Origin of the sequence: Methanosarcina sp. MTP4, assembly GCF_000970045.1 — an archaeon.
In the GTDB taxonomy this organism is placed as follows: Archaea; Halobacteriota; Methanosarcinia; order Methanosarcinales; family Methanosarcinaceae; genus MTP4.
This window is the reverse complement of record NZ_CP009505.1, coordinates 749,729-807,399: the sequence shown is the minus strand read 5'-3', so window position 1 is coordinate 807,399 and position 57,671 is coordinate 749,729. Positions and strand designations below refer to the sequence as shown.

The window sequence follows — 57,671 nt, the reverse complement described above, 5'->3', positions numbered from 1 at the left end:
AAGTCATGGACAGCCCTGGAGAATGGGCAAAGAAGAACGTTGAACAGTTCAACGCCGACATGATCACAATCCACCTGATTTCAACCGACCCGCTCATCAAGGACACACCCGCCAAGGAAGCAGCCAAGGTTGTAGAAGAAGTCCTGCAGGCAGTTGACGTGCCAATCGCGATCGGTGGATCCGGGAACCCGCAGAAGGACCCAGAAGTCCTCGCAAAAGCAGCAGAAGTTGCAGAAGGCGAGCGCTGCCTCCTTGCATCTGCAAGCCTGAACCTGGACTATGCAGCAATCGCAGAGGCCGCATTAAAGTACGACCACGATGTGCTTTCATGGACACAGCTGGACATGAACTCCCAGAAGGAACTGAACAGGAAGCTCATGAAGCAGTGCAACGTGCCCAGGGAAAGGATAATCATGGACCCGACCACTGCAGCCCTCGGATATGGTCTCGACTACGCTTACACCAACATGGAGCGCATCAGGCTTGCAGCCCTCCTCGGTGACGACGAACTGACCTTCCCAATGTCCTCAGGTACCACCAACGCATGGGGTGCCCGTGAGTCCTGGATGGTTGGATCTCCACTAAAGGAAGACTCCGACTGGGGACCGAGAGAATACAGAGGTCCGATCTGGGAGATTGTCACTGGTCTGTCCCTTGCCCTTGCAGGAAACGATCTCTTCATGATGATGCACCCGACATCGGTTGCTTTCCTGAAGAAGGCCACGCAGACCCTATTCGGTTCGATAGATGCAGAGCCTGTTGACATTTCCAACTGGATCGCAGCGGAGGTGTAAACAATGAAAATAAACAGCCCATTACAAGCCTACAAGTACCTGCCCCAGACAAACTGTGGAGAATGTGGGGAACCCACCTGTATGGCCTTTGCATCAAAGCTGATCGACAGGTCCGGTAAGACTGCAGATTGCCCACCCCTGGTTAAGGAAAAGAAGTTCGCAAAGAAGCTTGCAGAACTAGAAGGGCTCCTTGCTCCCGAAATCCGTGAAGTGATCATCGGTGTAGGCGAGAAAGCAGCAAAGATCGGTGGGGACGATGTCCTGTACCGCCACAAGCTCACTTTCTTCAACAAGACAAAGATGTTCTTCGATGTGGCAGACAACATGGAAGAAGCTGCCCTTGTGGAGAGAGTGAAGCAGATTGCTGACTTCAGGAAGTTCTATGTAGGAAACTACCTCCTCCTCGACGGTGTGGCAGTAAGGGCAGCCTCCGGAGACCCCGCAAAGTTCGCAGCAGCCGTCAAGAAGGTAGCAGAGACAACAGATCTCCCCTTAATCCTATGTTCCTTCGATCCTGCAGTCCTCAAAGCAGGCCTTGAAGTAGTAAAGGACAAGAACCCGCTGCTCTACGCCGCAAACAAGGACAACTGGAAGGAAGTAGGAGAACTTGCCCTTGAGTACAAGGTGCCTGTGGTAGTTTCTGCCCTCAATGACCTTGATGCCCTCAAGACCCTCGCAAAGACCTTAGCCGAGGCAGGCATTCAGGACATTGTCCTTGACCCCGGAACCGTTCCGGTAGGCAAGGGCCTGAAGGACACATTCACCAACTTCCTGAAGATCAGGAGAGCAGGAATCGATGGGGACGTCGAGATTGCATACCCGATACTGGCCCTTCCGTTCACAGCCTGGATGGCAGGAATCGAGGACCCTGTCAGTGCCTCGTACTGGGAAACCGTGATGGCTTCAATGTTCACCATCAGATACGGCGACATAATGATCCTACACAGCATGGAGCCATATGCCGTCCTGCCTGAGATGCACCTGGTAGACACCATCTACACTGACCCAAGAACCCCTGTAGCCGTTGACGGTGCCATGTACCAGGTAGGAAGCCCGACAGTAGATTCCCCGGTGTTCTTCACCACAAACTTCGCCCTTACCTACTATACGGTAGAGAGCGACATTGCATCCAACGGAATAGACTGCTGGCTGCTTGCAGTTGACACCGACGGTATCGGCGTGGAAGCTGCCGTTGCCGGTGGCCAGCTGACCTCAGACAAGGTAAAGGACGCCTTTGACAAGGCCGGCTTCGACCTTAAAAAGGACGTAAACCACAACACCCTTATCGTTCCGGGTCTTTCCGCCCGCCTCCAGGGTGACATTGAGGACTCCCTCGGTGCAAACGTCATGGTAGGCCCAATGGACTCCGGCCGTATCCCCGGCTGGATGGAGAAGAACTGGCCTCCCAAATAAATACGAATGTGAACAAAATACAACAGCGTCCGTGTCACTCTGACACGGATACTTTTTCTATTTTTAGAGTGTTATTCAGTTACGAAAGAACGTTTCGGAGGGGCTAACCCCCGATTTCAAATCCAAAAAACAACAAAAACGAACCTCCGTTTTTTACATAACAATTTCCGGACAAAGTTCCGGTTCCGGACAAAGTTTTCCTTGTCGTGCAAAGAAACCTTCCGCGCAGGGAATGGCTCATGCAAAGGGACTTTACAAAAAGCGGGGCGTAAGGGGTTAGGAGAAAGCCACGGTTTAGTCGTGAGAGTGGTCACTCCTTACAGTTAAATAGTATAACCGTACTTAGACTGGTGGATCGTTCAGGTTCTCGTATAGCCTTATTTCCCGAACGAAAAGCCAAAAGACATTTTAGCAAGGATTACAGATGAATTACATAATATGCCCGAAATGCGGCAGAGAATGTGAGAAACTCCTTGATTCCGTTTGCAGGGACTGCTTCTTTGAAAACTTCAAACTTATCGAACTTCCCCTGGTCATAAGCCTGAGGATCTGTTCCCGCTGCGGTGCGTACTTTCACAAAAGCCGCTGGGAAGATTTCGGCAAACTGGAAGAAGTGGTGGAAAAAGACGTAGAAGACGCCCTCTTAATCCATGCGGAAGCAGAGGATATTGAAATCTACCTTGAACCCAGGCAGCTTACGCCTTACATATATATTGTGAGGGTGGAGGTCGATGCCCTGGTAAGGGGAGAAAACGTACATGCCGAAGCCGAAACCGAGGTAAGGGTCCGCAGGGAAGCCTGCGACATGTGCAGCAGGGAAGCCGGCGGGTACTTTGAAGCAATTATTCAGGTCAGGGCAACAGGGAGACTTCCCACCGAAGAGGAGAAGAGGCGTTCCGTTGCAATAGCAAGGGAAACCATGCAGCAGATGAAGAAAAAAGGAGACCGCCTTGCCTTCATCACCGACACCCAGGAACTCAAAGAAGGGGCAGACCTTTACATGGGTTCCATGAACGCCAGCAAACAGGTCTGCCGGCTCATTGTCTCGGAAATGGGGGGCAGCTATTCCGAATCCCCGAGCCTCGTGGGAATGAAAGACGGAAAAAACGTCTACCGAATAACATATTCCATGCGCCTGCCCGAGTTTAGGTCCGGGGACATAATAAGGTACAGGGAAAAAGTAATCGAGATCAAGAATTCCGGGAAAAGGATTAACGGCATATATCTGGAAGACGGGTCCCGCTTCACAATCCCCGCGGAGGAACTGAAAGGTGCTGAAAAGGTGGCACATATCAACGATGCGGTCATGACCGTGCTGGTCTCCATCGAAGAACACGCAATCCTGGTGCTTGACCCCAGGACCTATGAAACCGTTGCCATAAAAAAACCGGTTTCCTTCAGTGCCAGAGCCGGGAGCGAGATCCCGGTCCTGAAGACCCTGTACGGGCTTTTTGCCCTGTAAGGCCACGACTTTCCTCAGAAAAAAGAAAGACAGGAAAAACGAAAGACCTAAAATGAGATCCGGAAAAAATAAAATAGGGGAAACGAACCCCTGAACAAAAATCCGGAAAAATAAGAGGAAAGGGAAAGGGAAAAGGAAAAACATGCAGAATATCCTGATTATCGGCTTTGACACCCGCAACATTGTATGTTCCGCAAAAAGGGCAGGGCATACTGTCTGCTCCATTGACGCCTTCAGGGACCATGACCTCCGAAAATGTACATACGCTTCGGCCCTGCTTGAGTGCAGGGACCCGAGAGAGCTTCGGAAACTTGACCCTGCCCGCATCCTGGAACAGATGGAAGGCTTCGGCCTGGATTTCGATGCTGTGGTCCCGGGATCAGGGCTTGAATACCTGGACTGCCGGAATTTCCCCTGCCCCGTGCTTGCCAGCCCCCCCGAAGCCGTAAAAGAAGCCTCTGACAAGCGGCGCCTGGCAAAAAGGCTTGAAACCCTGGGGATCCCACATCCTGCATGCTATTCCCCGGAAGAGACCGATGCAATCGAATTTCCGGTAATGCTCAAGCCTGCGGCAGGAGGGGGAGGAATATTTAACAGGGTTGCCAAAAACCGGGAAGAATTCCGGGCTGTGCTCGAGGAGTTCTCACTTCTGGACCCGACAGGAGAAACGGACATAATGGTTCAGGAATTCCTTGAAGGTACCCCGTCAAGCGTCTCCTTACTTGCAACGGAAAAAGAAGCCTTGTCCCTCGCCGTAAACGAACAGCTTATCGGGACCCTCTGGCTTTCGAGGATGCCTTTTGCCTACTGCGGGAACGTTACCCCTTTCAGGACGGAACATGCAGGGGAAATGGAAAAACTGGCAGAAGAACTGATGCTCGAATTCAGGCTCCTGGGTTCGAACGGCGTGGATTTCCTGCTTACGGAAAAAGGGCCGGTAGTGCTTGAAATAAACCCCAGGTTCCAGGGTAGCCTGGATACGGTTGAAAGAGCCACGGACCTGAACCTTTTCGAAGCCCATGTAAACTGTTTCCGCGGGGAGATTCCGGAAAAACCCTCAACAAAACGTTTTGCTGCCAGGGGAGTTCTCTATTCGGATCGAGAACTTTTTATAGACCGGACACTCATGGACGTCATCCTCGGGGAAGAAAGTGCGGACATCCCCTGCTCGGGATCCGTTACCGGGCCTGACGAGCCGTTGACATCTCTCTTCGCATGTGCCCCAACCGGGGAAGAAGCCCTGCACTCCCTTAAAGAGGGGGCAGAGAGAATAAAAGCTTTTATTGACAGAGAAATGGAAAAACAGGGGGAGTACCTGAGCCCTGCCGGGAAGACCTGAAGCAGGGGTATGCTTCTGCATGCCGAGATATCTCGGGCTGAGGAAAGCTCCGGAAAAGTATCCGGAATGTAAACTTTAATACTGGGATGTCCCATTCTTATAAGGATTCACGAGGTGAACATGTTGATCGACTTAAAAGATAAGGTTATTCGAGGGTACCTTATGAGCCTTGTAGGGGAAGAAGGGCTCAAGATGATTGAGAACATGCCCGAAGGCGAAGTTACGGACGAAGAAATTGCGGAAAAAAGCGGGGTTTTGCTAAATACGGTAAGAAGAACTCTATTCATACTTTACGAGAACAAATTTGCAATAGTTGCAAGGGAGCGGGATTCCAACAGCGGTTGGCTTACATACCTCTGGCACCTCAACTTTTCGGACATCGAACACCAGCTGATGAGGGAAAAGAAAAAGCTGATGAGAAACCTGAAAACCCGCCTTGATTTTGAAGAAGGCAACGTATTTTATGTCTGCCCCCAGAGCTGTGTTCGCCTCCTCTTTGACGAAGCCACGGAAACCGAGTTTCTCTGTCCGATGTGCGGAGAAGACCTTGTTTACTATGACAACAGCGTCTTCGTAGAAGCCCTTAGAAAACGCCTGGAGGCCCTGAGTTCCGCCTGAAAGGAGTCTCGAGTATTGATCTCAAGAACAAGAGCTATCAGGATACTCGAAAAGGCAGGTTGTTCCCCAAAAGTAATAGAACACTGCAAGACAGTAGCTTTACTGGCTGTTGAAATCGCAGAGAAAATCAGGGCAAACGGAAAGGAAGTGGACATCCGGCTGGTGGAAGCAGGAGCCCTGATGCACGATCTTGGGCGTTGCAGAACACACGGAATTTCTCATGCTGTTGAAGGATTCGAGCTGGCCAGGGAACTGGGACTTGACCCGAAAATTGCAGAGATCATAAAAAGGCATATCGGAGCCGGGATTTCAGAGGAGGAAGCAGAAGAGATAGGGCTTCCAGCCTATGATTATTTCCCCCGGAGCCTGGAAGAAAAGATCGTCGCCCATGCAGACAACCTTGTCGGGGGCACGAGAAGGATAACGATTGAAGAAAGGGTCGGCAGAATGCAGAAAAAGCATATCGGCAAAGAAGTGACCCAGAGAGTTGAAAAACTCGCAGAAGAAATAGAGGAAATTTCCTGCTAATTAAAGCGCACCTGCATGGAACGTTTTTATGAGACGGTTGAATCTCTGCGAAAAGGTTCTATAAGAAGGTTGTATCAAACGGTTCTGCGGAAAGGTCCTATAAAACGGTTGTGTCAAACGGTTCTAAAACGGACCTATGAAAATACACTTCTAAAAAGTTTCTTTGCCGGAAGGGCCTTTAAAGGAAACTGCAGGTTGCATTTGTGAGACTGCATTTGTGAAACGAAAAAGAATCCCATAGAATTTTTCGGAAGCAGCCTCTTGAAGATACATTAAAAAACTATTATTAAAAAAATCAGAGGAAAAGTTATATATATCGAAATTAATAATGAGATAATGGGTTGCTAAATCTTGCAGTTCAAACTAAGAATTGAATTGCCGAATCCTGCAATTCAAGCTAAAAATGCTCACCTCAACCAAAACATTTTTTTTAGCAACATTTTCTCATTTTAAAGTTTAATTATGAGGGTATGTTTATGGATAATGAGAAATATCTGAAGGGCACAACTACCGTAGGAGTAGTATGTACCGACGGGATAGTGCTCGCAAGCGAGCAGAGAGCCACAATGGGGAACTTCATTGCAAGTAAAACTGCAAAGAAAGTTTACCAGATAGACGACCTGGTTGGGATGACAACTGCCGGTTCTGTCGGCGACGCCCAGCAGCTGGTTCGGCTTATCAGTGTGGAGTCGAAACTCTATAAGATGCGCAGGAACGAATCAATGACAATCAAAGGGATCACCACTTTGATGTCCAACTTACTTAGTGCAAACCGCTATTACCCACTGATGGTTCAGCTCCTTATCGGAGGCATGGACAAGAATGGCCCTTCCATTTATTCCCTGGACCCGCTGGGAGGAAGCATTGAAGAGACAAAGATCTCAGCCACAGGTTCCGGTTCACCCATGGCTTACGGCGTCCTTGAAGACCACTACAGGGAAGACATGACAGTAGAAGAAGGGCTTGACCTTGCAGTCCGGGCGATCCACAACTCAATGAAAAGGGACTCCGCTTCCGGAGAAAACGTTGATGCGGTTGTAATCACAAAGGAGACATTCACAAGGCTGGATCCGGAAGCTATAAAGGCCAAGAGGGCATTATTCAACTAACAAAAAAATTAAACTGTTGGTTGTTTATTTTAAAATATAAACTAACATCTTTTTACCAATACAATTTTTTTCCATCATTTTACATTTTTTGATTTTTTGACAAAAAGGAAGATTTTTAATGCCTATTGAAGACGTGCTATTAGACCTCAAAAAGAAAATTGAGAGAAATCTGCCGGCAGGAGTTACGATAACCGACGTCGAATTCGAGGGCCCCCAGCTCGTACTTTATACAGAAGAACCCCGCAAATTCGCTGACGACGGAAATATCATCCGCAACCTGGCAAAGGAACTCCGGACACGCATTGCCATGCGCCCGGACCCGAGGGTGCTTGCAACTCCCGAAGACTCTATTTCTATCATCGAAGAAGTTGTTCCAAAGGAATCCGTAATCTCAAGTTACTACTTTGATCCTGACTCCGGAGAAGTGATTATAGAAGCCGAAAAGCCGGGACTTGTCATCGGAAAACACGGCGCAACTCTCCGTGAGATCACAAAACAGATCGGGTGGATCCCCAAGGTCGCCAGGACCCCACCTATTAAATCCAGAACTGTTAAAAACATAAGGGAGTTCATGAGGAACAACCTCAAGGAAAGGAAGGAAATCCTGAAAACCGTGGGGAGGAAGATCCACAGGGAGTGTACCTCAAAAGACCAGTGGGTCAGGGTCACCACACTAGGGGGATGCAAAGAAGTCGGAAGGAGCTGTTTCCTTCTCTCAACCCCGGAGTCCAGGGTCCTGATTGACTGCGGAGTCAACGTAGGTTCCGACGAGAACATGACCCCTTACCTCTATGTCCCGGAAGTTTTTCCCCTTAACCAGATCGATGCTGTGATAGTAACTCACGCCCACCTGGACCACCAGGGCCTGGTCCCGTTGCTTTTCAAGTACGGTTATGAGGGGCCTGTTTACTGTACCCCTCCCACCAGGGACCTGATGGTGCTGCTCCAGCTTGACTACATCGACGTGGCAGCAAAAGAAGGGAAGAAGATCCCCTACGAATCAGCGATGATCACAAAGACCCTCAAACACACCCTCCCCCTGGACTACGAAGAGGTTACGGACATTGCCCCGGACATCAAACTGACCTTCCACAACGCAGGCCACATTCTGGGCTCAGCAATTTCCCACTTCCATATTGGGGACGGGCTCCACAATGTGGTCTTCACCGGGGACTACAAGTACGAAAAGACCAGGCTCTTTGACCCTGCAGTCAACAGGTTCCCCAGGGTTGAGACCGTCATTTCGGAAGCCACATACGGGAATGCAAACGCCTTCCAGCCAGCTCTCCGGGACTCTGAAAAGAACCTCCAGCGGATTGTTAAGGAAACCATTGAGAGAGGAGGGCTTGTCCTGATTCCGGCTTTTGCGGTAGGACGCAGCCAGGAAGTCATGATCGTGCTCGAGGAGTCCATAAGGAAAGGAATCATCCCCAATATCCCTGTCTACCTGGACGGGATGATCTGGGAAGCCACTGCGATCCATGCTACCCACCCCGAATACCTTAACAACGACCTGAGGAAACTGATCTTCCAGAAGGGCCAGAACCCCTTCCTTGCAGAGTGTTTCAAGCCCGTGGATTCCCACGATATGCGCCAGAAGATCATCCAGAACCCGCACCCCTGCGTTATCCTCTCCACCTCCGGTATGATGAACGGCGGGCCGGTTATGGAATACTTCAGGAATTTTGCAGGCGACGCCCGCAATACCCTTGTGTTTGTAGGGTACCAGGCTGACGGGACAACCGGGCGCCGGATCCAGAAAGGCTGGAAGGAAATCCCCATGACCGGAAAGAACGGAAGCACCGAAATCCTCAAAATGAACATGGAAGTGCAGGTCGTGGACGGCTTTTCCGGACACTCGGACAGAAGACAGCTCATGGACTACATCAAGAAAATGCAGCCCCGTCCCGAAAGGGTCTTCACCGAACACGGGGAAGAAAAGGCCTGTATCGACCTTGCAAGCTCGATTTACAAGAAACTGAAGATCGAGACAAGGGCACTTACAAACCTTGAAACCGTAAGGCTGCTGTGACCTCCCCCGGGAGAGTCACCCCTTTTCTATTTCTTTTTTTCTTTTTCCATAAAAACAGAATGTTTTACAAAGAAAACGTGTTCAGGGTATGAATAAGAACTGTTTTTAAAGTTAGTAGAACTATTTTCAAAGCTATTCAAGCTGTTTTTAAGAAATTTGATCTGTTTTAAAAACTGTTAGAGCTGTTTTAAAAGAGATTAGATAGAAGGAGAAGAGCCCAGGCTCAGCAGGTGCTCCATGAGTTCCCTGTGACCACCTACCACCAGGTCAGCCCGGTCCAGCTGCTCAAAATCGACATATGTGGGGACTCCGATGCAGTAAATGTCCGCCCTCTTTGCTGATTCCACCCCAAAAATAGCATTTTCGATTACCAGGCATTCTTCTTTCCTGACCTGCAGGAGTTCGACAGCTTTCAGGAAGGGATCCGGATGGGGCTTTGCATAGATAACATCATCTCCCGTGACCACGGCATCGAAGACCCCCGGAAAAAGCTGGTTCAAGATTCCGTTAACTATCAGCCTGTCCGAGCCTGAGACCACTGAGAGGAGGTAGCGGCTTTTCAGGGTTTCAAGGCACTCTTTCATCCCATCGAAAGCCTTTAGCTCAAAGATCTTTCCAAACTCCTGACGGTAGATTGCGGTGATTTCTTCAAAATCAAAAGCTTCAGGGTCTTCCCCTGCACATCTGATAAGCAGGGGCAACCCGGTGTTAGGGTTTGAACCTTCGATTGCATAGATATCTTCATCCCGGATTTCCATGCCCATTTCCAGAAAAGCTCTTTTCCAGGCAGCCGCGTGAAAGGGCATTGAATCCACAAGGACGCCATCCATATCAAAAATTAACGCTTTTAACACTATTTTAGCCTCATTGAGAAGGTTTGATAAAGTAGGAATAGTTTTCAGGTTTTAAAGCTTTCCCAGATTATTATTTGAATTGTTATGCGTGAACTACCCCCTGCCAGCTACAGCTGTCGAGAAAGGGAGAGGACTTTAGGATATAATTTAGAAGAAAGAGGAATAATAAAAGGGGAAAGTTGAGCCATAAAGAATTGTACCTGTACGTTATATTTTGAGAAATATTTTAATTAAGTTATACAACTTCCCATAAAAAAATTAAAAGATTGCCTTCAAATTTTTGGCAGGTACCACAAAACATATAAATTTAAGGATTCTATTTAAATACTAACAATATCAACGATTTCATCGAATTTGAAATTCGGGACTTAAATGTCCCGGGATTTGAACAAAAATAGAATTAGTAGTATATATACCAAATAAAAAAACGTAAAAAAAATATAAACAAACAAACAAACAAAAAATTTGCCCTGACATATCAGGACAGAGAAATTTTCCTCAGAGATGAGATATTCCGTGGAAGATTTCGACAATCGCATATAAGGTTTTCGGCACCGTTCAGGTTAATGTTATCCGCAAATCCCTGGATTCGGGATGGGAAAAGGAAACACATATAAAATTTATGGGTGACATATATAAACTTGATATACAATTTAAGTATAATCCTTAAATAGGTCCAAAATATTTAAGATCAGTTGAGTAACAGCCTTTTAAAGATGACGTATAGAAATATTTATAGATGTTTCATTAGTTGTCTCTCAAAATTCACTCAATAGTATTCCAAAATAAGTGACCTCCTGAACATAGGGTGGGGAGTTGAAGGAACACAATTATTAAAAAATATCCAGCCGAGGGGATGAATTGCAATCTATAGTACAGGAAGCAATGAAATATACTGAAAAAGAGAAGGAATTCCGGAAAAAAGCGGCATCAGATGAAGATTTTGAAGAATTCGGCCAGCCGAGGATCATGATCATAGGCTGCGGGGGTGCCGGGAACAACACCATAAACCGACTCTACAATATCGGGATTGAAGGTGCGGAAACCGTCTGCATCAACACTGACAAGCAGCATCTGGACAACGTGAGGGCTGACAAGAAGATCCTGGTGGGAAAAACCCTCACAAGGGGTCTGGGAGCCGGCGGGTACCCCGAAACCGGGAAGAAAGCCGCCGAACTTGCAAGAGGCACTCTTGAAGAAGTATTAAAAGACGCTGACCTTGTATTCGTTACCGCAGGCCTCGGGGGAGGTACCGGGACCGGTGTTGCCCCTGTAGTCGCAGAAGTCGCAAAAGAGCAGGGAGCCATCGTAGTAGGCATGGTCTCCAGCCCCTTCAGGGTTGAGAGAGCCCGCACTGTCAAAGCAGAGGAAGGACTTGAAGAATTCCGCCGGGCAGCGGACACTGTGATCGTCCTGGACAACAACAGGCTGCTCAACTACGTGCCCAACCTGCCAATCGACCAGGCCTTCTCAGTCATGGACCAGCTCATTTCCGAAACCGTAAAAGGCATAACCGAAACTATCACCGTGCCTTCCCTGATAAACCTTGACTACGCCGACATCAGGACCATCATGAGCTGCGGCGGGGTTGCCGTAATGCTCGTGGGCGAGTCCAAGAGCCAGGACAAGAGCACGGAAGTAGTGCGGACTGCCCTGAACCACCCTCTGCTTGACGTCGATTACAAGGGTGCAAGCGGGAGCCTGGTGCATGTGACCGGAGGGCCGGACCTGAGCCTGAAGGAAGCAGAAGAAATCGCCTCCATGCTCACCTACGAACTTTCATCCAACGCCAATGTCATCTGGGGCGCAAGAATCAGGGACGATTACGAGGGCAAGGTCCGTGTTATGGCAATCATGACCGGCGTCCAGTCAGCCCAGATCCTCGGTCCACAGGCAGGTGCCGGCATCCTGGAACCCCAGAGCGAAGCCGAAGCCTTCCGGGCAAAAAGGTTAGGAAGAGTGAACCAGGACTCCAGAGGGGGAGAAATGGGTGAAATAAGGAAAAAGAACGACAATTCGATCATTGACTTCATAAACTAAAACAGGTTCAGGCAAAAGCCCGGAAACTCTGCTTCGGGTCCGGGAGGGCCCAATCCCTGCGACAATGCAAGAGTAAAACGCAAAAGAGCCGGGAAAACTCTTTCGAGCAGAGGAAGCAGCTGCAAGCAGGAGTACGGGTTTTTCCTGAATAGATACTCTTTTTAATTAGCGGTTCTATGTAAAAAACATGGATACTTTAATTGCAACCGGGAGGCTTGCAGAAAATACCGTGAGGAAAGCGGTCGGGAAAAAAGCCGACATCCTTGTTGTTGACATAGATATCGCCGCCTTCATCACTCCTAAAAAACTATTAAAAGCCTTTCAGGAAGCGAATTTTTCAAAAAAAATCGAGCTGATCCTGGTACCGGGACTGGTTGCAGGAGACTTTTCAAAAGTTTCGGAAGAACTCGGATGCAAAATCCGGCTCGGCCCAAAGCACGCCTATGACCTGGGTTTCGTGCTCCCCTTTGCCGGGAAAGTGGAGTTTTCTAAAACCATTCCTGCCTGTGAACTCCTTGCAGACGTGCGGAGGGAAATGGCCCTGAAGCTCGTAAAGGAAGCCGAAGAAAATGCCCACCCCCTTCTGGCCCTTAGGGAAGTAAAACTCGGAGGTGGAGCTCGCATGAAGGTTATGGGAGAAATTGTAGGAGCTGCCGAGCTTGACCCCGGAACCCTTGAGAGGAGAATCGAAGCTTTTATCGCCCGGGGTGCGGACATCATCGACCTTGGAGCTTCCCTGAACACCGAGCCCGGGCAGGTAGGCAGGACGGTCGCCCTGGCAAAAGCCCGGACAGGAGTCCCAATTAGCGTCGACACCCTCGACCCCGTACTTATCAAAGAAGGAATCGAAGCCGGGGCTGACCTGGTCCTGAGCCTGAACGGGACGAACATGGACAGCGCAGGGCCCACTGTGGCAAAAGCCGGAGCATCTGCAGTGGTAATTCCGGATGAAGGAGAGAGCCTGGAAAGCCTTGTCCGGAACATCAAAGCAGCCCGCAGGCTCGGAATTGAAAAAATAATTGCAGACCCTGTCCTTGACCCAATAGGGCACAACATCACGGAGTCAATTGTCCGCTACAGGGAATTCCACAGAGACTATCCGGAAATCCCCGTATTCTTCGGAGTGGGAAACGTAACAGAGCTAATGGACGTGGACACCATAGGCGTCAACGCCGCCCTCTGCGGGATCGGAGCCGAAGTAGGGGCAAGTATCCTCTTTACCCCAGAATTCAGTGACAAAGCCCAGGGTTCCATAGAAGAGCTGAAAAGGGCTTCCGAAATGATGCAACTTGCAAAAACAAGGGAAAGCTCCCCCAAGGATCTGGGGCTCGACCTCCTCCGGATCAAAGAAAAACGCAGGCGTCCGGACGGCTTCCTGCCCGAAAATGCAGTTAAGGCAAAGGCTTCGAAAAACTGGCGCTTGGACCCTGCAGGCCCCATCCGAATCTGGATCATGCCAGACAGGGTTCGCGGAAACGGCGGGCTTATCGTGGCTGAACATGAAAAAACCTCAGTGGCAGGAGAAAGCGCAAGAGAAGTCATGGACACCCTGCTCGAGCTCGAACTGATCTCCCGCCTCGACCACGCAGCCTATCTGGGACGAGAGCTCGAAAGGGCGGAACTGGCGCTTCGCTTTAACAGGAGCTACGCCCAGGACGACGAGTTCTGAGCCAAAAAGCAGGAGATATTTACTGACATAATCAACAGAGAATTCCGGAAAAAAATCCGCACATATTCCGGAAAAGTTCCGAAAATATTCCAAAAAAGTTCCACAGAGAATCCGAAAAGGTTTTAATCGACACAGCCCCCGGCAGGAACTTCCCCCATACCGGAAAAACGGGACAAAACATAATACGTTCAAACAGGACCTTTGACATTCAAACACGGCCTTCAAACAGGACATCTGACATCCAAACACGACCTTCAAACAGGATCTCTGAAATTCAAACACGACCTTCAAACAGGATCTCTGAAATTCAAACATGGACAAAATGAAACATTTCAGGTGTGAAGAAAATGAAACTCGAATGCGAAGACAAGCAGGAAATCTTTGAAATCGTGGCAGCCCGCTATTTCAAGACACAAAACTGGAAATGGGTAAACCTGAGAACGGAAATTAACAAAATATTCAAAGCTTACGAGGAACTGAACGAACAGTACGCCTCCTATTCCTACGTGAGCCGGGACTGGTACGTGGAAAACATGGGCTCCAAGAACATCCACATGTGCAGTACCTGGGAAGAACTGAAAAATCTGGTCGCTTTCCTGAATACCCATGCCGAAGTCTTTAACTTCCTGGTTAACACGGGAAGCAGGAAATCTTTCTGCATCGTAAGCGACTCAAAAGACCTGACCGAACCCCAGGCAATGGCAATCAAAGAAATCCAGAAACTGGGCTATAACGCCTTTGTCTTCCTGGCCACGGTCCCGGACGAAATAGAATTCCAGCTGCTCCAGGTAAAGGGCGTGAACTGACCGCACGCCCCTTAAAAAAAGGACCTTCGGAGAAAGCCGAAGCCGGTTCATTACACCCAATTATTTTGTACAAAGAAGCGCCGTCTCACCCGAGAGCAGGAGATATAGAGAAAGCGAGGGAAATCAGGGGTTAACCCCGACCCACCACATCCAGACCCCCAACCCCAGATACTTTCAGGATCAAGCAAAAACTCACGAAACGATAATTTTAACCGCTTGCCCCCAGAAATAATATTTTTCATCGGATGCCCGGGACCCTGTAGTTCTACCTTTTTGTCAACTACCCTACCCATCTGATAGAATTAATTTGCCTTCGGGCAGATTTTGGCTATAATTTTTTTGATTGGTCTCGGAATTTAAGCGAATGATATCGGGAAATCTCCGAACATCGGGGAATGAAATCAAGAAAAAACCGAGTGTCGGGGAATACCATCGAGAAAAATCCGAGATAGAAGAATTGCATCAAAAAATCAGAACAAGGAGAATAGAGGCAGAAAAATCCAAACACCAGGGAAAGAACATCAATCAGGACAAATCTTGAAAAAATAAAAAAAATAAAAAAGGGAAAAAAAGGGGAAATTACAGGATAAACAGGGGTGCAAATACAACAGCCACAATTGTCATGAGCTTAATGAGGATGTTGATTGCAGGACCTGCCGTGTCCTTGAAAGGATCTCCCACAGTATCGCCGGTGACACCTGCCATGTGGGCACCGGAACCTTTTCCGCCGTAGTTTCCTAGTTCAATATACTTCTTTGCGTTGTCCCATGCGCCGCCGGCGTTGGACATCGTGATTGCAAGCATGAAACCTGAAACCACCGAACCTGCAAGAAGTCCGCCAAGTGCGCCGGGGCCAAGTACAAGTCCGACTAAAAGCGGGGCTACAACGGCCAGCACACCGGGTGCTATCATCTCTTTCAGGGCAGAGTGGGTTGAGATTGCAATACATTTCTCGTAATCAGGTTCAGCTTTTCCTTCCATCAGACCTGCGATCTCTTTAAACTGCCTCCTCACTTCAACTACGACCTCACCTGCAGCTTTTCCGACTGCCAGGATAGTCATAGAGGAGAAAAGGTACGGAAGCATCGCACCGATAGTAAGCCCGATAAACACACTGGAGTCCATAACATCAATGGAGTCGAGACCCACTGCAATCCCATATGAGGAGAAGAGGGCAAGTGCGGTAAGAGCTGCCGATCCAATTGCAAAACCTTTCCCGATAGCTGCAGTGGTGTTTCCTACTGCATCAAGGGTATCGGTGATCTCACGGACTTCTTCTTTCTGGTGGGACATCTCCGCAATACCGCCTGCGTTATCTGCTACAGGACCATATGCATCGACTGAGAGGGAGATACCGAGGGTTGCGAGCATCCCCACGGCTGCAATAGCTATGCCGTAGAGACCGGAGAGCTGGAATGCAATATAGATTGTAATAGAGATAATGATTACAGGCCATAGAGTTGATTCCATTCCCTTTGAAAAACCTGTGATGATGTTTGTAGCTGAGCCGGTTTCACAGGAATTTGCAATCATAAGAGTTGGCTTCCGTTCATATGATGTGTAGTACTCGGTGATCTGCCCGATGAGGAAACCTGAGAGAAGTCCTGCGACCGTTGCAAAGAAGACATTCAGTCCGTATTCCCCGAGAAGCATATCCGTAACGAAGTATGATGCAATGACTGCAATAGCGATTGCGGAGATCAAGCCGGCATTAAACGCCCTGTGGATTGCGGAAGATTCTGTCTTGTTTGTACGGACAAAAAAAGTACCGACGATGGATGCAAGAATTCCAAGGGCCGAAATTAGCAAAGGCACCAGAATAACGTTCTCAACCGCGATTCCGGGGAAAGTAGTTGCTGCTGTTGCGGCTGCAAGAAGCATTGTTGCAAGGATTGAACCGACATATGATTCGTAAAGGTCGGCACCCATTCCGGCAATGTCCCCGACGTTATCTCCGACATTGTCAGCGATTACAGCCGGGTTTCTCGGGTCGTCTTCGGGAATTCCGGCTTCGACCTTTCCGACAAGGTCTGCCCCGACATCAGCAGCTTTGGTAAATATTCCACCACCGACACGGGCAAAGAGAGCAATGGATGAAGCTCCGAGTGAAAAGCCTGCCAAAATGTTCACAGCGGTTAAGGTGTCCAGGTCCGTAAAAACACTTGTGATGAATATGAATAAAGAAGACAGTCCGAAAAGACCGAGACCTACGACACTCATTCCCATAACAGTACCCGATGCAAATGAAACCTTAAATGCCGGACCAATACCCTTTGTAGCAGCATTTGTGGTCCTCCCATTCGCACTGGTAGCTGTAAACATCCCTATATATCCGGCTGTCGCGGAAAGCACTGCACCAAGGACAAAACATAACGCAGTGAGGGAGCCATTTGGCAAAATTAACGCGATTACAATTGCAAGTATAACGACAAAAACAGTGATTGCACGGTATTGCCTGTTAAGGTAGACCATGGCCCCACCGTGAATTGACGCGGTTATTTTTTTGATTAGATCGTTGCCTTCGCCTTCTTTTTGGACATTTTTGTAGGACACACCTGCAAAAACCAGACCAATTAGGGCACATATTGGTGCAAGGTAAATTAACATATCCATAAGTTCAACCATCCTGCCGGAGAACTACATAAAAAGTACATTTGGGTTTTTAACACTCCGAAATAGTTAATGTAGTATTGAATTGAGTCTTGGTATATAAATTCATATTCGTTTTTCTGATTGAAAATCCGAGGAAGCTGTCAATTTCAGTTCCTCATGACACTTAATATTTCACCATGAGCACAGACGTAGTTACAATTATCTTATTTATATCTTATCTTGGGATCATTATCCAAATATTTTTATAAATTACTGTTGTGTTTTTCTATTTTGTTTACCGTTTGGACACGGGATAAATTTCCAGAGGATGAACGCAGGGTGGAGAACCTTAACCCGACCCCTATGACAAGAATACGGTAACTTGTTACCTATTTGATAGTATATAAAAATATCTAGAACGGGAGAGATATAAAAAGTGAAACTCTTTTACCTAATAACCGTTTTGGACCTATTCTCAACCCCCTGCACCCAACTCCCGTATACATTTAGACAAACAAAAGCGCCAAAAAAATTAGTGAAAAATATTCAATGAACCCGGATTTAACAACCCGGGAATAAATATCGTAGTCACCCGAAGTTCAGCTCAATAAAAAAATAATAATTAATGAATATTAATTAAAAAAAGGATTGGATTAGCCTTTGACCTGATAGCTGATACAAAAGAATATATAAAAAATGACTATTTACGCAATGAATCTGAAGTGAGGCTCAGACACTTAAAGACAATACAAAAGTGGCATACAGATTAATAAAAATAATACTAAACTGCCACTTAGATTAATTATAATATTAAACTGATAAATGTATGAAATAATAATTGAATTAATACGAAAAAAGGAGAGGGAAATTAAAGCTAAAGGATAGGAGCTTTAGAGAGGATGAAAGAAATATAAAAAGTAAAAGAATATCATAAACCAAAGGACAGGAAATTTATGGAAGGTTTAATATTTATTGCTCCTTTAGCAGGTTTCATAAGTCTGGTCTTCGCCGCTTTTTTCGCAAAAGGCGTCCTGAAGGAAGATGCCGGCAGCAAGAGAATACAGGAGATAGCCGGAGCAATTCAGGAAGGGGCCATGGCTTCCTGAACCGCCAGTACAAAACGATCGCAGTGGTTTCGATCATTCTCGCGTTCTTAATTCTCTTTTTGCTTGATGACGGCATGAAAATAGCAGTCGGATTTCTTGCAGGAGCTATAAGTTCGGCTGCTGCAGGATATATCGGGATGAGTGTATCGGTCAGGGCAAACGTCCGGACCGCTCATGCCGCCTCAACAAGACTTGAAAAGGCAATGTCCGTTGCGTTCCGCGGGGGGCTGTGACAGGACTTGCAGTTGTAGGACTTGCACTACTCGGTACAAGCAGCTTTTACACCCTTTACGGGGATGTGAACCTGGTCGTAGGGTTCGGTTTCGGAGCCAGCCTTATCAGCCTCTTTGAAAGAGTTGGAGGAGGGATCTTCATGAAAGCCGCAGACGTGGGTGCGGACCTCGTGGGCAAGATCGAAGCCGGGATTCCCGAAGACGACCCGAGGAATGCCGGAGTCATTGCCGACAACGTAGGGGACAACGTGGGGGACAACGTGGGGGACAACGTGGGGGACTGTGCAGGAATGGGGGCAGAACTCTTTGAAACCTACGTGGTGACAGCCCTGGCGGCCATGCTGCTCGGATCTCTTATCATCAACACTTTCGAAAATGCAATTCTCTACCCCCTCATGCTGGGTTCGGTCGCAATCTTTGCATCCATCATTTCCGTCTTCTTCGTAAAGATAGGAAAGGACGGGGATATCATGCGGGCTCTTTACAAGGGGGTAGGCGGTTCTGCCCTGATCTGCCTGCTTGCATTTTACTTAGTGACCGACGCCCTGATGGGAGACATAAGTCTGTACTATGCATCCCTCGTAGGGGTCGCGATCATGGTACTCATGGTAGTAATCACCGAGTACTACACCTACACCCGACACAGGCCCGTGGAAAGCATCGCAGCCGCATCCGAGACAGGGGCTGCGACCAACATGATCGCAGGATTGTCCATAGGCTTTGAAAGTACCCTCATGCCCACGGTAGTGATCGTAGTAGGAATCCTAGCTTCATACTTTGTCGTAGGAGGACCTGCAGACTCCAGCATAGGGCTTTACGGGATTGCCATTGCAGCCGTTGCAATGCTCTCCACCACAGGTATGATCGTTGCCCTGGACTCTTACGGCCCTATAACGGACAACGCAGGAGGGATCGCACAGATGGCGAAGCTTCCTGCCGACGTCAGGAAGGTTACGGATGACCTGGACGCAGTAGGCAATACCACAAAGGCAGTTACCAAAGGATATGCCATAGGTTCGGCTGCCCTGGGTGCACTTGCCCTTTTCGCAGATTACCGTATCAAGGTAAACCTCGGAGATCAGGCCCTGAGCCTTGATGACCCGGTAGTGCTTGTCGGGCTTTTCCTGGGAGCCCTGCTGCCCTTCGTGTTCAGCGCAGTTACTATGAGTGCTGTCGGAAAAGCAGCTTTTGAAGTTGTAAACGAAGTCCGCAGGCAGTTTAGGGAAATCCCCGGCATCATGGAAGGGACGAAAAAGCCCGAATACGGACACTGCGTCGATATCGTAACAAAGGCAGCACTCCATGAGATGGCAATGCCCGGCTTCCTGGCAGTGGCAGTACCCCTGCTCGTAGGAGTGGTCCTCGGCCCGAAAGCCCTTGCCGGATTCCTGATAGGAATCATTGCTGTAGGGCTCATGTTAGCCCTTATAATGGACAACGGCGGAGGAGCCTGGGACAACGCGAAAAAACTCATTGAAGACGGGGCACACGGCGGAAAAGGCTCGGAAGCTCACAAAGCTGCTGTTGTCGGAGACACCGTAGGTGACCCTTTCAAAGACACCTCAGGACCTGCCCTCAACGCCCTGATTAAAGTAGTAAACATGGCAGCAATCCTATTCTCCTCCCTGATAATCGGAGGAGGCTTCTTTTAAAGGTGAGAGGATAACGATTTCGAAAGATCCGGGCTCCGGCCCACCACCTCACCCCCCTTTTTACCCTGAAAAGCAAAAAGCAAAGAGCAAAGTCGAACAGCAGAGCGGTCATTATTTAACAGGGATCTTGTTGAAGAAATTTTGCCCTACAGTAGAACTTTTGGGACCGATTATTCTACAATATTTCAAAAAAAATTTCAAAAATATTTACCCGGGAATGATGCTGTCTACCCTACCCAGATGTGAAAAAGTAATCAGGATAAAGGGAAGAATGAGGTAAGGAATCTTATCAATACCACGGACATTGTGATACCTGCATTGCAATTAAATTGAGTGAGTTGTGATTTCAGGAAAGAAAAAATAACTAAAAAACAACCAGATAACTAAAAAACAACCGGATTCAAAAAAGAGTACCTTGAAATCGGTTTAACTTTAGCCAACCCAAAGTTTAACTTTCGTCAAACTTTAGTAAAGGGATTGTGAGCGGGTTGGGGAGTGGGGGGTCATATGGGGAGTGGGGGGTATGGTATGTGAAAAAAGTTTCCCGCTCACAATATATTCTATGCCGATTTATTGTATAAATAGCTATCCATTTTCTTCAAGTTATTATAATATAAAAAATATCATGAGCAAAACTGACAATAAAATCTACAATATTACAGATATATTTATTAGATGTGTTCGGATGAAAACGATTCCCATTCATGCCAAAAGTCAAACATGTACATAAACAGGAGGAGTTCAGCAGATTCATGATCACGCATCCGAAATAATCAAAAGTTTTGATTTATTATTATGGAGTTAAAATTTAGAAGAATGCATAAGTTCTTATTAATAATTACAAGTCAACTACCCCTCCCTAAAATCTCCGATTTTAGAGTAAGGGGCTTGCAAAAGCCCTGGTTGACCAGACCCCCGATTCGGAGCTTAGGAAAATCGGGAAACGATAGGAACGAATTTCATAGTTACCCTGAAATGCCGCCTCAGTTTCAGGCTCTAAGGATGCCGGTTAAACAGTCCTGGGAGGTAGGGACAGTGCTTGCATCATACAAACCGTTCCATATCAGATTGAGAGGAAGCCGGAAACCGGAATTGACTTGTTGCAGCTTCGCTGCAACACTTCCACTTCGCAAAGTGGAAGTCCACAATTCCGGATACGCATAACCCTATTCAATAGGAGCAATTACGAATGTTTGTATTCGTACTCAACACAGATGGAAACCCGCTCATGCCCACGAAACCGGCAAAAGCGAGGATCTTGCTCAAAACAGGAAAGGCAAAAGTGGTCCGAAACACGCCCTTCACAATCAAGTTACTTTTCGAAAGCATTAGCTGCACTCAACCCGTAACTGCCGGGATGGATACCGGCTCTAAGGTGGTGGGATGTGCCGCCATTGCTTCCGGAAAAGTGCTGTATCAGTCAGAAATCTACCTGAGAGAAGATGTTTCGAAAAAGATGGAGCAAAGGCGGATGTATCGGAGAAGCCGGAGAAGCCGGAAGACAAGGTACAGGCCAGCAAGGTTTGATAACCGGGGAAATTCGAGGAGAGAAGGAAGGTTAGCTCCTTCCATCAAAAGCAAACTCGAATCTCATTTCAGGGAAAAACGGTTTGTGGAATCCCTCCTTACGGTAACGAAGTGGAAGGTCGAACTTGCTTCCTTTGATATCCACAAAATCAAAAACCCGGAAGTTTCAGGGACAGGGTATCAGGAAGGGGACCTAAAAGGTTTCTACAATGTCAAGGCTTACGTTTTGCACAGGGACGGCTACACCTGCCAGCATTGCCGAGGAAAGTCAAAGGATTCCCGGCTACATTGCCATCACATCGTTTTCAGGTCAAAGCAGGGAACAGATTCTCCGGAAAACCTGATTACGCTCTGTGAAACCTGTCACGAAGCCCTGCATTCCGGGGAATTTGAGCTTTCAGGGAGAAGGTCAAACACGAAACATGCCACGGAAGTTGGCATTGTCAAGTCCCAAATCAAGAAATCCGGCTGGAATTTTGAGGAAGTGTTTGGGTACGAAACAAAGTTCCGGCGAGAACAGGTTTTAGGACTCGAAAAAAAGCATTATTTTGATGCGCTTGCTATCTGTTGTGGGGACAATCAGAAAGTAGAACCGGATGATACGATCTACTTCAAAAAACACGTTCCTGCGGGGGATTATCAGCAACGGAGGGGGAAAAGATCCGAGAAGAAAATACCTACCGGAAAGCTTTTTGGGCTCAGGAAATTCGATCTTGTAAAAACAGAAAAGGGGATCGGGTTCATTCGAGGCAAACGGTCAAGTGGGTATTTTTCGATCTCAGATCTCTTTGGAAACAAAATTTCAGATAGTGTCAATATTAAGAAAAAATATAGGAGACTGAGTGCGAGGAGTACTACCTTGGTTCAGATGGTACAGTTGACGCATTCCTCCCCCACCTGCCATTTCCGGCAAGCCGGAACTGCCGAGGAGGGAGTCTCCTGCTGAGGTAAGATGAAAAGATTAAAGGTGTCAGAAGTATTTTAATTAACTTTATATCCGTAAACCCAAATATCCGACGTATAACACTATAAAAGAAACACATTCAAGAATGGGCTGCTGAAGGGGGGCACAGTGAAAAACGAGAACAAAAAAGAGGAAGCGAAAGGATTATTTACCCTATCAACAGGGTGTGAGTGCCATGAACCCTGACAGGTTTTTGATATATACAACGGTTCTCACAATCATGGGGCTTTCAAATGCTGTAATCCCCATCCTCCCGGAACTTGCAGCTCAGGACCACAGTAGTTTCGGGGCGTTTGCTTCCAGCCTTCTCTTTTCAGCTTATTTCCTTGGAGCCCTCGCAACAATGCTCCCTTTCGGCATCCTGTCAGACAGGTTCGGAAACCTCAGGTTCATAGGGCTCGGTATCCTCCTTACAGCAGGTTCCGGCCTGATCATCCTGCTTTCCGAAAACCTCTGGGTCCTTCTGCTCGCAAGGTTTGTGGAAGGCTCGGCCTGCGGAGCGTTTTTCCCGGCAGCCTTTTCCACCCTTTCGGAATACCGGAACCCGGGCCGCTACATGGGAGAATTCACCTTTCTGCTCAACGCCGGCCTGGCCGCAGGCACCCTTTTCTCAGGACTGCTGGCCGAAACCCACCTGAAAGGAGCAATTTTTATCTTCACGTTCATGTCATTTCTCCTAATCCTGCTCATTCTACCCAGGAACCGGGAACTTAAAAGTCCGGGCCAGGCAGGAAAGAAAACCACGGAAAACAGATCCGTGGTAAACAGCACTACAGGAAACCGAAATACGGAGAAACGAAATACAGGAAACCGAAATACGGGAAACCGGCCGGATTCCTTTTCAGACCCCTTCAAAAGCGCCTTCGGGACACTTACTGCCGTTTTTCGGGGAAGGAATTCCAGAATACTGCTCCTTTCCATGCTCCTGAACGGAGGAATAGGGATTCTCATAGCCTACTACCCGGACTACAGTGCGAACTTCCTGACAAAAGCCCAGCTTGGAAGTTCCATTGCAAGCCTCTACATCTGTGCCATGATAACCTCACTCCTTATAGGCCGCTTTTCCATAGGGGAAAGAACCATGATAAGGATAGGGATTGCTTTTTCTGCACTTGGAGCCTTTCTTGCAATCCAGTACCCTTTCCCCGGCTTCTCCTGCCTGGGAGGAGGCTCGGGAATTGCCATTGTAGGGTTCTCCCTAGCCTTTGCCCGGATGGACATAGACAGAGGCCTTGCCATGGGGCTCTTTAACACCACAATCTATGCAGGGCTTTCCCTTGCCCCGATCACAGCAGGACTTTTTACAGGGGTCCTGAGCCTGGAAGAAATCTTCTTGGCGAACGGCTGCATCCTAACAGGGGCTTTTTTCCTGAAAGAATGAAAGGAAAATAGGATGAAGAAAGAAGAAAATAACAGTGAAAAAAAGAAAAAACAAGAAAGAATAATCTATGAACTCAAGAAAACTCATACTCTACTCCTCGGTCTTTGCGGTCCAGGGACTCTGCAATGCAGCGATTCCTGTCCTTCCGGAACTTGCAGGAGGGAGCACAAACTCTGCCGCAGCCTCGAACCTGATCTACTCCGGATATTTTCTGGGGGCATTTCTCACTCTTCTTCCCTTCGGGATCCTTGCAGACAGGATAGGAAACCTGAAAGTTGCGGGACTCGGGATTCTGCTGACTGCCCTCTCGGGCCTTGCCATATTCCTATCTGGCAACCTCTGGGTCCTGGGGATTTCCAGGTTTGTAGAAGGCATGGGATGCGGGGCATTTTTCCCGGCAGCCTTTTCCATGATAGCCGAATGGAAAGACAGCAAACACAGCCTGGGAGAGTTCAATTTCCTGCTAAATGCCGGACTTGCAGCCGGGGTTCTTTTAGCGGGGCTGCTCGCAGGACAGGGTATTAAGACCGCAATCGGAATCTTCACCCTGCTGGCGGGGCTTTCCACCGCATTCCTTCTCACGGAAACCGGGGAACTTCTGACCTCCGGGGGAAATGCAATAAAGCAATCCACCAGATTTCGAAAGGTCAGTCCTGCCAAAAGGAACCAGGGAATGTCCTTCTTTTCCGAACTTAGCCGCCAGCTGAAAAAAAGCTGCGAAGCGCTTTTCGGAAGGAGCTTCGGGAAAATCTGGAGCACTTCGGTCCTGCTCTACGGGACCACCGGACTGCTGACTGCAAATTTCCCGGAATACAGTGCGGACTTCCTGACAAAGCCGGAACTGGGGATTGCGATTTCTGCTTCATACCTGGCCGCAATGTTGAGTTCCCTGGCCGCAGGCAGGACTAAGGCAGGATATAAAACCATAATCAGGGTAGGGATAACCTTTGCAGTTACAGGGATCCTGCTTTCCGTAAAGTTGCCCCTGCTGGCTTTTGCCTTGATAGGGGCAGGGGGGGGAGCCGCGGTGGTTGGCCTGGTCACGGCCGTCTCCCGGATCAGCTCCAGCGGCTTTGCAATGGGGCTTTTCAACACAGGAATCTATGCAGGGTTGGGCCTGGTCCCCGTGTTAGGGAGCCTCTTCCTGGGCCATTTCAGTTACGAAGAGGTTTTCCTTGGTAGTGCCCTGGCACTCCTCCTGATGCTTTTTGTGAAAATTGATTGACTTGCTTGAGTGAATATTGAGTCAATGAAAGCAGGAGCTCCGGGGCAAAAAATACCCGGAGGAAAAATAAGGAACTCAGGGAAAGGAGACAAGAAACCCTACCCCGAAAAGAATGAGGAAGTTGCAAAAACTTCGCACAAGCTTTAAAAAGCCAAAAACCCCTATGCTATAGCAATACAGAATTTTTTGATATTTGGGTGATTGGTTGAAGATAAGATCCAGAGTTCAACTAAGGAAAAATGCGAAGAACAAACTTGTAAAGGAACTTGTTTCCCTTTTCGGAGAAGGGATTTCCGGACTGGCCGACAGCAACTTCGAAAAGCTAATCACGGACGAATACACCCTCATCCTGGTGGGAGGCAAACCTCTGATTTTTGAAGTGGAAGGAAAGCTTTTCCCTACCGTCCGCGGAGCCCTTGAACTGGAGCTCAAGCAGCGTCTTGTTGTCGTGGATAAAGGGGCAGTCCGCTTTGTTTCGAAAGGTGCGGACGTTATGAGCCCCGGAATCGTAGACGCAGACCCGGAAATAAAGGAAGGTGAACTTGTGATCATCGTAGAAGAGACCCACGGAAAAGCCCTTGCAATAGGGAGAGCCCTTATGGACGGCTCCACGATGGCAGAGTCAGATTCCGGAAAAGCCATCAAGTCAATTACTTATGTTGGAGATAAACTCTGGAACCTGGAAGTCTGAAAAAGTCCCGGCCCCACAGCATACGGGGCTAAAGGCTCCAGAAAATGACCTGAAAACAATCAGACCTGAAAACAACCGGACTTGAAAACGATCAGATCTGAAACCGATCAGATCTGAAAACAACCCGGACACCCCCCAAAAAAGGACATCTTATGTAAAGGAAATCAGGGCCTTTTTTAACAGCAAATTTAATTAGTTATAGATTTCAATATAGGAAAGTACTATCTAAATTAAAAAAAATAGAAAAGGCGTGCATAGATGGCGAAACTCATAGACAAGATCCTTGGCGGCAACGTAAAAAGCGCGACCATTGCCGACGACTACACGGAAATTGACCTCAGCAAGTATGAGGAGGTCCTTGAGGACGAACCTGCGGAAACCTACATAAAAATTGCAGAAATAACGAACATCAACCAGGTAGCCGCACTGAAACAGGAAGTGTACAACGGGAACATCCTGATGATCGACATTTCGACCATCCGGAGTGACGAACTGCTGAGGGATAGGGTTTTAAAAGAGCTCAAAGATGTAGTGGTTGACGTCCACGGAGACATTGCAGGAGTTAAAGGAAGTACTGTGATCGTAACCCCCACGGGCGTAAAGATAGACAGATCCAAACTCATTGGTGGAAGATATTGAACAAAGATTTTTTTACACAAGAAAGTTTTGAGACCCGGGTCTCCTGCCCACTCTGTCACAGTGAAATGGTGATGCACTGGCAGAGGGATAATATCCCATATTTCGGGGATGTCATGTACATAAGTGCGAATTGCAAATGCAGTTTCCGCTTTGCAGACACCATGATCCTCACAAGCAAGGAGCCTATGCGTTATGAACTGACAGTTGAAAACTTGGAAGATCTGGACGCAAGGGTCATACGTTCGACCTCAGGCACCATCCGCATCCCGGAGATGGGGATCAATATCGAGCCTGGAGCGGTTTCGGACTCATACATAACGAACATCGAAGGTGTACTGCAGCGGGTCCGGGATGTCCTGGAAATGGCAGGTAGATGGGTAAAAGATGATGAAGAAAGGTTATCCCGCAGCCAGGACCTTCTCTGCATGCTCGATGAAGTGCTCGAGGGCAAAAGAACGATTACGGTCATAGTCGAAGACCCCATGGGAAACAGTGCGATAATTTCAAAGAAAGTCAGGGAATACAAACTCACTAAGGAAGAAATTGAAAAGCTCAACACAGGTATGATCGTATTCGATGTTGATAAATCCGAACTGGAAATGGACGTATCGGACAATGTCCAGCCTCTCGGAGGAAACTAATTCTTTTTTCCCGATTATTCAATAGTTCGGAAAGGGGCCCGGGGACCAGAAAAACCGCATAGTTTTCATACAGTGCTCACGCAGTACTCATATAGTGCCAGCATCGTACCCGTATGGCTCCAGAATCTACCCAAATAGTTGTCAACTTTTATCCCTGTATACCAGCTTTTATTTAAAAACAAAACACTACATTTGTCCCTATATACGCACTTGCACCCTTCACGGTTAAGTTTAAACCCCTTAAAATTACGGTTATAACCCCACACAATTAATTTTACATCCCCTTAAATTAACTTAAATCCCTAAAAGTAACTTAAAACCCTTAAATTAACTTAAATCCCTAAAAGTAACTTAAATCCCTTAAATTAACTTAAATCCCTAAAAGTAACTTAAAACCCTAAAAGTAACTTAAATCCCTTAAATTAACTTAAATCCCTTAAATTAACTTAAAACCCCCCTTACAATTCAAACAGGGAATCCCTGCACACCTTTCGAAATTACATTTGAACCCTTTAATATTACGTTTACACCCTTCAGGATTTGAATCCATCATAAGAATTAATTGATATTACGGTAATACGGTGAAGCTATGGCAGAAAGTGAAAAAGAAGCAGCACTCCCTCCAAAAGAGGAATTTAGCGATTGGTACAACGACCTCCTGTGGATGGCCGAGATCATGGACGTCCGCTACCCGGTAAAGGGGCTCTACGTCTGGTACCCCTTTGGTTTCGCAATTAGGAGGAGCACTTACGGGATAATCCGGGAAATCCTTGACGAAAGCGGACACCAGGAAACCCTCTTTCCCCTGCTGATCCCCGAAAACGAGTTCATGAAGGAAGCCGAGCATATCAAAGGCTTCGAAGATGAGGTTTACTGGGTGACTCACGGAGGAAAAGACCCCCTGGACGTTCCCCTGGCGCTTCGCCCCACCAGCGAGACTGCTATTTACCCCATGTACAGGATCTGGATCAGGTCCCACGCGGACTTCCCCCTCAAGCTCTACCAGGTAGTAAACACCTTCCGCTATGAGACAAAGCACACCCGCCCCCTTATCCGGCTCAGGGAGATTACCTCTTTCAAGGAAGCTCACACCGTGCACGCCACCTGGGAAGATGCCGAAGCCCAGGTAAAGGAAGCCGTGGAGCTTTACACCGAGATGTACCGCAGGCTTGCGGTCCCGGTACTCCGTTCAAGGAGACCTGAATGGGACAAGTTCCCGGGAGCCGACTATACAGATGCCATTGACGCCATGATGCCGGACGGAAAGACCCTGCAGATAGGGACCTGCCACCACCTCGGGGACAACTTCGCAAAGACCTTTGACATCACCTATGAGGACCCAGATGGGGAACAGCGCTACGCTCACCAGACCTGTTACGGGATTTCCGAGCGGTCCATTGCAGCGACCATCTCCATCCACGGAGATGACAAAGGCCTTGTCCTGCCCCCGGAGATCGCCCCTGTCCAGGCAGTGGTCATCCCGATCATTTTCAAGAAAGGGGCAGAAGAAGTCCTTGCAGCCTGCAAAGACGTCCAGGCCCGGCTGAAGAGGGTTGGCGTCAGGGTGGAAATCGACTCAAGTGACCTTCGGCCCGGAGCAAAGTACTACAGGTGGGAAATGAAGGGAGTTCCCCTCCGCCTTGAAATCGGGCCCCGCGACCTGCAGAACAACGTGGCAGTTGCAGTCCGGAGAGACACAGGAGAAAAAGAGCAGATTCCCCTCCCGGAAATTGAAACAGGAGTACTTTCCAGGTTCGAAGCGATCCATACCAGCCTCTATGAAAAGGCGAAAGCCGAACTTGAAAACCGGATCTTTGCCTGTTCAGACCTCGAAGAAGTCAAGGAAAAACTCCCGGACGGCGTGCCTACGATCCACTGGTGTGGCAAGAAGGACTGCGGACTTGCTATGGAAGACCGTATCGGAGCCGGAATTCTCGGCATCCCCCTGGACCAGGAAGGAACGGATGAAGGAAAATGCCCTATCTGCGGCGAAGAGACCAGAACCCGCGTGTATGTGGCAAGAACCTACTGAAAAAAATTACTTCTACAGCCTGCCCAGGAAAAACCAGGGGCAGGCGAAATATATTATTTGAACTGGAATTGAGGGTGTCCTCCGGGAGACATCCCTATTCACAGGAAAACTTCTTTTTTTTAAATGTTGGCATTTGCCCATAATCGGAAGAAATATAAAATCATATATAATTAAAATAGTCATATGACCCGGAAAACTGTTCATTGGATATATAAACCGGGAGATTATTGCTTTATCGGCATCCAGTCGCCGGAATCTGCCAGTAGGCCAAAAACACACTAAAAAACTAAAAAACACTAAAAAACACTAAAAAACTAAAAAACACTAAAAAACTAAAAAAACTAAAAAAACTAAAAAACACTAAAAAAACTGACAAAAAGTATACACAATTGATCTTTATTAGGCGTTAAAAAGAGATTAGCCACATGAAGTCGTAATTAAACTAAAATAAAGTAAAGTTAACTTGAGCAAGAACAAATTTTATTTTATTGTTGATTAAGATTAAATATTATTTAGTCGATAAATCTTTCATATATTTATCAGATATGTATTCGCACCTCAGGCACTAATTCAAAAATCACAGAAATCACACTATTAAACCACACTATTAGTGCGAAATACAGTACGAAATATCACATATTTATAGAAAATTTACCTGGAGTTAATTTTAATTATAAAGGAGATATGATATGGCCTGGATTGAACCGGAAATACCAGCGAAACCTAAAAACCCGTTGTTCTTATGCGTGCTTTCGAACACGAAGACCGCGCACATCCCGAAGCTCTCAGCCGCAGGAAAAACCGCCGAACTCACGGACTATACACCTGCTGGGGACGCGGAACTCATGGAAACCGGAAACATAATCAGTGTGCCCGTGCTGCCCATGACACCCCCCTATGACACCCCAACCCCTGCTATCATGACCCGCTCGGCGCTGAAGCTCACCGGGACTCCTTACCATTTTGTAAATTCAGGCCTTATCGTGACTCCGGGAGTTCCATGCATCGACCTGAAAGCAAACCCGGGAGAAGACATCAGGGAAGCTATTGCTGTAAGGGATGTGCAGGGAATCTACGAACGCGCAAAGTTCCTGGCCAAGAGGCTCAGGGACCACACCGACCACGTAGTTATAGGGGAAAGTATTCCTGGCGGGACGACTACTGCCAAGGGGGTCTTGAGCGCACTTGGTTATGACGGGAATGTCAGCAGCAGTGCAGACGAAAACCCTCTGGAACTGAAAAATAGGGTAGTTGCCGAAGGGCTGGAAGCCTCAGGCCTGACCTTTGGAAGCCTGAAAGACGACCCCATGAAAGCCATCGCCTGTATGGGAGACCCCATGATGCCTGCAGTGGTCGGCCTTGCTGCAGGATTCCAGGAAAAGGGTGTTAAGGTTGTTCTCGGCGGCGGGACCCAGATGGCAGCTGTCTATGCCCTGATCAAGCACCTGGGGATCAACACCGAAAATATCTCCATCGCTACCACCCGCTATGTAGTTGAAGACAAATCGGCAAACTTTATGGAACTTGCCAAAAATCTGGGCGTGCCCGTCTATGTTGCAGACCCCGGATTTGGGAAATCTACCATGAAAGGGCTCCACAGGTACGAAGCGGGAACAATCAAAGAGGGAGCAGGAGCAGGCGGGGCCATGTACCTTGCAGGCCTCCACGAGATCAGCCAGGACGAGTTCAGGAGCGAAGTAGAAAACGTCTGCAAAGTGCTCAAGGCAGGGGAATGAGATTTTCAGATTCTCATGCCCCTCAACTTTTACAAAATAGGAAATAATACCAGATTTTTCAAGCATTTTTTTTCAAATCTTTTTTTCAAACCTTTTTTTCAATAAAGTCCAAACGGATAAGAGAAGCTTAAAGAAGAGAAAGAACCTCAAAAAAAGTTGAAAAAAGGTATTGAGAAGCAAGAGCCTTTTAAGGCTCATCTTCAAAACAATATTATTTTTCGATTGGGCCGAACTGTAACATATATATTCCGGAATTAAATTTCAGTCAGAAACTCCGGGTTACTCTCAGTGCATTCCATATTCTTGAGAGTGCTAATCCCGCTTACAGGCACCTGCCCCTTAAGTACACAGGACGTTTCAAACAGGCAGGCAGCCGAACTTATGCGTCCGCATTTACGGCAGTAGTAGAGAACGTTTGAACCTACTACCTGACGTTTCAGGCGGGTGTCGCATGTGCTGCAGTAAACGGAGGCATTGAATTCATCCATTAAGGGCCCTCATTCGTAAATCATAATTGAGTCAAGTCTTGCAGTACCTATTCGTGTCCAGTATTTGCAGATCGGACAGTACTGGAGTTCCCTGCTTGCACTCATTTTCAGTTCGGCATTACATTTTGGGCATGTTTTAAGATATTTCGTTTGATAAACCCCCTTAGATCCATTTTTAGCGGTCGGACCGAAACAGGACCAAAAAGCTCGAAACAGCAACGGAAAAAAGCCGTATACTGCTCTATCGAAAAAGACCACACTGCTCTAAACAATACCTGAAAGTACTGGAACAGCACTGTCCCCAGGTCCTCAACTGTTCGAAAGACGCGTGCAGGCCATCCCTGACTCCACACGATTCAAATTCCCCCGGGCAGGTTTCAGCATAAAGCAGATTAAATTGACCGGAACGAAACCGTTCCGTGGCCAAACCTGTCCATTACGTCGCACAACAATTCAAACGTAATCTCATATATTGTCCCCAAAAGCATATAAGGTTTGGTATACAGCTAAGGAACCTGAACCAGAAGAACATAAACCGGAACACACCACCCCACTCGCGGGTGCACCTGGCAAATAATTGAAAACAGATTGCAGCGCTGAGGCAGAGAGAAATCTTTCACAATCCACACATTTCTGCAGTCTTAAGTTGTTTGGCCGAGATATCCCCGGAAAGGCCCACCCAAGGCGTAATATATAAATACTATTATCGCTTTAGGAGTGTTCGCGACAGGGTGAGCAAAAAAGGGCACACCCGATACCAAGAGCCGCCATAACTCAGTTGGTAGAGTGTCTGGCTGTTAACCAGAATGTCGTAGGTTCGAGCCCTGCTGGCGGCGTAAGTCATTTGCAATTTTTATAACGCTTTTTCAAGCAGTTCAAAAACGATCAAGAAGCGCTGGGGGCCTGTAGCTCAGTCCGGTTAGAGCGCTCGGCTCATAACCGAGTGGTCGCTGGTTCAAATCCGGTCAGGCCCACCATAAACTATTTATTGAAAAACTCAATAGTACGAGAGCCTGAAAAACATCTGTATAAGCACGTCCGGACGATTCAATTCCGTGCGGTTCAAGTCAGTACGGTTCAGGACAGTACAATCCAAGGAAAAGCTCTTTTAGAGAGCCAGTTCCCAACCAAAATGCCGCCATAACTCAGTTGGTAGAGTGTCTGGCTGTTAACCAGAATGTCGTAGGTTCGAGCCCTGCTGGCGGCGTAAATCCTGTTTTGTTATAATTCTACTTTTTTAGGCACATATTTTCCATTCTGGAGCACATACCATCCTTAGGGTTACTTCAAGGACCACATGATCTTCTTAGGACCATATTTCCCATTTCGGAACAGACAATTTTTAGGACCACACCCCCTTTTAACCACAATATAACTTACCAGCTCAATCAACAAGGTTTGTATCAACTGCCTATGTATTCAAACCCCCGAAATACTTAATAATTCCAAATAGAATATTCATAATGTAGAAAAGTGGGGAAATTAGAAAGACTGACATTTATAAACTAACAGCAAAGAGGGAAAATTTAAAGAATATCCGGGGATTTTACCCGGCCAGCCTTAAATATAGAGTTTCATTACCAGAATCGTATTCCGTTACCTGAGAACTGAATAAAACCCCTTTTTGCTTTCGGCTCTGACCCTGATTATTAATACAGAACACGTTTTTGTGAAAATAATTAAGCCAGTTGGAAAGATATAGATAAATACGGTTTCAAAGTATCTACTAGCATCAATCTCGCAAAGTATCATAACAGCATCAATCAAAATGAGGTTTACAGACATGGTTTCAATTAAAAGTGAAGACGTAATCGTACCTTTAGACGTGCCAAAAACAATGCGCGAAACATACGTAAAAAATTATATGGAAATCACCAGAAACACCGGCAGGCTCATGCTTTTTGCGGGAGACCAGAAGGTTGAACACTTAAACGACGACTTTTTCGGGGAAGGCATCCCTGAAGACGACGCTGACCCTGAGCACCTCTTTAAGATCGCAGCCGGAAGCAAGATCGGAGTCTTTGCAACCCAGCTCGGTCTGATTGCCCGCTACGGCATGGACTATCCTGACGTACCTTATCTTGTGAAGGTGAACTCCAAGACCCACCTCGTGAAAACCGCACAAGCTGACCCCTTCAGCAACCTCTGGCTTGACGTTGACCAGGTTGCCGAGTTTAAGGAAAACAGCGAACTCAAGATAATGGGAGTCGGTTACACCATCTACCTGGGCAGTGAGTTCGAAGCCGAGATGCTCGTACAGGCCGCACAGGTCGTTTACGACGCCCATCAGCATGGGATGGTCACAGTGCTCTGGATCTACCCCCGCGGGGAAGCCGTGGGAGATGAAAAGGACCCGCACCTCATAGCCGGAGCAACCGGAGCAGGGGCATGCCTGGGAGCCGACTTCGTGAAGGTCAACTACCCGAAGAAAAACGGCGAATCCTCCGCCGAGATATTCAGGGAAGCTGTAAAGGCAGCAGGGCGCTCCAAAGTTGTCTGTGCCGGTGGTTCAAGCGACGACCCCGAAGCCTTCCTGAAGAAACTCCACGCCCAGATCCACATTTCGGGAGCAGAAGGAAACGCAACCGGCAGAAACGTCCACCAAAAAACTCTGGACGAAGCCATCCGCATGTGCAACGCCATATATGCAATAACAGTGGAAAACACAAGCGTGGAAGAAGCCCTGAAAATCTATAAAGGCGAATAATCATAATTACCGTTAATGCCCGGATCTTAAGGGCATCATGTAATTGAAAGAATAAAGATCCCAAAAACGGCTTTGAAAAAAGGCTTTAAAAAAAGGCTTTGAACATTGAAAGGCCGTGAAAATATGCAATTTCCGGACCACAAGACAAAGATCGTATGCACCATAGGCCCTGCCTCCTCTTCCGAGAGCATGCTCAGGGAAATGATGCTAAAAGGCATGAACGTGGCAAGGATCAACTTTGCCCATGGAGACTTCGAGAGTCACGGAGAGATGATCGGGCGAGTCCGCAAGGTCGCGGAGGAACTTGATCGGGTCGTAGCCATCCTTGCAGACCTCCCGGGCCCCAAGATCCGCATAGGCAAGCTTGAAAAAGAACCCATTATGCTTCACAAGGGGCAAAGGGTCACCCTAACCGTGAAAGATGTCCTGGGCACTGAAGAACGCATCCCGGTCAGCTACGAACAGCTCCCGGAGAGTGTGGAGAAAGGAAGCCTCATCTACCTGAGGGACGGCTTTATCCAGCTCCGCTGTCTCGAGGTTTCCGGGAAGGACGTGAATTGTGAAATCCTTATAGGAGGGGAACTCTTTTCCCACAAAGGGTTGAACCTGCCCGGGGCAAAGATTTTCCTGGACACGGTGACTGAAAGAGACCTTGAAATCCTGGAGTTTGCCCTTGACGAAGGAGTGGACACCTTCAGCGTTTCTTTCGTGGAAAAGGCAGAGGACATCCGGAAGGTCCGGAACTTTGCGGCAGACCGGGGAAAAGCCGTCTACGTAGTTGCCAAGATCGAACGTGGGCAGGCAGTCCAGAACATCGACGGGATCCTGGAAGAAGCCGATGCCCTGATGGTTGCCAGGGGAGACCTCGGGGTGGAAATCCCAATTCAGGAGATGCCGGCAGTTCAGAAAGAACTCATTTACAAAGCCAAACTCCTCGGAATCCCGGTGATCACGGCTACCCAGATGCTGATATCCATGACCGATAACGTCCGCCCCACCAGGGCCGAAGCGACGGACGTTGCCAACGCCATCCTGGACGGAACGGATGCGGTAATGCTCTCGGAAGAAACCGCAGTCGGGAGCTACCCCGCCGAAACCGTGGAAATGATGGCAAAAATCGCAAAAGCCACCGAGAACTGGCGTATCAGGACGAAATGGGGGCTCGACACAATTCTCCAGGGTATCCTGGCAAGGGAAATGTCCGTGGACGAAGTTATCACCCTCCAGGTCCACGAAGCGCTCCAGAAGCTTCCCGTGGCTGCCATCCTTACCCCGACCCGGAGCGGGGCAACCCCGCGCAGGATCTCCCGTTTCAAGCCCGAACCCTGGATCCTGGCTTTCAGCCGTTTCCCGAAAACCTGCAGCTGCCTCTCCCTATCCTATGGGGTCTACCCGATTTATGTCAAAGACCCGATTGAAGGCTGGGAGGAAAAAGCTACGGAGAAGGCGAAAGAGCTCGGCTTAGCAAAGACCGGAGACCTCGTAATCTACACCCAGGGCCCAGCCTCCGGAAAACCGGGAGGTACCAACGTACTAAAGATCCTCACGATGGATTAAATTCGGGAAACCCCGAAATCCATAAAACTTTATATGTAACTTTAGCTTTTGACTCTTACCTTTATTTTTAGCTTCAATTTTTAGCTCCAATTTTAGCTTCAGTTTTTGCATTTAACTTAAAATTCAATTCAAGAAATCAATTCAAAAATTCAATTCAAAAATTCAATTCAAAAATTCAATTCAAAAATTCAATTCAAAAATTCAATTCAAACCATTTTCTGAATTCAGGAAAAACAAATACGAAAAATTATTCATGCCAATAAATTTAGATACCAGATGTATGTTTTTACATTCAAGAGTAATTTACCTGACCTTATGAGGAGTCACTAATGAAAAAGAAAAAGGACCCAGCAACAAAAAACCAGAAATATTTGGCCATTTTCCTGGCCGCAACGATGTTTCTATCAGTCTTTGTGGTCTTAGTCAATACTAACTCTAAAACAGATAAAGATACCCCGGTTCCTGTAGAAGGAACAGAGGAAGCCCAGATTATCGCATTCTACCAGGTCCCTGGAAAGCAGGTCCAGCATGAATTTAATTCCCTTGCCGACGGGCTGGAAATGTCACCAGGGGGACCGGTCAACGCCCTCTATGTTGATCTCCAAAAAACGGAAGGCACGCCCTTTGAAATGGCCCTCGGGGACATGGAAATGATAAATAACTTCTATGGTGCCGAAGTTACGAAAAGATACAGTGCAAATTACGCCGACGGAAAAGGTTTTGAACTTCACCAGATTCCTGAGCAGCAAATTATTATGCCCTGGGGAGCCGTCGAGTACAGCGGCTACCAGCTCCTTGCCAGGACCAACAACACTTACGACATCTGGAACGTTGTCGGAAACCCCGTGATCCTCGGTTCCCGCCAGAATGTTGAAAGCGTAATCGACGTCATGGAAGGAAACACAACTTCTGCCCACGAATATGATTACCTCCTGAACCAGGCATCTCCGGAAGACAGCATCTACCAGGAAGTCTTCACAAACACAGGGTTTGAAGAAGTCCCCTTCGCCCAGTACTACAAAGACATCAGAAAACTCGATGACGGGAGTTACAGCCAGACAACCATCTTCCAGAACCCCGAACCCGAGCTTACGGAAAAGATAACGACAATGCAGGCAAACTGCAGCGAGCGCAATGTCAGCTATGAAGTGACCAGCGAAGGTAACATTACCAAACTCATAATAACCGCAGACTTCATGAGCCTGAACAACGAAACCAGCCTGCTTTTGGCATAAAGCAGGTTAAATTTTTCCTTTTTTCGTATTCCTTTTTCCAATAGGACACTTATTCATTTCCGGTTCATTCTTTTCCTATTTATTTATAGTCAAGGACCCAAATTCTTTCACCAATCTCAAGTGAAAGTTTAACCACAGAAAGCCCGGAAAACCCGGAATAAAGGAGATAGAGGCACAATTCTTCCATGTCTTCCGTGTCTTCCGTGGTTATATGTAAGTGTAAATATTTACGTTCGAGACTATAATTTCCGGTTCATTCTTTCCCGGATTCACTCTCAATTCTCCCAAGCAGGACTTTGAGGCTTTCTTCGAACTCCTTTCCTACGGGAATCCCGTTCCAGACCATGTACTCCAGCTGAGAAATCGCACTGTCAAGTTCCGGGAGGTTTTCCCCGGCATAACCCCGGAGGTCTTCCAGAGCTTTCAAAAGTTCGGGCTTCTCGTTAACACCTGCATAAAGAAGAGCAACCTTTGCGGTCTTTTCAACCACTTCACAGACAATCTTTTTGATATCTTCCCGGCTCGTGCTTATTTTGAGGGTCTGTTTTGTCTTTTCCAGGCTTTCTTTCATTTCATCTTCTTCCCGGTCCAGCCTTTCGAGAGCGTCGAGGGCTGCAAGGAATTCCGGGACTTCCTGGTACCGGTCCGCTTTTTCCTGAGCAAGCATCTTTTCAACGATACCTTCGTAACGGCTAAGGGTTGGGTTGACTCTGGAAATAGCTTCGGGCTTTACTTCTTTGGAGAGAATTTTTCCGAGAACGGCTCCCATGGAACACCCGGAATAGGGAAGTTTCCCGCAAAGGAGTTCGTAAAAGATCATCCCGAGCTGGTAGATGTCAGTCCTCCTGTCAGGTTTCCCGTAAAGCTTTTCATCGAGCTGTTCGGGAGCTGCGTAGAGGGGAGAATAGGCGTTGTGAGTGGTCAGGGAGTTTCTAGCCCCTATTTTCGCAAGCCCGAAGTCTGTGATCTTCGGGTCCAGGTCACTCTGGAGGAGCACGTTAAGGGGTTTTAAGTCGTGGTGGTAAATTCCCCTGGAATGGGCATGGGAAAGCCCTGCCGCAATTCCCCGGATAAGCTTCAAAGCTCCGGCTTCGGGCAGGGGTTTCGGGTACTTTTCAAGTTCCAGGATCGAAATGCCGTCTTTTTCCACCCCTTCAACATATTCCATCTCCAGGTAAGGCACGGGCAGGAGGTCGGACTTATACAGCCTTACGATGTTCGGATGGTTCAGGTTGTACCAGGCAGCCACTTCTTTTATGAAAGAGGAGCTGGTCTTTTCGTCAATCCGCGGAATTTTCAGGGCCAAAATTTCGCCATCATCCTTCCTCTTTGCCTTATAAACAGATGCAAAGCCGCCTTTTCCGAGCAGCTCAAAAGGCTCGTATTTTGAAAGGAGCGCAGCAGGGAAACCTTCAACAGGGGAAAGCTCACCGTCACCGGGCAGGGAAACCTTTTCTCCCACGTTCTCTTCCCCTGCCCCTTCGACCTGCTGTTCACCACCCGTAGGCACAGATTCAGGCGCAGGTGCAGGTGCAGGTGCATATGTGGAAGCCGCATTCTGCGGAACCGCATCAGTCATCGGAGGGATGGGATCTATAACAGGGGAACCTTTTACCGGGGGGGCCGCATCAACTGGAGAAGCCGACGCAGGAACTCCTTTTTCCTCTGGGATTTTTTCTTTTTTCAGCTTTTTCCAGCCAAAGCCCTTTTTCTCACCCTTATTGTCCATTTTCTTATTTTCTTCGCTTTTACTGTCCTTACTTTTATTTTCTTTGCTTTTGCCAGCTGCTTTCACTTCATAATCCGATGCCCTGCCAGGATCGGAAGTACTGGAGACACTTTGACTACCGGAAGGATTTGAAGGACTTGAAGAACCAGAAGGATCCGGAGAAACCGGAGACATTGCAGCCTTTGCCTTCTTTTTAGATCTTCTCCGCTTTAGCAAAAATAGCCCGCCCACGATAAAGAGCAGGAAAAGAAGTCCACCACCCTCACCGGAGGAATCGTCAGGGTTTTCCGGCGCCACCTGACCGGCAGAAGAACTCTGAGCTCTCTCGGACATTTCCCCGGCAAAGTTCAGCCGCTCTACCGGAAAGTCCCAGAAAAGTTCCCTGGAAACCGAATAACCCTGTATAAATTCATAATCGGGATAATAAATCCAGAAAAGGTCTTCAGTCGAGTCATAGATCCAGACGATTCCGAGATCTCCTTCCCTTTGCCAGGCAACTTCTCTGGCTTCAGGCTCCCCGTAGACTCGCCACAGGTCTTCCCTGGATTCATAAACGGCCAGAATCCCGTTGTAAGGGGAATACATCAAAAAAAAGTCTCTTGCAGGAGCATAACTCCAGAAATAGCCCTCGTTTTCAGTCCTATGCCAGACCAGACTGTCAACCAGTTCTTCATTGGTAAGGAAAGGCTCCGATTCGGATGAAAGTGAAGAATCTACCCCCTCTTCTACAACCCAGTCCTCAGCCCACTCCTCGGTCCAGTCTTCATACTCGACACTTTCAGCACCCCCGGCATCAGGAAACATTTCCCCGGCATCAACATAATCCCAGACAAGGTCCGGGTCAGGTTCATATGCCCAGTAAGCTGCATTGTAGGAGTCATACAGAAAAATCTGTTCAGAACCGGAGTCGTAGGCAAAGATTTCGTATTCAGTTGCCCCTTGAACCCAAAAAAGAACGTAGTGACCTGATGGATCATTATCCAGGCCATAACTTATCGAATATCCGGTAAGCCCTGAGATTTCCCCATTATACACATCCAGTTTCCAGAAGACGTCGTCGAGAGGGTCATATACCCAGAAAACATCGTTTATCCCGTCGTACATCCCATAGATGTCATTGGTAGGTTCATAGACCCAGGGATTCTCATCACCGGACCCGGCTGCCGCGCACTGGACCATGCAGCCGAGCAGGACCAGAAGTAAGAACAGTTGAAGGGGGGGTTTTCTAGTCATAGGAATCACCAGGGTTGAAAGTGAGTTATTTTGAACCTGAATTGTTTCGAATATGGGTTATTTTGAATCGGAGTTGTTTTGAATTTGGGTTGTTTTGAGGCTTAATTGTTTTAAACAAGAGTTGTTTTGAGATGGAATTTTTTTGAGCCGGAGTATTTTAAACTTATTCTGAAATTATTTTAAAACAATTAAGAATATATTTTACAGCGCTATAAGTATTTTCTTAAATGGTTTTCAGGAGATTCAGGGAATCTACGAATTCCATAAACCCCAATTACGCCCCTTCCCGCATCAGAACGAGCCCCACATCCTCAACAAACTGGATCTTCAAGCCCCCTTCATCAGCATAATCGTAAAACAGAGACTTAAGAGCAGGGGTGTTCCCGAAGCTTTTCATCAGGTCGCCAAAGACCACGTAATCTTTTACGAGAAGCCCGTCTTCTATCGCTTTCCGGACCTCAAGTTTCAATTTTTCGCTCTTTTCGGATTCGGTTTCCATCTCACAGATTCCTGCAAACTCCTTTGCGAGGGTGTCGTGAGGGTTGTAGAGCTGCTTTCCGGTTTCAAGGTCAAGAAGGCAGACTGAGAGGTATTTTGAGAGGAAGTTCCGGTGGAAGTCATCGCTGCTGATGTAGCTGCCCACGGCATCTTCAAAACCGGTAGGAGAGGCAAGGCAGAGGAGAGCAGATTCTCCTTTTTCCCGGGCTTCGTCCCTGGCGTCCACAAGGTAGGCATTGACGTCTTTGAGTTCCAGGGGATCAGTGTCATAGCCAAACTCTGCATAGCGCTCCACGCGGGCGGAGAAGAGGGCTTTGAGGTCGTACCTCTGCTTTTTCCCGAGGAGCTTCTTTTCCACGAAAGAAGCAAGAAGGGCTCGGTTTTCGGGAAGGTTTTTCAGGTCCCGCTCGGAGAGCCCGAAGCTTTCGGCAAAGCGGGAGGTATCAACCTGCTTGATTTCCCTGGGGGAGTCCACTTTGTAGTTTTTCCCGCAGAGGGTTACCGAGTTTCCGAGTTTGTGCTCGACCCTGCCAATGAAATTCAACTCATACTGCTTAACTTCTTCAAGTTTGACGTACCTGCTGCCCTTTCCTTCTATCAGGGCTTTTTCTTCCGAAAGCCGCCTGAACTTTTCTTCAACCTTTGCCTTATCGGCAGCCATTTCAGTGGCCTGCTTTTCCGCCAGCTCTTTTTCAGCAGCAAGGGCCTGGATCTGTTCTTCAACCTTTGCTTTTTCGGACTCAAGGGCTTTTATCTGTTCTTCGCTTCCGGACCTTTCAGCCTGCATCTCCCTGAGCCTGGACTCAGCTTCGGCTTTCTGGGAGGCAATTTCCTGTAGCTGGGACTCAGCCCGGGACTTATCTTCGGCCACTGCCTGAAGGAGAGACTCGGCTTCATCCCTCTTTTCGGAAAGCAGCTTAATCCGGGCTTCTGCTTCTTCCTTTTCGGATTCAAGGCCCTGGGCCTCGGCTTCAGCATGGGCTTTTTCAGCCTCCGCCTGTATCAGACTTTCTTCTGCAAGGGTTTTTTCCGTACCCAGTTTTTCAAGCTCTGCCTCGGCAAGTTCCTTTTCTGCCTCAGCCCTTTCTTTTTCCGCGCCAAGCTCCCTCGTGCTTGCCTTGACCTTTGCATCGGTTGCGGATTCCCAGGATTTAATGAGAGACTTGAGCCAGTCCAGTTCCAGGACCGAGGAACTGACGGCGGAGTTGAGCTTTTCCTTGTAGCCGTCCCATTTTTTCTTCAGGTAATAGCGCAGAGTGAGCCTGAGGGAAGGGTCATCGAGCTGTTCACCCACCCAGGAGTCCATGGAAACGTAATAGTCCCTGAGAAGCTCGAGTACCTTATCGTCTTTCTGGAGGAGTTTTTTCCGTATATCGTCTGCAGAGAGGATTTCAAAGAGGTTGTAGCGCTCAATTTTCCTGTAAAGTGCAACTTCTTCGGCACTGAAGATGTTTGCAGCCCCGAAAAATTCCCCGTTTTCCCTGAAACTTGCCGCAAGCACCAGGAGCGCACCATCAAAAAGGGAGCAGAAGTGCTGGTCAAGGTCTTTAAGAAACGTCCCGCATTCTTCATCCAGGTAGCTGTCGTAATTCATCCGGATTTTATTCCAGAGATCGACTCTTCGCTCAAAGGCATCGTGTTTTACGGGCATCCCCACTTTCAGAACCCTTTTTGCGGGCTTCAGAAGTTTTTCAGCACAATCGATATTTCCCTCTGCAAACAATGTACTCACCCTACCGTCTAAGAAATCTACTCGTCTTCCCTGCTGATATTCTTAAATTATTTTCAGTACTTTTATTATATTCAGTACTTTGTTATTTATATTACTTTTATTTTCAGTGCTATTTTGCATAAACGGTCTTCTGAATTTATGTCCCTTAGTTATCCAAGGAAAATTCTCATTTCTTCATCAAGCTTATCGGCAATAAAATCAACAACGTTTCCATATCCTTCGACGCTGATTACAAAGCGGAGAGCCCTTTCTTCCCCCTCGTCCCCACCAGCACAACCGATCCAGCGGATCTCAAGTTCTGCCTGCCCTTTTTTTGTGTAAGCGGTGTAGTAACTGGCACTCTCAGTGGAATACTCAAAGCTGGCCCCGAGCTTGCTCATAAGATAATTCAAAAAGCTCTGGATAGCTTCAAACCTCTCAGGGCTCTCATAAACAAGTTTTCGGCTCTGTTTTTCAACGGACGGCTCATACGGCTCAATCCGAAAAATCTCCACCTTTCCGGCATCAATATCGAGCCTTGAATAGAGGTCTTCAATGAACTCGTCCACGTCGGGGCCTTTGAAGAGCAGCACGGCGCCCCTGGGCTTTTTTACCTTTGCCCTATCACTCCACCGCTCGACAGTATAATCGATCCGTTTGCGTTCGGCGTCCGAACCGTAATCAATGGTAAACAGATATTCCATCTTTAAAGAGTAGGGAGATCGCCCTATATAAATTTACCTCCGTTTTGGATATATGAAGTTTTCAGGAAATTTATTAAAATTCAGAATTTGGGAAATTGAGGGTTATTCTCCATATTGGAGGAAAATTTATATAGCACGTACTCGCTAATAATCTATCAAGACTTAAAGTCATGAAAAATAAGCATCTGAACTCAGCAAGAGAGCAAAATATACCAAAAACAACTTGAAAAAAATAAAATATAACAACTAAAACGATCAAATAGACATTAGAAATTAAACTTGAAAATAACATTAAAAATTAAACTGGAAAATAACATTAGAAATTAAACTTGAAAGTAGACATTACAAATTAAACTTGAAATCAGGCAAGAAATAACTCCGCAGGTGATGAGCATGGGAATCAAGGACATAATGGACTCGTTTAAGAAGAACCCGGTTGACAAACTGAACACTAGAGACCTCCAGGAAGAGGAGATCCGCCTGAAGAACCGTATGGAAAGGATCAGGAAAGACATCAATAAGATCGAGAAGGACAAGAAGCAGAAGTTCCAGGAGGGAGTCGGGGCAGACATGATGAAAAAGAAGATGCTTGCCCAGGAAATTAAGCAGCTTGACACCGAAGCCCGGCTTAAGCTCAAGAACTTCACGACCATCAACAAGCAGTACATGTTCGTCTCCAACCTGACTGTGGTCAAGAAGTACGAACAGGACCTCAAGAAAAACAAGATCTGGGACAAGATAGGAGAAATTGGCTCCGAGAACTTCGAAAGTGCCCTCATCAACACCAGCCTTGTTGGAAAAGACTTCGATGAAGTCCTGAATGACCTGAACAGGGTTTTCGAGATGGACATAACCGAATTCGAAGCAGGGGAAGACGAAGCCGAGTCCCAGCTCCTTGACGCCTGGAGCAGCGTTGAAACCGGGGCAATGGACGTGGACGAGGTCGAGCAGACCATCTCCCTTGAAAAGAGCCTTGAGAAGGAAAGGGAAGAAACCGAGTTTTGAAAGACCTGACGCCTACAAGATAAGAAGCATTACAGCACAGGAGCCTAAAAAATTAGAGGGAGAGAAAGGATGGGCATCTTTTCAAAACTGTTCGGAAGCAAGGACCCGATTGACTCCATGAAGACCGAAGAACTCCGGGTCATGGAGATTAAACTGAACCGCAAGATCGAAGACCTCCAGGCTGAAGTCAGGGCAACGGAAAGTGAGGTAGCTAAACTTTTCGAAAAAGCAAAAGCCGCCAAATCAAAAAGTGAAGAACTCACCCTGGCCCGCAGGATCAAGACAGTTTCCCAGAGAAAGGAGATGAAAATCGCCGCCCAGGCGAAACTCGATAAGGAACTCCGGGCTGTCTCCAACATGCTGATCCTCAAGGAGCACCAGGCTGACCTCCAGGCAACAGGGGTCTGGGACAAGGTCAAGAAACTCGAGCCCGAAAAGCTCGAAAACTGGCTTGTCAACCAGAACCTGGAAGCCCAGGACCGGGACGAGATTGTCTCTTCCATCATTGACATGACCTCCACGGCCATGCTGACCGGAGTCGAGCAGGAAGATGACCTGGACGATATCCTGAGCGCAATCCACGCCGTAAAAGAAGGGGACCTTGACCCTGAAGAAGCAGAAGAAGTCGTGAATGATAACAAGGAGTACAGGCCAAAAGACCTGGAATAAATCCGGTATAAAAATCCATATAAACTCCGTGTAAAAAACTTAGGGAGGCAGAGCTTTGGGACTGAAAGGATTCTTAGAACAAATATTTACTAAAAAAATCGACGGAAAAACTTCCCAGGACTGGTTCGAGCAGGGCGCAAAGGAAAAAGACCCTGCAAAAAAGGTTGAGTGCTTCGGCAATGTGGTAAAGCTGAAGCCAAATTTTGCAGGCGCCTTGAACCTTCTGGGAAATGCCCATGCCGAACTGGGAGAGTACAAAGAGGCAATGAAATGCTATGAAGAAGCCCTTTCAATCCGTCCCTCCTACAGGGAAGCCCTGTACAATAAAGAAAATCTTGAGAAAAAGATGAAAGAGGCTGAGGCAGAAGCCGGAACAAAAGCCGGGAAAGGAGAATAAAGGCTCCGGAAATAAGTTCCAAAATAAATTCAGGAATACGGTATCCGGAAAATAAAAGCCAAAAAAACCACGGAAGACACGGAAAGCACGGAAGGGTTGTGCCCTATTTCCTTTATTCCGTGTTTTCCGTGCTTTCTGTGGTTAAATTGTCACTTGAGATTTATGAAAAAATTTGGGTTATTGACTATAATTAAGACGCCATGAGGTGCACAAATGAAAGTTGATCTGACAGGCCCCCTGTACTCCTCCCTGGAAAACGCCACAAAAGATTACAAGCAGGCAAAAGCCGAAGGAAACGCCGGGAAGGCAAAGAAAAAAGCCCTGGAATGCGCAAAAATAATGAAAGTCCTTGCCGAAAAAGTCCCGTCCCAGAAAAATGCCTACCTTGAAAAAGCCGAAAAGTGGGAAAGGATGGCTGGTAATGTGGAAAATTCCATCAGGGCACAAAGGGAAGGGTCTTCACGTTCCGGAAAATCCAGGGGAAGAACTGGGAGCGGTCCGGACAGGACAGGAGGAGGCGGAAGTGGAAGCGGAAATGGAAGTTCCGGAGGGGCGGAAGTCGAAGGTGAAGACGAACTGCTCGCTCAAGCCGAAGCCCTTATTGAGAAATCTTCTGTCCACTGGGACGACATCGGCGGCCTTGAAGAAGTCAAGCGCCTTATGAAAGAAACCATAGCCATTGCCGGGCTCCAGAAACCAAGCTCGGTCAAACCCTGGAAAGGCATCATGCTCTTCGGGCCCCCGGGGACCGGAAAGACTCTCCTTGCTGCCGCTGCCGCCGGCAGCCTTGATGCCGAATTTTTCAATGTAAAAGCTGACAATGTGCTTTCCAAGTACTTCGGAGAATCCTCAAAACTGGTTTCCGCCCTCTATAAAGCCGCCCGGAACCATGCCCCATCAATTGTTTTCATTGACGAGTTTGACTCCATCAGCCTCTCCAGGGAAGGCGAAACCAGCGAGTCCTCCCGCCGCCTGCTCTCGACCCTCCTCTCGGAACTCGACGGCCTGCAGGACAAGAAGAGCAACAGGCTAATGCTCACCCTGGCAGCCACCAACACCCCCTGGGACCTGGACGCAGCCGTCCTCTCAAGGTTCCCGCGCCGTATCATGGTGCCCCTCCCGGACAAAAGCGCCTGCAAGGAGATTATCAAGATCCACATAAAGGACCTTGACTCCTCAAAGCTTGACCTGGAAAAGCTCGCTTCCACCTGCGTTGAAAAGTTCTACGCCGGCCGCGACCTCCAGAACCTCTGCCAGCAGGCTATGTGGAACATGATCCGGGAAGAGAATAAAGACCTGGATAAGCTTGCGGAACTGCCTTACAAGGAACTTGAGAAGAGGAAGCTGAATGTAACTTCCCTTAAGTTTGATTATTTTGAAACGGCGTTTGAGAAGATAAGGTCGCCCCTGACGAAAGCGCAGCTTGCGAAGTATGAGAAATGGAATGAGGAGTTCGGAGGCTGAGAGTTCTACCTTCACCTGTCCCTTTCCGTAAAACTCACTAGCACCCCGTCTCTTTTTCCTTCCAAGCCTCTGAAAGAGTTCTGGTATCACGGAGTTACCCGGGAAAACATCTGTGATTGAGTACTCATACTTGACCCCATATTGACCAGCTGGCCACATATAAGACAGGTGATTGCAAGTCAATATAAGATTTTAAAAAATTATGGAATGAAATAAAAAGTTTTAAAAGGTTGAACTTCGTAAAGGACAAGAATTAAAAAAGCCATACCTGGCTTTTGGGGACATGTATCTATGGGGTGATACAATTAGTCGAAGGAAAAAAAATGGGGAAACCGGAAATAACGTTATTAACCGTAAACGGGCTAAAGAATGGTTTGAGAAGGGCCTGGACACATCAGACCCGGAAGAAAAATTGCTGTATTACGCCAGGGCCTTAAAAAGCAATCCTGAGTATGTTGAAGCCTGGATTGAAAAAGGAAATACCCTGCTGGAACTCGGGGTTGCAGAAAGTGCAAGCAAATGTTATGACAGGGCTCTTGAAATCGGCCCTGACTCCCTGAAAACACTGGTATATAAAGGGAATGCCCTTTTCGCTGCAGCCAGGTACGGAGAAGCCGTTGAATGTTATAAAAAGATCCTTTCCCGGGAACCTGAGACTGCCGAGACCTGGCTCAATAAAGGAATTTCTTATACTCGAATTGGAAATGCGCAAAAAGCCCTCTACTGTTTTGACAGAGCCATTTCCATTGAACCTGAATTTTCAAAAGTCTGGCTTTGTATGGGAGATACCCTGGAAACTATCGGGAAGTGTGAAGAAGCACTTGAGGCTTATGAGAAGGGACTTTCAATAGGCCCTGAAGATGCTTCTTCCTGGACCAGAAAGGGAAAAGTACTCCGCAAACTTAAAAAGCATGAGGAAGCCCTCGAAGCCCTCAAAAAAGCCCTCTGGCTAAACCCGGCATCTTTCAGGGCCTGGGGAAGCATGGCAGCTTCATTCTACGTGCTTGAGAGATACGAGGAAGCGCTTGAAGCCTGTGACAGAGCCATTGAACTTGAACCGGAGTTTGCAGGCCCGTGGAATGACAGGGGGATTGTTTTAGTTAAATTAGGAAAACTCGAAGAAGCCCTTGAAGCATATGAAAAAGCGCTGGAACTAAGGATGGACAATGCAAATATCTGGTTCAACATGTGCGACGTCCTGGCCACCCTCGGGAGATACGAAGATGCCTTGGGATGTTATAATAAAGCTCTCAAGCTAGATCCCCGGTCAACTGCTGCCTGGAATGAAAAAGGAAATTTCCTCCAGAAACTCGGAAGGCCGGAAGAAACCCTCAAAGCTTGAAAAAACCTCAGGGTCTGGAAAGTTCTGAAAGCTTGAAAAAACCTTGAAGCTGGCAAGACAAAAAAACCGGGATTCAATAAACATACATCAGATAGCGTCAGCTTCCAAAAAAGAGATCTAAAGGCTTTAAGGCTGTCACGACCTACTTCTATCACGACCGATTTCTGTCACGACCGATTTCTGTCACGACCTTTTCTGACACTACTTATTTCTGCCAGTAAAGCCCATATTTAACAGGGAGTGATGTCGTTGGGATTTCTGGACAAACTGCTGAAAAAGAAAATCGAAGGCAAGACCGCAGAGGAGTGGTACCGGCTCGCAGTTGGTGAAACCGATCCCGAGAAAAAGATCGAATACTTCGACAAAGTGATCGAGCTAAAGCCTGACTTTGCCGGGGCCTGGAACCTCAAAGGGCTTGAATACGTGGTCCTTAAAAGGTATGAGGACGCCATTGCCTGCTTCGACAAAGCACTTGAAATAAGGTCGATTTATCCTGAAGCTAGGTACAATAAGGAAGATGCACAAACCGAGTTAAGGAAAATGGGGGAGGCAGGGGAGAAGGAAGAGGAAACAGCTGTTGAAGGTACTGCAGAAGCTTGAAACAAAAACAAACGCCAACAGAACCGAATACTATCAAAAGCGAAAGCTTCGCCCCCAATTTCCATTTGCTTACTTTTTCTTCCGGTTAAGGGCCTGCAGCCCCATTTTTACGGCGGCAGGCATTTTTCCGCACTGCATGGCTTTCATCTGCTCGGGAGAGATGAACTTGAAAGCCGCGTTCATGAGGGTGTCGGACTTCATGATCCCATCCATGAGCTGCCTTGCCTGCACCGAAGTTTCAAGCCCTTTGCCAAACTGCTGTCTCCAGCGCCGGTCATATTCTTCGAGTTTGCATTTCCCGGCCACAAACTCAGCAGCGGTTTCTCCTGCGATTTTTCCAGCAATCATGGCAGGAGGGATTCCGCCTCCGTTTGTTGCGATGACGTGCCCGGCAGCGTCGCCAACTATTAGAGCATCTTCTGTTGCCGTTTTTTCCGGGGCACCGTTTACAGGGATAATGCCTGCGATAACGTTCATGACAGAGGCATTTTTCAGTTTGGGGGCTGCCAGGGGGTGGTTGCGCATGAAACGGTGCAGGTACTCTTTTGCAGAGACCCCTTTTTCTGCCATCCCGGTGCGGACCCCGATTCCCACGTTTGCCCTGTCCTTGCCTTCGGGGAAGATCCAGGCATAGCCCCCGGGGACGAAGTCTTTTCCGAAATACATCTCCAGGGCATCGGGGTCGATATCGGCGTTCCTGACCTGGTACTCGATGGCAACAGAGGTTTCTTTCGAGCCGGGTTTCCAGGAAAGCCCTTTTGACTTTGCGACCAGGGAATTGGGGCCGTCGGCTCCGATTACTGCTTTTGCACTGATCCTGTGTTTCCCGAAGACCCCGGAGGTCTCAACTGTTGTTCCTTCGACCTTTGTCACGCGGGTCTTTACCATAAGTTCCGCCCCTGCCCGGGCTGCCTGCTCTGCCAGGAACTGGTCGTAACGGCGGCGGTCGAGGACTGTGCCTCCTACAGGGAATTCCGTCACGCTGCCGTTCGGAGGAATAATGCGCTGGGTTTTGATTGGCTGGAGAATGCAGGAATCAGGGCAGTTGTCAAGGGTTTCGGGCAGTATGGCATCCGGGAGGAGTGCACGGACTTCCCCTGCGTCGGGGAGGAAACCTGCGCACTGGATTGGATTTCCGATTTCCTGTTTTTTGTCAATAAAAAGGACTGAGGCACCGCTTCTTGCGGCGTACATGGCGGCAGTGGAGCCTGCAGGGCCTGCGCCCACCACTATGATGTCATAGGAGGCTTGAGGGATCATGTCTGGATCTTCTGTATCAATCAAATAGTAAATAATTGTTGCCAAAGTCAAGTTCAAAATCGAAGTTAGAGTCGGAGTTAGAGTCGGAGTTAGAGTCGAAGTTAGAGTCGAAGTTAGAGTCGAAGTTAGAGTCGAAGTTAGAGTCGAAGCTCAAAACTAAAATCAAAACTGGAATCGAAGGCCAGTGTCAAAGTTGTTTTTTCATTCCCTTCAGGACTACGGCCCCAGGTTTACTTTCCACCACCGTATCAAACTCCGCCCCTTCGAAAAGCTCTTTCCACTCAGCTTCCAAAAGCTGAGGCCCGTGGTCATGATGCTGGATAAGCGGTTCGACAGCTATCAGTTCTCCTCCGGATTTCAGGACTCTTTTGATTTCAAAGAGAGCATGCCGGATATCTTGAAGGTGATGGAGCATGAAAAAGCAGGTTGCCGTTTCGATAGAGCCGGCTTCAAAGGGAAGGGCATAGGCACTTCCGGTCCTGAACTCAACGTTGGGAACCCCCTGGACATCGGCGTCCATCTGCGCCTGGGCGGTAAGGGATTCATGGATTTCGATCCCGTAAACCTTCGAGCCGGGATTATTCCTTGCGATTTCCATCGTGATTCCACCAAAACCACAGCCTACATCCAGGACCGTTTTCCCTCTGATTCCGGGAAGGACTTCAGGAAGGACCCCGGCTCTTACCCTACCCATCCGGTCTTCCGGATACCGGGCAGCTTCCGCTTTTTCCGCATCTATTGAGGTGTACGGGAGAATTGCATAGACTTTTGAGCCGTTTACGGCCATCAGGCCTTTCACGCAGGCAGTGCTCTCATCGGCCACCACCAGTTCCACAAGCGAGACCCCGGCGTTCCCGGAAAAACGAAGGTTCCATTCCTCCCTTTTTTCAGGATACCGAATGGAAAGAGGGGTATGGACAACGATGTAATGCGAGTAATCCGGGTTGAAATATGTGGATACGGACTCCGGCTCATTCAGGCGAATTTCACTTATGCTGTCCCTGAAGAGAGCAAGTAGCCCGAGGGCCTCTGCATCGGCTTCGTTTCTTACACTACCTATTTCTTCAAACATATTTCTGAATTCGTTTTTAGGAAATAAAAGCTCTCGTATGGGAAAAACTTAATAAAAAAGTCGAGAAGAAACCAAAAAATTCAGGTGAAAGCTTGAAAAAAAATAATGCAGGTGTAAAGTCGAAAAGAAACAAAAAATGCAGGTGAAAACTTGAAAAAAAGAAAATCAAAGAAAGGTGAAAAGTGCAAATAAAAGATTACCTGCACTCAAACGTTGTATGCGATCTCGCCGTGCTGGGTCCTGTCAAGCCCGATGTTTTCCTCGCTTACGCTTACCTTGAACCCTATAGTTTTCTGGAGCACAAATCCGATTATGATTGTGCAGACAACTGCGTAAAGAATCGTTATAACTACCCCTTCAAGCTGGAGAATTAGCTGCTGCGGGTTGCCAAGAAGAAGTCCCGTGGCTCCCACGCTTGCAAACACGCCTGTTAAAAGGGCACCTGTTATTCCGCCGACCCCGTGGACCCCGAAAGCGTCCAGGGAATCGTCATATCCGAGCTTGCCTTTGAGCTCCACAGCCATGTAGCAGATAATTCCGGAGATCACACCGATCGGAATTGCTGCCATAGGCGTGACAAAACCGGCTGCAGGGGTGATTGCAACAAGCCCGGCAAGGATACCTGAGGCGAACCCGATAGCAGTTGGCTTTCCCGCATGCATCCATTCTACAGCCATCCAGGTAAGGGATGCGGCTGCGGGTGCGATGAGGGTCGTAATAAACGCGACTGCCGCGATCTCATTTGCAGCCAGGGCCGAGCCGGCATTGAACCCGAACCATCCGAACCAGAGAAGCCCTGCCCCTAGCAGGGTAAGGGTTAGGTTGTGGGGTTCTATGGAGTCGAAGCCGTACCCTCTCCTCTTGCCGAGGTAGACCAGGATTGCAAGGGAGGAAATGCCCGAAGTTACATGGACAACAGTGCCGCCTGCAAAGTCCAGAGCTTCTCCTGTAAGGAAGCCACCTCCCCAGACCCAGTGGCAGACCGGGGCATAGACTAAAAGCCCCCAGAGTGCGATAAATGCGATATATGACTTGAACTTGACACGCCCGACAATGGCCCCGGAGATAAGGGCGGGCGTAATTATTGCAAACATCCCCTGAAATACGACAAAGGCATATGTGGGAATGGTTCCCGTTACCGAATAAGGGTCAATCCCCTGCAGGAATGCGTGCTCTAGCCCACCTATAAACCAGTTGCCGCTTCCGAAAGCAAGGGAGTAACCTATTACTACCCATTCTATAGCCATGATGCCCATCGCAACAAACGAGTGCATCATGCTGCTCAGGACATTTTTGCGCTGAACCAGCCCGCCGTAGAAAAGGGCAAGCCCGGGAAGCATTAACAAAACAAGTGCGGAAGAAATCATTACCCATACAGTGTCTGCTGCTACGATACCCATTTTCCACCCCACCTCAGATAGCAACAGGTCCGCTTTCATCCGTGCGGATCCTTATAACGTTTTCAAGGGGCAGCACGAAGATCTTACCGCTTCCGACATGCCCGTCGTTGCCCTTTGCGCCCGTCTTTATCGCTTCAATCGTTGCTTCAAGAAAATCATCATTTACTGCAATTTCAAGCCTGATTTTCTCAAGGAGGTTCGCTTCGGATTCCATTGCCTTGTAGATTTCCAGATGCCCTCCTTGCGCACCATATCCAGAAGCAGACGATACTGTCAACCGGTTTACTTCAATTTTCTGAAGCTCGTTCTTGACCGCGGAAAGCCTTTCAGGCCTTATCATTGCAATTATGTACTTCATTGTGACCACCAGAAGGTATCCTATTTCTCTGCCAATATAATTTAAACATTTCGATTAAGTTCGAGATCAGGATACATTATTTGGCAAAGTTAAATAACACAAAGTCGGAAGAAGGAAAGAAACCTTTGGTTTCCGAGTTATTATATAAAGAAGGGATGATATGATGTTTGATACCGGTTCGACTGGTTTTATGTTGCTTGCGACAAGCCTGGTGATGCTTATGACCCCGGGCCTGGCCTTCTTCTACGGAGGGCTTGCCTGCAAGCGCAATATTCTTGGTATAATGATGCAGAGCTTTGTCTCTCTGGGAGTTACAACTATTTTGTGGTTTATAGTCGGCTACTCCCTCTGTTTCAGCGGGGGAGATGGAGCCATCATAGGCAACCTGGACAAGGCTTTCCTGCACGGAATTACCCCAACAAGTGCTTTTGGAGACGGGAGGTTTCCGGAAATCGTTTTCGTGGCTTACCAGATGATGTTTGCAATCATCACCCCGGCCCTGATAACGGGGGCTTTTGTAAACAGGGTCACCTTCAAGGCCTACATGATTTTCCTGGTGCTCTGGCAGCTTTTTGTCTACTATCCCTTCGTCCACATGGTATGGGGCGGGGGCCTGCTGGCCGAGTGGGGAGTCCTGGACTTTGCGGGAGGAATCGTGGTGCATGCGACCGCAGGCTTTGCTGCCCTGGCAGCCGTTTCCTTCGTAGGTTCAAGGAAATTCAAGGACCATAAACCCAATAGTATCCCCTTAATGGCCATAGGGACGGCACTCCTCTGGTTCGGATGGTACGGGTTTAACGCCGGGAGCGAACTCAACGCTGACGGGATTACGGCCCTTGCCTTCCTGAACACCGACATAGCGGCTTCTTTTGCGGCAATCACCTGGCTGATCATTGAATGGTATAATGAGAGAAAGCCCAAGTTCGTGGGCTTCATGACCGGAGCCGTTGCGGGACTTGCCACCGTCACCCCGGCCGCAGGCCTGATTTCCATGCCCGTGGCAGCCTTCATGGGCATCATGGGAGGTGTAGTCTGCTACTTTGCGGTCCACCTTAAAAACAGGATGGGATGGGATGATGCCCTGGACGTCTGGGGCGTTCACGGCATGGGTGGAGTGCTCGGCTCCATCCTTTTAGGGGTCTTTGCCTCAACCGCCGTAAACCCTATGGGAGCGGACGGGCTGCTCTACGGGGGAGGAGCCTTCTTTCTCAAACAGCTGGCTGCAGTCATCGGGGCCTCAATCTACGGCTTCGTCTTCACCTATATCATGCTGGTCCTTATCAACGCGATAACCCCTGTCAAGGTCTCCGAGGAAGAAGAGGAGGCAGGCCTGGACCTCGCAATCCACGGGGAAACAGCCTACGACATCGGTTTTATCTGAGTGAAAGAAATCCTGCGCAGGATATTTGAAAGGGGTTCCGGGGAAACCGGGACCCAAAATTATTTCCTTTTTTGTTTTCTTTTTTGTTTTATTCTTGCTTCCTTTTTACCTTCCAGTTCCGGTTTGCCCCATTCCACAACTGATTTAATTCTTTTTATAATACAGTGGTTTCAAAATAAATTGAAACAGCAATCTATAAATACAAACTCAAAGAGACATTAAAAATATATTGGATTGTGGCTGCAAGCTCCGCAGAAAGAGGCACACTCCAAAAAAAGCCTCCGGAAAAAACTGATGTGTGCAGAGATTTCGGCCACGGAATTAGGGAGGATGTGAAAATGCCTGGAGACCCGAAAGAGATAAAACTGGTGAATAATGCCCTGGCCAATGGCACCCGACGGAAAGTGATGAACTTCCTGGTAGAGGGAGATAGGACAATAGAGGAGATTGGAGAGGTAGTCGGAAAAGCCATGCTGGACTACCATCTCAAGCTATTACAGCAGGCAAACCTGATAGAGCTGGAAGAGGGAAACGTAAGTCTGAGCGAGTACGGAAGGAACTTCATTGAAGGAAAATCCGGGGAAACTGCAAAGAAAGTTGCAGACCTATCCCGGGCAAAACCCGTGGAACTCACGGAGATCAGGCAGCTTTTGCCCTGCATAGCCGATTCAACAAAGTTCAGGACAATTGCAAACATGGCCCCACCCCTGGGTGGAGTCCTCAAGGTCCTTGAGCCTATTTTTCCAAGAAGTAGATATTCAGACAGGATCGGGGCTCTGATAACGCAGAAAGGGGAAGTCATTACAACCATCTACAGTACGGGAAAAGTCACCATAACCATGGTCAAAAACGAGGGAGAGGCAAAAGAGATGCTTGATAGCCTGAAAGAAACGATAAACGAGGCAATAGCAAAAGGCGTTGCTCCGGCGCCCCGTGAGAAGGTCAGGGTCGAGCCAATGGAGATCTATAAGTATCTGCCAAAAACCGATTGCAAAGATTGCGGGGAACAGGGCTGCTACACCTTTGCCATCAAGCTCATGGCCGGAGAACTGCCTCTGGACAAATGTACGCCCCTCAAAGAAGCGAAATATGCAACCAATCAGGAACACCTGAAGGTCCTGACTGCATACATCTGACCCGGTTTTATCAAAAAAACCATGCCCCTTTCTTTTTAATTGGCCCGGAAGTTCTGTATCGGGATTGCAGAGAAGGAAAGGCTTTCTTGATACCGATAAAGCATAAAGGTTCAGAAGGTGACTTCAGCGGTTACTGATAGGTGTTAAAGATGCCGGGAAATCCGAATGAGACAAAACTCGTGAACTTTGCTGTTGCCAACGTTACCAGAAGGAAGATAATTAACTTTCTGGAGAACGGATATAGAAGTGCCGGGGAACTGGAAGAGATAATCGGGACTAATAACCTTGACTTTCACCTCAAGATTTTACAACAGGCAGGTCTGATTGAGTTTGAAGAAGAGACTGTGAAGCTGAGTGAATATGGCAGGAAGTTCCGGAAGAATAAAACAGGAAGAAGTGAGGAAAAAACTGCAGACTTTTTTCAGGCAAAGCCGGTGGAGATTTTAGAGATAAGGCAGCTTTTGCCCTGCATAGCAGATCCCTTAAAACTCAGGGTAAGCGCAAATATGCTTCCACCTCCTGGTGGAATCCTGAAACTCCTTGAGCCCCTCTTTCCCAGAAGCAATTACTCGGGTAGAAAAGGCAGCTTGATAATTCAAAAAGGAGAAATAATTACAACTATTTACAGTAGTGGAAAAGTCTCCATCAGGATGATAAAAAACGAGGATGAAGCTAAAGAAGAGCTTGAAAGCCTGAAGAGCACCATCAATGAAGCTATTGCAAAAGGTGTAGCCCCAACTCCCAGGAAAAAAGTAAAGGTGGAACTAATGGAGGTCTACAAATATCTTCCCCGGACAAACTGTGGCAAGTGCGGTGAACAGGGCTGTTACAGCTTTGCCATAAGACTTATGGCCGGACAGGTCACTCTGGACATGTGTACACTCCTTAAAGAACCGGAGTACACAGATAATCATGAACATCTACAGACTTTGACCGCCTACGTTTGAGCCCTGCTACCTAAACCACAATTTATTGGAGGAAATTTTGAAGACGCTTACTATAGTGCTCACCGATGGCCCTTATATTTCCGAACATGCTGAGATTGCCTGCAAACTCGCCGATGAAGCACTTAAACGATATCAAGTGAACATATTTCTTTACCTGGACGCGGTGCACATCCCCAAAAGAGGACAGAGTGCCTCCATGTTCACCAGCGCAGGAGAACTTTTTGCCGGGCTTGCGGAGAAAGGAGCAGTCATAAGAGCCTGTGCAAGATGTGCTGCTGCCAGAGGTTACCTTCCGGAAGAAGGGCCGGCAAAGGAGAACTGTGAAGGCTACGAGACCGGAATAAAGATCACCAGCCTTTATGAACTCTCTGAAATGTTAAGAAGTAGCGATAGGGTAATCTCCCTGTCCCGATGAAGCCGGCAAAATTGGCACGGACTTTTGTGAGGTGCAGAGTTCAATGAAATCCGTATTTTATCTTCTGGATACTGCCCCCTATGGCAGCGAAAAAGCCTTTGGCACTTTAAATGCAGCTGCAGTTTGCCTTAATGAGATGGACGTGACCCTGGGACTTTACGGGGACGGAGTTTACCTGGCAGCTGCAGGGCAGAAAAGCAGAGGGCTGGGCATGCCCAACCTTGCAGATATTCTCTACGTTTACGGGGAACTTAAGGTGCTGGCCCATGAACCCTCTCTTCTGGAGAGGGGCCTTATGTGGGAGACCCTGATAGAAACAGTGGAACTGGCGGATGAAGGGGATTTTCTGGAAGCAATGGAAAACTTGGACTGCGTGATTCTTCTTTGAAGTAACTGAGTGAACCGGAGGGAAATATGGAACCAGATAGAAAAGATATATTCTTGCTTACAAAACCACCCGGAAACCCCAGGTCGGAACTGTGCTTCAAATTAATTGCCCGGTCCGAAACCTCCAGACTATACCTGGCAGGGGACGGCGTATACCATTTGCTTGCCGGGATTGAGACCTTGCCTTCCTGCGGAATATATGCCTGCAAGGAAGACCTTGAGGCCAGAGCCATCAGGTCCGGAAAAAAAGTGATAGTTCCGGAAGACTTTTATGCGGTCCTTGTGGGAGACCTGATGGAACACTGTGATAGTGAGTATACGTTTTAAATGTATAATGTTTTAAAGTACCCGAAATCAAATATTCCAGCTGTCGAATAATATTTTTAAATTCAAGGACATCTTACTTTCCCGGGGAAAAGGCTTCACCGGAAGGAATATGCTGAAAAAATTGCTTAACAGGACCCACTCCACATGACCGGCAAAAAAAAATGGCCTGAAATCCTCAAAGAACTGGAAGAAATTTGCGAAATCCACGAACAGGCACAGGGCAATTATGAAAAATGCAGGGAATTTAACCAGCGCCTGGCCGGACTCCTTGACAGGCTCGAGGACCTGGAGTACTACAGCGAAGCCGACAGGGTCATGGGGTTGCTCATAAGCTGCAGTCCGAAAGTAGGATCTCACTGTGAAAAAGGGCAGTATGTTAGTGAGAAACTGAAAGAAATGAGAAAAGCATTTCAAGAGGAAACCTGAAATCCAGAAGGCAAATTCTGAAACAGCGGACATAAGATAGTGGACATATGATAGTGGACATATGATAGTGTACATAGGGACTTAAACTGGTGTATGTGGACAAAACGCCAAACTAAATTAAAAATCACCCTCTTTTTCCA

At 47.8% G+C, this 57,671-nt stretch carries 46 protein-coding genes, 3 tRNA genes and 1 pseudogene (1 of these 50 cut by a window edge); 39 read left to right on the top strand and 11 right to left on the bottom strand.

Going from position 1 to position 57,671, the window contains the following annotated elements:
- The 8 genes from cdhD to MSMTP_RS03645 all read left to right on the top strand — a co-directional run.
- A protein-coding gene (cdhD, locus tag MSMTP_RS03680) for a CO dehydrogenase/acetyl-CoA synthase subunit delta (protein WP_048177874.1) crosses the window boundary here: on the top strand, nt 1-794 show its 3' portion. It extends 514 nt beyond the left edge of the window; the window shows 794 of its 1,308 coding nt (coding positions 515-1,308); the start codon falls outside the window, past its left edge; it ends in the stop codon at nt 792-794.
- Between the two features lie 3 nt (nt 795-797).
- Complete coding sequence (gene acsC, locus MSMTP_RS03675; protein ID WP_048177873.1) at nt 798-2,207, top strand: acetyl-CoA decarbonylase/synthase complex subunit gamma; 1,410 nt, start codon at nt 798-800, stop codon at nt 2,205-2,207.
- 424 nt (nt 2,208-2,631) lie between these two features.
- Nucleotides 2,632-3,669: a 60S ribosomal export protein NMD3 gene (locus tag MSMTP_RS03670; protein WP_048177872.1), complete on the top strand. Its 1,038-nt coding sequence runs from the start codon at nt 2,632-2,634 to the stop codon at nt 3,667-3,669.
- Nucleotides 3,670-3,811: 142 nt separating this feature from the next.
- Nucleotides 3,812-5,008: an ATP-grasp domain-containing protein gene (locus tag MSMTP_RS03665; RefSeq protein ID WP_048177871.1), complete on the top strand. Its 1,197-nt coding sequence runs from the start codon at nt 3,812-3,814 to the stop codon at nt 5,006-5,008.
- Between the two features lie 123 nt (nt 5,009-5,131).
- A complete protein-coding gene (locus MSMTP_RS03660) occupies nt 5,132-5,626 on the top strand; it encodes a transcription factor (protein WP_048182614.1) in 495 nt (164 codons plus the stop codon).
- 15 nt (nt 5,627-5,641) lie between these two features.
- On the top strand, nt 5,642-6,154 hold the full coding sequence (locus tag MSMTP_RS03655; RefSeq protein WP_048177870.1) for a TIGR00295 family protein: 513 nt from the start codon (nt 5,642-5,644) through the stop codon (nt 6,152-6,154).
- Nucleotides 6,155-6,630: 476 nt separating this feature from the next.
- Nucleotides 6,631-7,263: an archaeal proteasome endopeptidase complex subunit beta gene (gene psmB / locus MSMTP_RS03650; protein ID WP_048177869.1), complete on the top strand. Its 633-nt coding sequence runs from the start codon at nt 6,631-6,633 to the stop codon at nt 7,261-7,263.
- Nucleotides 7,264-7,381: 118 nt separating this feature from the next.
- On the top strand, nt 7,382-9,295 hold the full coding sequence (locus MSMTP_RS03645) for a beta-CASP ribonuclease aCPSF1 (RefSeq protein WP_048177868.1): 1,914 nt from the start codon (nt 7,382-7,384) through the stop codon (nt 9,293-9,295).
- A 197-nt stretch (nt 9,296-9,492) separates the two neighbouring features.
- On the opposite strand, the gene MSMTP_RS03640 is transcribed toward MSMTP_RS03645, so the two are convergent.
- Nucleotides 9,493-10,149, bottom strand: coding sequence for an HAD family phosphatase (locus tag MSMTP_RS03640; protein WP_048177867.1), 657 nt, complete (start codon nt 10,147-10,149; stop codon nt 9,493-9,495).
- A gap of 861 nt (nt 10,150-11,010) precedes the next feature.
- On the opposite strand from MSMTP_RS03640, the gene ftsZ reads away from it, so the two are divergent.
- From ftsZ to MSMTP_RS03625, 3 genes are all read left to right on the top strand, one after another.
- A complete protein-coding gene (gene ftsZ / locus MSMTP_RS03635; protein ID WP_048177866.1) occupies nt 11,011-12,189 on the top strand; it encodes a cell division protein FtsZ in 1,179 nt (392 codons plus the stop codon).
- Between the two features lie 187 nt (nt 12,190-12,376).
- On the top strand, nt 12,377-13,858 hold the full coding sequence (locus MSMTP_RS03630) for a dihydropteroate synthase-like protein (RefSeq protein WP_048177865.1): 1,482 nt from the start codon (nt 12,377-12,379) through the stop codon (nt 13,856-13,858).
- Between the two features lie 347 nt (nt 13,859-14,205).
- On the top strand, nt 14,206-14,664 hold the full coding sequence (locus MSMTP_RS03625) for a hypothetical protein (RefSeq protein WP_048177864.1): 459 nt from the start codon (nt 14,206-14,208) through the stop codon (nt 14,662-14,664).
- A 579-nt stretch (nt 14,665-15,243) separates the two neighbouring features.
- Here MSMTP_RS03625 and MSMTP_RS03620 read toward each other — a convergent pair.
- Nucleotides 15,244-17,277 carry a sodium-translocating pyrophosphatase gene (locus MSMTP_RS03620; RefSeq protein WP_048177863.1) on the bottom strand — a complete coding sequence of 678 codons (2,034 nt, stop codon included), beginning with the start codon at nt 17,275-17,277 and terminating at the stop codon, nt 15,244-15,246.
- A gap of 932 nt (nt 17,278-18,209) precedes the next feature.
- On the opposite strand from MSMTP_RS03620, the pseudogene MSMTP_RS03615 reads away from it, so the two are divergent.
- The 9 genes and pseudogenes from MSMTP_RS03615 to cobT all read left to right on the top strand — a co-directional run bounded on the left by MSMTP_RS03615 (nt 18,210) and on the right by cobT (nt 31,083).
- A pseudogene (locus MSMTP_RS03615) lies at nt 18,210-20,247 on the top strand (sodium-translocating pyrophosphatase).
- 1,189 nt (nt 20,248-21,436) lie between these two features.
- Nucleotides 21,437-22,720 carry an RNA-guided endonuclease IscB gene (gene iscB / locus MSMTP_RS03610; protein ID WP_048177862.1) on the top strand — a complete coding sequence of 428 codons (1,284 nt, stop codon included), beginning with the start codon at nt 21,437-21,439 and terminating at the stop codon, nt 22,718-22,720.
- Nucleotides 22,721-22,913: 193 nt separating this feature from the next.
- The gene (locus MSMTP_RS03605) at nt 22,914-24,119 is read left to right on the top strand and encodes an MFS transporter (protein ID WP_048177861.1); all 1,206 of its coding nucleotides are present in this window, start codon (nt 22,914-22,916) and stop codon (nt 24,117-24,119) included.
- Nucleotides 24,120-24,186: 67 nt separating this feature from the next.
- Entirely contained in the window at nt 24,187-25,344 is a 1,158-nt protein-coding gene (locus tag MSMTP_RS03600; protein ID WP_048177860.1) for an MFS transporter, read from the top strand.
- 205 nt (nt 25,345-25,549) lie between these two features.
- Complete coding sequence (locus MSMTP_RS03595) at nt 25,550-26,035, top strand: RNA-binding protein (RefSeq protein WP_048177859.1); 486 nt, start codon at nt 25,550-25,552, stop codon at nt 26,033-26,035.
- Between the two features lie 258 nt (nt 26,036-26,293).
- Nucleotides 26,294-26,674 (top strand): cell division protein SepF, encoded by a 381-nt coding sequence (gene sepF / locus MSMTP_RS03590; RefSeq protein WP_048177858.1) that lies wholly within the window; start codon nt 26,294-26,296, stop codon nt 26,672-26,674.
- Nucleotides 26,671-27,315 (top strand): ZPR1 zinc finger domain-containing protein, encoded by a 645-nt coding sequence (locus tag MSMTP_RS03585; protein ID WP_048177857.1) that lies wholly within the window; start codon nt 26,671-26,673, stop codon nt 27,313-27,315. Before sepF ends, MSMTP_RS03585 begins: the two co-directional genes overlap by 4 nt.
- A 589-nt stretch (nt 27,316-27,904) precedes the next feature.
- Nucleotides 27,905-29,347, top strand: coding sequence for a proline--tRNA ligase (gene proS, locus MSMTP_RS03580; RefSeq protein WP_048177856.1), 1,443 nt, complete (start codon nt 27,905-27,907; stop codon nt 29,345-29,347).
- Between the two features lie 689 nt (nt 29,348-30,036).
- Complete coding sequence (cobT, locus tag MSMTP_RS03575) at nt 30,037-31,083, top strand: nicotinate mononucleotide-dependent phosphoribosyltransferase CobT (RefSeq protein ID WP_048177855.1); 1,047 nt, start codon at nt 30,037-30,039, stop codon at nt 31,081-31,083.
- A 254-nt stretch (nt 31,084-31,337) separates the two neighbouring features.
- Here cobT and MSMTP_RS03570 read toward each other — a convergent pair whose 3' ends face one another.
- Nucleotides 31,338-31,571 carry a hypothetical protein gene (locus MSMTP_RS03570; protein WP_048177854.1) on the bottom strand — a complete coding sequence of 78 codons (234 nt, stop codon included), beginning with the start codon at nt 31,569-31,571 and terminating at the stop codon, nt 31,338-31,340.
- A 763-nt stretch (nt 31,572-32,334) separates the two neighbouring features.
- Between MSMTP_RS03570 and MSMTP_RS03560 the strand changes: the two genes are divergently transcribed.
- From MSMTP_RS03560 to MSMTP_RS03535, 6 genes are all read left to right on the top strand, one after another.
- A tRNA-Asn gene (locus tag MSMTP_RS03560) sits at nt 32,335-32,407 on the top strand.
- Nucleotides 32,408-32,470: 63 nt separating this feature from the next.
- Nucleotides 32,471-32,548: transfer RNA gene (locus tag MSMTP_RS03555), tRNA-Ile, on the top strand.
- 157 nt (nt 32,549-32,705) lie between these two features.
- Nucleotides 32,706-32,778, top strand: a tRNA-Asn gene (locus MSMTP_RS03550).
- A gap of 576 nt (nt 32,779-33,354) precedes the next feature.
- Nucleotides 33,355-34,278: an aldolase gene (locus tag MSMTP_RS03545; RefSeq protein ID WP_048177852.1), complete on the top strand. Its 924-nt coding sequence runs from the start codon at nt 33,355-33,357 to the stop codon at nt 34,276-34,278.
- Between the two features lie 123 nt (nt 34,279-34,401).
- On the top strand, nt 34,402-35,835 hold the full coding sequence (pyk, locus tag MSMTP_RS03540) for a pyruvate kinase (RefSeq protein ID WP_048182611.1): 1,434 nt from the start codon (nt 34,402-34,404) through the stop codon (nt 35,833-35,835).
- 329 nt (nt 35,836-36,164) lie between these two features.
- Nucleotides 36,165-37,070 (top strand): hypothetical protein, encoded by a 906-nt coding sequence (locus MSMTP_RS03535; RefSeq protein WP_048177851.1) that lies wholly within the window; start codon nt 36,165-36,167, stop codon nt 37,068-37,070.
- A gap of 253 nt (nt 37,071-37,323) precedes the next feature.
- Here the strand turns inward: MSMTP_RS03535 and MSMTP_RS03530 are convergent, their stop codons facing one another.
- The 3 genes from MSMTP_RS03530 to MSMTP_RS03520 form a co-directional block, all read right to left on the bottom strand.
- Entirely contained in the window at nt 37,324-40,032 is a 2,709-nt protein-coding gene (locus tag MSMTP_RS03530) for a serine/threonine-protein kinase (RefSeq protein ID WP_197076133.1), read from the bottom strand.
- 274 nt (nt 40,033-40,306) lie between these two features.
- On the bottom strand, nt 40,307-42,253 hold the full coding sequence (locus MSMTP_RS03525; protein ID WP_048177850.1) for a hypothetical protein: 1,947 nt from the start codon (nt 42,251-42,253) through the stop codon (nt 40,307-40,309).
- Nucleotides 42,254-42,411: 158 nt separating this feature from the next.
- The gene (locus MSMTP_RS03520) at nt 42,412-42,945 is read right to left on the bottom strand and encodes a hypothetical protein (RefSeq protein ID WP_048177849.1); all 534 of its coding nucleotides are present in this window, start codon (nt 42,943-42,945) and stop codon (nt 42,412-42,414) included.
- 393 nt (nt 42,946-43,338) lie between these two features.
- Between MSMTP_RS03520 and MSMTP_RS03515 the strand changes: the two genes are divergently transcribed.
- The 6 genes from MSMTP_RS03515 to MSMTP_RS03490 all read left to right on the top strand — a co-directional run bounded on the left by MSMTP_RS03515 (nt 43,339) and on the right by MSMTP_RS03490 (nt 48,422).
- The gene (locus MSMTP_RS03515; protein WP_048177848.1) at nt 43,339-43,950 is read left to right on the top strand and encodes a hypothetical protein; all 612 of its coding nucleotides are present in this window, start codon (nt 43,339-43,341) and stop codon (nt 43,948-43,950) included.
- A gap of 69 nt (nt 43,951-44,019) precedes the next feature.
- The gene (locus MSMTP_RS03510) at nt 44,020-44,619 is read left to right on the top strand and encodes a hypothetical protein (protein WP_048177847.1); all 600 of its coding nucleotides are present in this window, start codon (nt 44,020-44,022) and stop codon (nt 44,617-44,619) included.
- Nucleotides 44,620-44,674: 55 nt separating this feature from the next.
- Nucleotides 44,675-45,016 carry a tetratricopeptide repeat protein gene (locus tag MSMTP_RS03505; protein WP_048177846.1) on the top strand — a complete coding sequence of 114 codons (342 nt, stop codon included), beginning with the start codon at nt 44,675-44,677 and terminating at the stop codon, nt 45,014-45,016.
- 213 nt (nt 45,017-45,229) lie between these two features.
- Nucleotides 45,230-46,480: a 26S protease regulatory subunit gene (locus MSMTP_RS03500; RefSeq protein WP_048177845.1), complete on the top strand. Its 1,251-nt coding sequence runs from the start codon at nt 45,230-45,232 to the stop codon at nt 46,478-46,480.
- Between the two features lie 283 nt (nt 46,481-46,763).
- Nucleotides 46,764-47,822: a tetratricopeptide repeat protein gene (locus tag MSMTP_RS03495; protein ID WP_052718260.1), complete on the top strand. Its 1,059-nt coding sequence runs from the start codon at nt 46,764-46,766 to the stop codon at nt 47,820-47,822.
- Nucleotides 47,823-48,071: 249 nt separating this feature from the next.
- Complete coding sequence (locus MSMTP_RS03490; RefSeq protein WP_048177844.1) at nt 48,072-48,422, top strand: tetratricopeptide repeat protein; 351 nt, start codon at nt 48,072-48,074, stop codon at nt 48,420-48,422.
- Nucleotides 48,423-48,491: 69 nt separating this feature from the next.
- On the opposite strand, the gene MSMTP_RS03485 is transcribed toward MSMTP_RS03490, so the two are convergent.
- The 5 genes from MSMTP_RS03485 to MSMTP_RS03470 all read right to left on the bottom strand — a co-directional run bounded on the left by MSMTP_RS03485 (nt 48,492) and on the right by MSMTP_RS03470 (nt 52,512).
- Entirely contained in the window at nt 48,492-49,682 is a 1,191-nt protein-coding gene (locus tag MSMTP_RS03485; protein ID WP_048177843.1) for a geranylgeranyl reductase family protein, read from the bottom strand.
- Nucleotides 49,683-49,698: 16 nt separating this feature from the next.
- Nucleotides 49,699-49,836: a hypothetical protein gene (locus tag MSMTP_RS18920; protein WP_197076132.1), complete on the bottom strand. Its 138-nt coding sequence runs from the start codon at nt 49,834-49,836 to the stop codon at nt 49,699-49,701.
- Nucleotides 49,837-49,869: 33 nt separating this feature from the next.
- Nucleotides 49,870-50,754, bottom strand: a complete 885-nt coding sequence (locus tag MSMTP_RS03480; RefSeq protein ID WP_048177842.1) for a class I SAM-dependent methyltransferase — start codon at nt 50,752-50,754, stop codon at nt 49,870-49,872.
- Nucleotides 50,755-50,960: 206 nt separating this feature from the next.
- Nucleotides 50,961-52,154, bottom strand: coding sequence for an ammonium transporter (locus MSMTP_RS03475; RefSeq protein ID WP_048177841.1), 1,194 nt, complete (start codon nt 52,152-52,154; stop codon nt 50,961-50,963).
- Between the two features lie 13 nt (nt 52,155-52,167).
- Nucleotides 52,168-52,512 (bottom strand): P-II family nitrogen regulator, encoded by a 345-nt coding sequence (locus MSMTP_RS03470; protein WP_048177840.1) that lies wholly within the window; start codon nt 52,510-52,512, stop codon nt 52,168-52,170.
- Nucleotides 52,513-52,672: 160 nt separating this feature from the next.
- Between MSMTP_RS03470 and MSMTP_RS03465 the strand changes: the two genes are divergently transcribed.
- The 7 genes from MSMTP_RS03465 (at nt 52,673) to MSMTP_RS03435 (ending at nt 57,531) form a co-directional block, all read left to right on the top strand.
- Complete coding sequence (locus MSMTP_RS03465) at nt 52,673-53,893, top strand: ammonium transporter (RefSeq protein WP_048177839.1); 1,221 nt, start codon at nt 52,673-52,675, stop codon at nt 53,891-53,893.
- A 338-nt stretch (nt 53,894-54,231) separates the two neighbouring features.
- Complete coding sequence (locus tag MSMTP_RS03460; protein ID WP_048182602.1) at nt 54,232-55,029, top strand: (Fe-S)-binding protein; 798 nt, start codon at nt 54,232-54,234, stop codon at nt 55,027-55,029.
- Between the two features lie 149 nt (nt 55,030-55,178).
- Nucleotides 55,179-55,976 carry a (Fe-S)-binding protein gene (locus tag MSMTP_RS03455; protein WP_048177838.1) on the top strand — a complete coding sequence of 266 codons (798 nt, stop codon included), beginning with the start codon at nt 55,179-55,181 and terminating at the stop codon, nt 55,974-55,976.
- Nucleotides 55,977-56,013: 37 nt separating this feature from the next.
- Nucleotides 56,014-56,391 carry a DsrE family protein gene (locus MSMTP_RS03450; RefSeq protein WP_052718259.1) on the top strand — a complete coding sequence of 126 codons (378 nt, stop codon included), beginning with the start codon at nt 56,014-56,016 and terminating at the stop codon, nt 56,389-56,391.
- 43 nt (nt 56,392-56,434) lie between these two features.
- The gene (locus MSMTP_RS03445) at nt 56,435-56,779 is read left to right on the top strand and encodes a DsrE family protein (protein WP_048177836.1); all 345 of its coding nucleotides are present in this window, start codon (nt 56,435-56,437) and stop codon (nt 56,777-56,779) included.
- A gap of 26 nt (nt 56,780-56,805) precedes the next feature.
- Nucleotides 56,806-57,105, top strand: a complete 300-nt coding sequence (locus MSMTP_RS03440; RefSeq protein WP_048177835.1) for a DsrH/TusB family sulfur metabolism protein — start codon at nt 56,806-56,808, stop codon at nt 57,103-57,105.
- A gap of 144 nt (nt 57,106-57,249) precedes the next feature.
- Nucleotides 57,250-57,531: a hypothetical protein gene (locus MSMTP_RS03435; protein ID WP_048177834.1), complete on the top strand. Its 282-nt coding sequence runs from the start codon at nt 57,250-57,252 to the stop codon at nt 57,529-57,531.
- The last annotated feature ends 140 nt before the right edge of the window (nt 57,532-57,671 follow it).

Coding starts and splice junctions, on each gene's coding strand:
- acsC (WP_048177873.1), top strand. CDS start 798: ATGAAAATAAACAGCCCATTACAAGCCTACAAGTACCTGCCCCAGACA.
- MSMTP_RS03670 (WP_048177872.1), top strand. CDS start 2,632: ATGAATTACATAATATGCCCGAAATGCGGCAGAGAATGTGAGAAACTC.
- MSMTP_RS03665 (WP_048177871.1), top strand. CDS start 3,812: ATGCAGAATATCCTGATTATCGGCTTTGACACCCGCAACATTGTATGT.
- psmB (WP_048177869.1), top strand. CDS start 6,631: ATGGATAATGAGAAATATCTGAAGGGCACAACTACCGTAGGAGTAGTA.
- MSMTP_RS03645 (WP_048177868.1), top strand. CDS start 7,382: ATGCCTATTGAAGACGTGCTATTAGACCTCAAAAAGAAAATTGAGAGA.
- MSMTP_RS03630 (WP_048177865.1), top strand. CDS start 12,377: ATGGATACTTTAATTGCAACCGGGAGGCTTGCAGAAAATACCGTGAGG.
- MSMTP_RS03625 (WP_048177864.1), top strand. CDS start 14,206: ATGAAACTCGAATGCGAAGACAAGCAGGAAATCTTTGAAATCGTGGCA.
- MSMTP_RS03620 (WP_048177863.1), bottom strand. CDS start 17,277: ATGGATATGTTAATTTACCTTGCACCAATATGTGCCCTAATTGGTCTG.
- iscB (WP_048177862.1), top strand. CDS start 21,437: ATGTTTGTATTCGTACTCAACACAGATGGAAACCCGCTCATGCCCACG.
- MSMTP_RS03605 (WP_048177861.1), top strand. CDS start 22,914: ATGAACCCTGACAGGTTTTTGATATATACAACGGTTCTCACAATCATG.
- MSMTP_RS03600 (WP_048177860.1), top strand. CDS start 24,187: ATGAACTCAAGAAAACTCATACTCTACTCCTCGGTCTTTGCGGTCCAG.
- sepF (WP_048177858.1), top strand. CDS start 26,294: ATGGCGAAACTCATAGACAAGATCCTTGGCGGCAACGTAAAAAGCGCG.
- proS (WP_048177856.1), top strand. CDS start 27,905: ATGGCAGAAAGTGAAAAAGAAGCAGCACTCCCTCCAAAAGAGGAATTT.
- cobT (WP_048177855.1), top strand. CDS start 30,037: ATGGCCTGGATTGAACCGGAAATACCAGCGAAACCTAAAAACCCGTTG.
- MSMTP_RS03570 (WP_048177854.1), bottom strand. CDS start 31,571: ATGGATGAATTCAATGCCTCCGTTTACTGCAGCACATGCGACACCCGC.
- MSMTP_RS03545 (WP_048177852.1), top strand. CDS start 33,355: ATGGTTTCAATTAAAAGTGAAGACGTAATCGTACCTTTAGACGTGCCA.
- pyk (WP_048182611.1), top strand. CDS start 34,402: ATGCAATTTCCGGACCACAAGACAAAGATCGTATGCACCATAGGCCCT.
- MSMTP_RS03535 (WP_048177851.1), top strand. CDS start 36,165: ATGAAAAAGAAAAAGGACCCAGCAACAAAAAACCAGAAATATTTGGCC.
- MSMTP_RS03530 (WP_197076133.1), bottom strand. CDS start 40,032: ATGACTAGAAAACCCCCCCTTCAACTGTTCTTACTTCTGGTCCTGCTC.
- MSMTP_RS03520 (WP_048177849.1), bottom strand. CDS start 42,945: ATGGAATATCTGTTTACCATTGATTACGGTTCGGACGCCGAACGCAAA.
- MSMTP_RS03515 (WP_048177848.1), top strand. CDS start 43,339: ATGGGAATCAAGGACATAATGGACTCGTTTAAGAAGAACCCGGTTGAC.
- MSMTP_RS03510 (WP_048177847.1), top strand. CDS start 44,020: ATGGGCATCTTTTCAAAACTGTTCGGAAGCAAGGACCCGATTGACTCC.
- MSMTP_RS03500 (WP_048177845.1), top strand. CDS start 45,230: ATGAAAGTTGATCTGACAGGCCCCCTGTACTCCTCCCTGGAAAACGCC.
- MSMTP_RS03495 (WP_052718260.1), top strand. CDS start 46,764: ATGTATCTATGGGGTGATACAATTAGTCGAAGGAAAAAAAATGGGGAA.
- MSMTP_RS03485 (WP_048177843.1), bottom strand. CDS start 49,682: ATGATCCCTCAAGCCTCCTATGACATCATAGTGGTGGGCGCAGGCCCT.
- MSMTP_RS03480 (WP_048177842.1), bottom strand. CDS start 50,754: ATGTTTGAAGAAATAGGTAGTGTAAGAAACGAAGCCGATGCAGAGGCC.
- MSMTP_RS03475 (WP_048177841.1), bottom strand. CDS start 52,154: ATGGGTATCGTAGCAGCAGACACTGTATGGGTAATGATTTCTTCCGCA.
- MSMTP_RS03470 (WP_048177840.1), bottom strand. CDS start 52,512: ATGAAGTACATAATTGCAATGATAAGGCCTGAAAGGCTTTCCGCGGTC.
- MSMTP_RS03465 (WP_048177839.1), top strand. CDS start 52,673: ATGATGTTTGATACCGGTTCGACTGGTTTTATGTTGCTTGCGACAAGC.
- MSMTP_RS03460 (WP_048182602.1), top strand. CDS start 54,232: ATGCCTGGAGACCCGAAAGAGATAAAACTGGTGAATAATGCCCTGGCC.
- MSMTP_RS03455 (WP_048177838.1), top strand. CDS start 55,179: ATGCCGGGAAATCCGAATGAGACAAAACTCGTGAACTTTGCTGTTGCC.
- MSMTP_RS03445 (WP_048177836.1), top strand. CDS start 56,435: ATGAAATCCGTATTTTATCTTCTGGATACTGCCCCCTATGGCAGCGAA.
- MSMTP_RS03440 (WP_048177835.1), top strand. CDS start 56,806: ATGGAACCAGATAGAAAAGATATATTCTTGCTTACAAAACCACCCGGA.
- MSMTP_RS03435 (WP_048177834.1), top strand. CDS start 57,250: ATGACCGGCAAAAAAAAATGGCCTGAAATCCTCAAAGAACTGGAAGAA.